General features: G+C 66.9%; 46 protein-coding genes and 2 tRNA genes (1 of these 48 only partly in view). 15 read left to right on the forward strand and 33 right to left on the reverse strand.

Features of this window, described 5'->3' with window-relative positions; genetic code table 11:
• The 8 genes from QRM95_RS13750 to dxr form a co-directional block, all read right to left on the reverse strand.
• Positions 1 to 587, reverse strand: partial view of a hypothetical protein gene (locus tag QRM95_RS13750; RefSeq protein ID WP_285248121.1) — the 5' portion only. The gene continues 172 nt to the left of window position 1, outside the view; only the first 587 of its 759 coding nucleotides appear in the window; it begins with the start codon at positions 585 to 587; the stop codon falls past the left edge of the window.
• A gap of 38 nt (positions 588 to 625) precedes the next feature.
• The gene (locus QRM95_RS13755; protein WP_285248165.1) at positions 626 to 1,516 is read right to left on the reverse strand and encodes a GNAT family N-acetyltransferase; all 891 of its coding nucleotides are present in this window, start codon (positions 1,514 to 1,516) and stop codon (positions 626 to 628) included.
• On the reverse strand, positions 1,479 to 2,645 hold the full coding sequence (gene ispG / locus QRM95_RS13760) for a flavodoxin-dependent (E)-4-hydroxy-3-methylbut-2-enyl-diphosphate synthase (protein WP_018763462.1): 1,167 nt from the start codon (positions 2,643 to 2,645) through the stop codon (positions 1,479 to 1,481). Before ispG ends, QRM95_RS13755 begins: the two co-directional genes overlap by 38 nt.
• Positions 2,646 to 2,679: 34 nt before the next feature.
• Positions 2,680 to 2,973 carry a YciI family protein gene (locus QRM95_RS13765; RefSeq protein WP_018763461.1) on the reverse strand — a complete coding sequence of 98 codons (294 nt, stop codon included), beginning with the start codon at positions 2,971 to 2,973 and terminating at the stop codon, positions 2,680 to 2,682.
• A gap of 71 nt (positions 2,974 to 3,044) precedes the next feature.
• Complete coding sequence (locus QRM95_RS13770) at positions 3,045 to 3,527, reverse strand: hypothetical protein (protein ID WP_285248122.1); 483 nt, start codon at positions 3,525 to 3,527, stop codon at positions 3,045 to 3,047.
• Entirely contained in the window at positions 3,524 to 4,261 is a 738-nt protein-coding gene (locus tag QRM95_RS13775; RefSeq protein ID WP_285248123.1) for a MarR family transcriptional regulator, read from the reverse strand. Before QRM95_RS13775 ends, QRM95_RS13770 begins: the two co-directional genes overlap by 4 nt.
• A 79-nt stretch (positions 4,262 to 4,340) precedes the next feature.
• Complete coding sequence (locus QRM95_RS13780) at positions 4,341 to 5,669, reverse strand: M50 family metallopeptidase (RefSeq protein ID WP_285248124.1); 1,329 nt, start codon at positions 5,667 to 5,669, stop codon at positions 4,341 to 4,343.
• A 17-nt stretch (positions 5,670 to 5,686) separates the two neighbouring features.
• A complete protein-coding gene (gene dxr / locus QRM95_RS13785) occupies positions 5,687 to 6,871 on the reverse strand; it encodes a 1-deoxy-D-xylulose-5-phosphate reductoisomerase (protein WP_285248125.1) in 1,185 nt (394 codons plus the stop codon).
• A 73-nt stretch (positions 6,872 to 6,944) separates the two neighbouring features.
• On the opposite strand from dxr, the gene QRM95_RS13790 reads away from it, so the two are divergent.
• Positions 6,945 to 8,411 carry a lipase maturation factor family protein gene (locus QRM95_RS13790; protein ID WP_285248126.1) on the forward strand — a complete coding sequence of 489 codons (1,467 nt, stop codon included), beginning with the start codon at positions 6,945 to 6,947 and terminating at the stop codon, positions 8,409 to 8,411.
• Here the strand turns inward: QRM95_RS13790 and QRM95_RS13795 are convergent.
• Genes QRM95_RS13795 through QRM95_RS13825 form a run of 7 tightly spaced genes read right to left on the reverse strand, consistent with a single transcriptional unit; the run spans position 8,408 to position 16,468 of the window.
• Positions 8,408 to 9,247, reverse strand: coding sequence for an HpcH/HpaI aldolase/citrate lyase family protein (locus QRM95_RS13795; RefSeq protein ID WP_285248127.1), 840 nt, complete (start codon positions 9,245 to 9,247; stop codon positions 8,408 to 8,410). The genes QRM95_RS13790 and QRM95_RS13795 overlap by 4 nt on opposite strands.
• Complete coding sequence (locus QRM95_RS13800) at positions 9,244 to 9,810, reverse strand: MaoC family dehydratase (RefSeq protein ID WP_285248128.1); 567 nt, start codon at positions 9,808 to 9,810, stop codon at positions 9,244 to 9,246. The genes QRM95_RS13795 and QRM95_RS13800 overlap by 4 nt, the downstream gene beginning before the upstream one ends.
• The gene (locus tag QRM95_RS13805; protein ID WP_461841345.1) at positions 9,807 to 10,586 is read right to left on the reverse strand and encodes a CoA transferase subunit B; all 780 of its coding nucleotides are present in this window, start codon (positions 10,584 to 10,586) and stop codon (positions 9,807 to 9,809) included. The genes QRM95_RS13800 and QRM95_RS13805 overlap by 4 nt, the downstream gene beginning before the upstream one ends.
• Entirely contained in the window at positions 10,583 to 11,389 is an 807-nt protein-coding gene (locus QRM95_RS13810; protein WP_285248129.1) for a CoA transferase subunit A, read from the reverse strand. The genes QRM95_RS13805 and QRM95_RS13810 overlap by 4 nt, the downstream gene beginning before the upstream one ends.
• 48 nt (positions 11,390 to 11,437) lie before the next feature.
• On the reverse strand, positions 11,438 to 12,601 hold the full coding sequence (locus QRM95_RS13815) for an acyl-CoA dehydrogenase family protein (RefSeq protein WP_285248130.1): 1,164 nt from the start codon (positions 12,599 to 12,601) through the stop codon (positions 11,438 to 11,440).
• 2 nt (positions 12,602 to 12,603) lie between these two features.
• The gene (locus tag QRM95_RS13820; protein ID WP_285248131.1) at positions 12,604 to 14,853 is read right to left on the reverse strand and encodes an acetyl/propionyl/methylcrotonyl-CoA carboxylase subunit alpha; all 2,250 of its coding nucleotides are present in this window, start codon (positions 14,851 to 14,853) and stop codon (positions 12,604 to 12,606) included.
• Positions 14,854 to 14,860: 7 nt separating this feature from the next.
• Positions 14,861 to 16,468 carry a carboxyl transferase domain-containing protein gene (locus QRM95_RS13825; protein ID WP_285248132.1) on the reverse strand — a complete coding sequence of 536 codons (1,608 nt, stop codon included), beginning with the start codon at positions 16,466 to 16,468 and terminating at the stop codon, positions 14,861 to 14,863.
• 146 nt (positions 16,469 to 16,614) lie between these two features.
• On the opposite strand from QRM95_RS13825, the gene QRM95_RS13830 reads away from it, so the two are divergent.
• Positions 16,615 to 17,295, forward strand: coding sequence for an SACE_7040 family transcriptional regulator (locus tag QRM95_RS13830; RefSeq protein ID WP_285248133.1), 681 nt, complete (start codon positions 16,615 to 16,617; stop codon positions 17,293 to 17,295).
• Here the strand turns inward: QRM95_RS13830 and QRM95_RS13835 are convergent.
• The 3 genes from QRM95_RS13835 to pdhA are packed head-to-tail and all read right to left on the reverse strand — an operon-like array spanning position 17,292 to position 20,847.
• Entirely contained in the window at positions 17,292 to 18,671 is a 1,380-nt protein-coding gene (locus QRM95_RS13835) for a dihydrolipoamide acetyltransferase family protein (protein ID WP_285248134.1), read from the reverse strand. The two genes, QRM95_RS13830 and QRM95_RS13835, sit on opposite strands and share 4 nt — an antisense overlap.
• Positions 18,668 to 19,678: an alpha-ketoacid dehydrogenase subunit beta gene (locus QRM95_RS13840; protein ID WP_018763446.1), complete on the reverse strand. Its 1,011-nt coding sequence runs from the start codon at positions 19,676 to 19,678 to the stop codon at positions 18,668 to 18,670. Before QRM95_RS13840 ends, QRM95_RS13835 begins: the two co-directional genes overlap by 4 nt.
• Entirely contained in the window at positions 19,678 to 20,847 is a 1,170-nt protein-coding gene (gene pdhA / locus QRM95_RS13845) for a pyruvate dehydrogenase (acetyl-transferring) E1 component subunit alpha (RefSeq protein WP_285248135.1), read from the reverse strand. The genes QRM95_RS13840 and pdhA overlap by 1 nt, the downstream gene beginning before the upstream one ends.
• Before the next feature lie 193 nt (positions 20,848 to 21,040).
• Between pdhA and QRM95_RS13850 the strand changes: the two genes are divergently transcribed.
• The 4 genes from QRM95_RS13850 (at position 21,041) to QRM95_RS13865 (ending at position 23,371) form a co-directional block, all read left to right on the forward strand.
• The gene (locus QRM95_RS13850) at positions 21,041 to 21,514 is read left to right on the forward strand and encodes an Lrp/AsnC family transcriptional regulator (RefSeq protein WP_026265061.1); all 474 of its coding nucleotides are present in this window, start codon (positions 21,041 to 21,043) and stop codon (positions 21,512 to 21,514) included.
• A 122-nt stretch (positions 21,515 to 21,636) separates the two neighbouring features.
• Positions 21,637 to 22,182 (forward strand): hypothetical protein, encoded by a 546-nt coding sequence (locus QRM95_RS13855; protein WP_285248136.1) that lies wholly within the window; start codon positions 21,637 to 21,639, stop codon positions 22,180 to 22,182.
• Positions 22,183 to 22,313: 131 nt separating this feature from the next.
• Positions 22,314 to 22,718, forward strand: coding sequence for a DUF4383 domain-containing protein (locus tag QRM95_RS13860; RefSeq protein ID WP_285248137.1), 405 nt, complete (start codon positions 22,314 to 22,316; stop codon positions 22,716 to 22,718).
• Positions 22,719 to 22,720: 2 nt separating this feature from the next.
• A complete protein-coding gene (locus QRM95_RS13865; RefSeq protein WP_285248138.1) occupies positions 22,721 to 23,371 on the forward strand; it encodes a hypothetical protein in 651 nt (216 codons plus the stop codon).
• 109 nt (positions 23,372 to 23,480) lie between these two features.
• On the opposite strand, the gene QRM95_RS13870 is transcribed toward QRM95_RS13865, so the two are convergent.
• Positions 23,481 to 25,097 (reverse strand): monocarboxylic acid transporter, encoded by a 1,617-nt coding sequence (locus QRM95_RS13870; RefSeq protein WP_285248139.1) that lies wholly within the window; start codon positions 25,095 to 25,097, stop codon positions 23,481 to 23,483.
• Entirely contained in the window at positions 25,094 to 25,474 is a 381-nt protein-coding gene (locus QRM95_RS13875; RefSeq protein WP_285248140.1) for a DUF485 domain-containing protein, read from the reverse strand. Before QRM95_RS13875 ends, QRM95_RS13870 begins: the two co-directional genes overlap by 4 nt.
• A 207-nt stretch (positions 25,475 to 25,681) precedes the next feature.
• Here QRM95_RS13875 and QRM95_RS13880 point away from each other — a divergent pair, with 207 nt between their 5' ends.
• The 5 genes from QRM95_RS13880 to QRM95_RS13900 are packed head-to-tail and all read left to right on the forward strand — an operon-like array spanning position 25,682 to position 30,197.
• Positions 25,682 to 26,863 carry a sensor histidine kinase gene (locus QRM95_RS13880; protein WP_285248141.1) on the forward strand — a complete coding sequence of 394 codons (1,182 nt, stop codon included), beginning with the start codon at positions 25,682 to 25,684 and terminating at the stop codon, positions 26,861 to 26,863.
• A 33-nt stretch (positions 26,864 to 26,896) separates the two neighbouring features.
• Positions 26,897 to 27,613, forward strand: a complete 717-nt coding sequence (locus QRM95_RS13885) for a LytR/AlgR family response regulator transcription factor (protein ID WP_285248142.1) — start codon at positions 26,897 to 26,899, stop codon at positions 27,611 to 27,613.
• Positions 27,610 to 27,981 (forward strand): DUF485 domain-containing protein, encoded by a 372-nt coding sequence (locus tag QRM95_RS13890; RefSeq protein ID WP_285248143.1) that lies wholly within the window; start codon positions 27,610 to 27,612, stop codon positions 27,979 to 27,981. Before QRM95_RS13885 ends, QRM95_RS13890 begins: the two co-directional genes overlap by 4 nt.
• 34 nt (positions 27,982 to 28,015) lie before the next feature.
• Complete coding sequence (locus tag QRM95_RS13895; RefSeq protein WP_285248144.1) at positions 28,016 to 29,488, forward strand: sodium/solute symporter; 1,473 nt, start codon at positions 28,016 to 28,018, stop codon at positions 29,486 to 29,488.
• Between the two features lie 19 nt (positions 29,489 to 29,507).
• Positions 29,508 to 30,197: a hypothetical protein gene (locus tag QRM95_RS13900; protein WP_285248145.1), complete on the forward strand. Its 690-nt coding sequence runs from the start codon at positions 29,508 to 29,510 to the stop codon at positions 30,195 to 30,197.
• Positions 30,198 to 30,217: 20 nt separating this feature from the next.
• On the opposite strand, the gene QRM95_RS13905 is transcribed toward QRM95_RS13900, so the two are convergent.
• From QRM95_RS13905 to rpsB, 6 genes are all read right to left on the reverse strand, one after another.
• Positions 30,218 to 30,802, reverse strand: coding sequence for a DivIVA domain-containing protein (locus QRM95_RS13905; RefSeq protein WP_285248146.1), 585 nt, complete (start codon positions 30,800 to 30,802; stop codon positions 30,218 to 30,220).
• Between the two features lie 147 nt (positions 30,803 to 30,949).
• Positions 30,950 to 31,870 (reverse strand): phosphatidate cytidylyltransferase, encoded by a 921-nt coding sequence (locus QRM95_RS13910; protein ID WP_285248147.1) that lies wholly within the window; start codon positions 31,868 to 31,870, stop codon positions 30,950 to 30,952.
• A complete protein-coding gene (gene frr, locus QRM95_RS13915) occupies positions 31,870 to 32,427 on the reverse strand; it encodes a ribosome recycling factor (RefSeq protein ID WP_018763431.1) in 558 nt (185 codons plus the stop codon). Before frr ends, QRM95_RS13910 begins: the two co-directional genes overlap by 1 nt.
• Before the next feature lie 126 nt (positions 32,428 to 32,553).
• Positions 32,554 to 33,291 (reverse strand): UMP kinase, encoded by a 738-nt coding sequence (gene pyrH, locus QRM95_RS13920; RefSeq protein ID WP_018763430.1) that lies wholly within the window; start codon positions 33,289 to 33,291, stop codon positions 32,554 to 32,556.
• A 145-nt stretch (positions 33,292 to 33,436) separates the two neighbouring features.
• Entirely contained in the window at positions 33,437 to 34,273 is an 837-nt protein-coding gene (gene tsf, locus QRM95_RS13925; protein WP_018763429.1) for a translation elongation factor Ts, read from the reverse strand.
• A gap of 127 nt (positions 34,274 to 34,400) precedes the next feature.
• Positions 34,401 to 35,258 carry a 30S ribosomal protein S2 gene (rpsB, locus tag QRM95_RS13930; RefSeq protein WP_285248148.1) on the reverse strand — a complete coding sequence of 286 codons (858 nt, stop codon included), beginning with the start codon at positions 35,256 to 35,258 and terminating at the stop codon, positions 34,401 to 34,403.
• 451 nt (positions 35,259 to 35,709) lie between these two features.
• On the opposite strand from rpsB, the gene QRM95_RS13935 reads away from it, so the two are divergent.
• Complete coding sequence (locus QRM95_RS13935; RefSeq protein ID WP_285248149.1) at positions 35,710 to 36,354, forward strand: M23 family metallopeptidase; 645 nt, start codon at positions 35,710 to 35,712, stop codon at positions 36,352 to 36,354.
• 23 nt (positions 36,355 to 36,377) lie between these two features.
• On the opposite strand, the gene QRM95_RS13940 is transcribed toward QRM95_RS13935, so the two are convergent.
• The 6 genes from QRM95_RS13940 to QRM95_RS13965 form a co-directional block, all read right to left on the reverse strand.
• A complete protein-coding gene (locus QRM95_RS13940; protein WP_285248150.1) occupies positions 36,378 to 37,568 on the reverse strand; it encodes an acyl-CoA dehydrogenase family protein in 1,191 nt (396 codons plus the stop codon).
• Between the two features lie 163 nt (positions 37,569 to 37,731).
• Positions 37,732 to 37,805 (reverse strand) — tRNA-Ile (locus QRM95_RS13945).
• Positions 37,806 to 37,879: 74 nt separating this feature from the next.
• A complete protein-coding gene (locus QRM95_RS13950) occupies positions 37,880 to 39,076 on the reverse strand; it encodes a glycosyltransferase (RefSeq protein ID WP_285248151.1) in 1,197 nt (398 codons plus the stop codon).
• Between the two features lie 113 nt (positions 39,077 to 39,189).
• Positions 39,190 to 40,098, reverse strand: coding sequence for a DMT family transporter (locus QRM95_RS13955; RefSeq protein WP_285248152.1), 909 nt, complete (start codon positions 40,096 to 40,098; stop codon positions 39,190 to 39,192).
• A complete protein-coding gene (locus QRM95_RS13960; RefSeq protein ID WP_285248153.1) occupies positions 40,098 to 40,721 on the reverse strand; it encodes a CDP-alcohol phosphatidyltransferase family protein in 624 nt (207 codons plus the stop codon). Before QRM95_RS13960 ends, QRM95_RS13955 begins: the two co-directional genes overlap by 1 nt.
• A gap of 63 nt (positions 40,722 to 40,784) precedes the next feature.
• Positions 40,785 to 41,642: a phage holin family protein gene (locus tag QRM95_RS13965; protein WP_285248154.1), complete on the reverse strand. Its 858-nt coding sequence runs from the start codon at positions 41,640 to 41,642 to the stop codon at positions 40,785 to 40,787.
• Between the two features lie 175 nt (positions 41,643 to 41,817).
• On the opposite strand from QRM95_RS13965, the gene QRM95_RS13970 reads away from it, so the two are divergent.
• From QRM95_RS13970 to QRM95_RS13980, 3 genes are all read left to right on the forward strand, one after another.
• Positions 41,818 to 43,047 carry a multidrug effflux MFS transporter gene (locus tag QRM95_RS13970; protein WP_285248155.1) on the forward strand — a complete coding sequence of 410 codons (1,230 nt, stop codon included), beginning with the start codon at positions 41,818 to 41,820 and terminating at the stop codon, positions 43,045 to 43,047.
• Positions 43,048 to 43,084: 37 nt separating this feature from the next.
• A complete protein-coding gene (locus tag QRM95_RS13975; protein ID WP_018763420.1) occupies positions 43,085 to 43,264 on the forward strand; it encodes a glycine zipper 2TM domain-containing protein in 180 nt (59 codons plus the stop codon).
• Between the two features lie 64 nt (positions 43,265 to 43,328).
• Positions 43,329 to 43,736: a hypothetical protein gene (locus QRM95_RS13980; RefSeq protein ID WP_285248156.1), complete on the forward strand. Its 408-nt coding sequence runs from the start codon at positions 43,329 to 43,331 to the stop codon at positions 43,734 to 43,736.
• Between the two features lie 85 nt (positions 43,737 to 43,821).
• Here the strand turns inward: QRM95_RS13980 and QRM95_RS13985 are convergent.
• Positions 43,822 to 43,894, reverse strand: a tRNA-Asn gene (locus QRM95_RS13985).
• Between the last annotated feature and the right edge of the window lie 173 nt (positions 43,895 to 44,067).

Raw genomic sequence — 44,067 nt, forward strand, 5'->3', positions numbered from 1 at the left:
GCGACGGCGCCGGGAACTGAGCTGACGCCCGGCACGGCTTTAACGGTGACTGCGACCTCCATTCCAGAGGCAGTCATGGTCATGGACGAACACTTCGCCAGCTGCTCTGATGAGTCGGCGACCTTGGCAAGGAAGCTTTGGTCGAGGCCCGCTATCAGCGACAATGCCGTTACCGCGCCGGTGCCTGTATCGGTGCTCATGCCAACTGCCAGGGTGGCGCCGTCCACGGAGGGCACGGTGCTGGCGGCAGCGAGTTCCTTGCACTCTGCGGGTTTGACGTCGATCGACGCGAGCATGGTCTTGGTTTGGTCCAGCGTCTTGGTGATATCGACGGCGGGCAGGACGGTCAGCCTGCGGTCGGCCGAGTCCCTGACCTGCCCCACGATGGCAGCCAGCTGTTCGGACGTGTACGCCTTGGCGGTGGGTGTGGGCGTTGCGGTGGGAGTCGCGGCGGCTGTGGTCTGTGACGCCGCGGGCGTTGCGGTCGAGGAATCTGCGGCCTGCGGGGCTGCCGGTCCCCCGCACCCGGATACGGCCAAGGCCAGGAGGGCAGAAGCCCCGAATGTTCCCAGCACGGTCTTCTTCATTTTTCCCCCAATTTTCAGTTCTCCTCCGGCGGACGCCGCTAGAAAAGAACTGTAGCGAACGTACCCACCTGCCGGAAGCCGACACGTTCGTAGGTGGACCGGGCCTTGGTGTTGAAGCCGTTGACGTACAGGCTGGTCACGGGCGCGATCTTCTGCGCTTTTTCCACCACGGCGGACATGTAGCCGGAGCTCAGGCCCTGGCCGCGGTAGCGGGGATTCATCCATACACCCTGGACCTGGGTGACGTCCGCGGTGACGGCCCCCAGTTCGGCCTTGAAAACCACTTCGTGTGCCTCGTTCAAGTGGACCAGGGAGTGGCCCTGCCGGATGAGTCCTTCCACCCGGCGGCTGTAGAACTCCCGGCCGCCCAAGTATGGCGAGTATCCCACTTCTTCCTCAAACATGGCGGCGCAGGCGGGAAGGATGCGGTCAAAGTCGGCCAGGTTTCCCTGGGCCAAACCCGGGTGGGGCTGGACCCGGGGCTTCTCCGCGATGACCATGAGCGGCTGGTCCGCCCGCACTTCGTGGGCACGGTGGCCCAGTTGGGCGAGTTCCGCATGAAGGGCCAGCACTGCCTCCGCAGGCCCAAAGGCGGACGCATACCTGCGCCCGGAGGTGTTCGCGGCCCCGGCCACGAGCGGCGCAAGCGCGGGGTCCAGCTGGACCGGCACGAGGTTTGCCCCGGCCCAGCAGGCACCGGCAAGGACGCCGTTGTCGAACACGCCGAGAACACCGGCGCCTCCTGCGGTGGGAGCCGCGGTGCCCGTGGCGCGCAAATGCGCCAGGATGAATACATTGGTGACGGGATCCTGCTGCGCCAAACTGGTCAGCGCCGCGGTGTCCTGGCCGTCAAGCGTTCGGACGGAAATGCCCGCAGGGTCGGGATCGTCCCTACGAGACGCTAACCACGGGGCTACCCTTGACAGCATCTTCGCCATCGGCCTCCCCCATCTCTTCCGCGATACGCATGGCCTCTTCGATCAGTGTCTCAACAATCTGGCTTTCGGGGACAGTCTTGATGACCTCGCCCTTCACAAAGATCTGGCCCTTGCCGTTTCCGGACGCAACGCCGAGGTCGGCTTCGCGGGCCTCGCCCGGACCGTTCACCACGCAGCCCATGACGGCGACGCGCAGCGGGATCTCCATCCCTTCCAGACCGGCGGTGACCTGCTCGGCCAAAGTGTAGACGTCCACCTGGGCCCGTCCGCAGGAGGGGCAGGAGACGATTTCCAGCTTGCGGGGACGAAGGTTGAGGGACTGGAGGATCTGGTTGCCCACCTTGATTTCCTCCACCGGCGGGGCGGACAGGGACACCCGGATGGTGTCACCGATCCCCCGGGACAGCAGGGCTCCGAACGCGGTGGCGGATTTGATGGTGCCCTGGAAGGCGGGGCCGGCTTCGGTAACGCCGAGGTGCAGCGGCCAGTCGCCTTTTTCGGCGAGCATTTCGTAGGCGGCCACCATGATCACGGGGTCGTTGTGCTTGACGGAAATCTTGAAGTCGTGGAAGCCGTGCTCCTCGAAGAGGGACGCTTCCCAGACAGCGGACTCGACGAGCGCTTCGGGGGTGGCCTTGCCGTATTTCTTGAGGATGCCCGGTTCCAGGGAACCGGCGTTGACACCGATCCGGATCGAGGTGCCGTGGTCCTTCGCGGCGGCCGCGATCTCCTTGACCTGGTCGTCGAACTTCCGGATGTTCCCGGGGTTCACGCGCACTGCCGCGCAGCCGGCCTCGATGGCGGCGAAGACGTACTTGGGCTGGAAGTGGATGTCCGCGATCACCGGGATCTGGGACTTGCGGGCGATGATGGGCAGCGCCTCGGCATCGTCTGCGGACGGGCACGCGACGCGCACGATGTCGCAGCCGGACGCCGTCAGCTCAGCAATCTGCTGGAGGGTGGCGTTGATGTCCGTGGTGGGCGTGGTGGTCATGGACTGCACGCTGATGGGGAAATCAGATCCCACGCCCACCGAGCCGACTTTGATCTGGCGCGTCTTGCGGCGGGGCGCCAGGACGGGCGGCGGTGCTGACGGCATTCCCAGGCTGACCGAGGTCACGTGGACTCCTTGGGTTGAAAGGGTAGGGATGCGGTTACGCGGCGAGCCCGGCAAGCATGCCGGTGACCGGTGACCATTCTGTGATGCGGGTTCCGGCGATGACGCCGGCCGCGGCAAACGGGTCCTGCTTGAGGATCGAGTTCAGGGCAGCTTCGTCTGTTGCCGTGAAGATCAGGAGGGCACCGGCCCCGTCGCCGTAGGGTCCGCTGGCCACGATGACGCCGTCCTGCGCCAGGCCGCCTGTCCATTCGCGGTGCGCGGGCCGGACCTCGTTGCGGGTTTCGGTGGAGTTGGCGGCGTAAACGTACTCAACGGCAAAAACTGTCATACGGCTACCCTATCGCCATGCCTGCCTTCGCACCCATCCAGGCTGTCCAGGTTCAGGGGCGCAGTGGACGTTTACTGCAGGAAAAGGACTTTGGCGGCGGCTGCGGTTCCTGCCGCCCAGAGCATGGAGGTGAGGGTTCCGATGATGAAGCGCTCCGCGGCCACGGGGGTCTCCTTGAGTTCAGCGAACCTGCCGAGGCCCTTGATGGCGACGATGTAGGCGATCGCGACCGGCTGGCCGGCCAGGATGGCAAGGCAGACACCGAGCCGCTCCAGCACGCCGATGATGGCGCCGCCGCGAAGGATGCGCTGGCCGGGGGCCGACGCTGCGGCGTCCGTTCCGTTCGACGCCGGCGGCCCGGGTTGCGCCGTCAGCTCGCCGTCCACCGTGACGTCGGCAGACGGGTCCTGGGCAGCGGACCCGGCGTCCGCTGCCGTCGTGGCGGCATCGGCTTTGTCGTCAATGGTCCTGGCAAGCTTGAACACCACGGCCGTCACCGGCCATCCCACGAAGCCTGCCACCGCCAAGGCCACGGCCACCCACACTGCGGTCACTTGACTCCTCCATCGCCGGCTCCGGTTTCCTCCACGGCCGGGACCACCTGTGCTTGGGCGAGATCAAGCAGCAGCGATGCGGCCGGCCGTGCTGCCCATTCTTCCTGCCAACCGGAGCGAAGCACGGTACGGCTCACGGACTGCTCCGATATTCCGAGTTCCCGGGCCACCTGCTTTTGGCTGCCGTGCCGGGCCGGACCGGGCCGGCCGGCTCCGGGCGTGCCGGCGTCCAGGTGGCGCAGCGCGTCAACCACCCGCCACTGGGCTTCCGTGCGCTCCTGGACCAGGCGGCCCAGCAGCCTGAGCACAGCTTCGGCCTTGGCGCATGTCCGTTCCCCTTCCCCGGCGGGGGCACTCCCACCTGGCTCCCCCGCCATGGTGCCTGCCACTACTGACACCGGCACCTGGGAAGCGGCGGCCTTGGCACGCTCAACGGCCTTGCGGGCAGCCACGAACGCGGTTCCGGTGCCTTCCCGCGGGGTGGCACCCGCCGGCATTGTCACGGTTCCGACGCCGATGCCGACGTACCAGTGCCCTTCGCGCAGGGCGTGCAAGGCGATGTCCACGACGGCATCAGCGTCCCGCACCACCCCTTGGACTTCGTCGCCGACCGACCGCTCGAAAACCGGTCTGCCGCCCCCCGCAGGTTCGAGGCGCGCGATCTGCTCAATGAAACCCGGAACCCGGTCCAGGTCCCCGGTGCTGCCACGCTGGTCGATGGTCATCACGAACATAGGTCAACCATAGGCGGGTGATTCCTAATAATCAATCAAATCTGACTGATTTAGCAAAGTCAGCCTAAATCGGCTGATATCAGAACAGATTGACGGGCTTGACGATGTCCGCGTAGATCAACAGGGCACTCATGCCCATCAACAAAGCCGCCACGACGTAGGTCACTGGCAGCAGTTTCGCGATGTCGAACGCTCCCGGGTCCGGCCGGCCGCGCAGCCTGGCTACGGCACGGCGCGCGCCCTCGTACAGGGCTCCGGCCACATGGCCGCCGTCAAGCGGCAGCAGCGGGATGAGGTTGAATACCGCCAGTGCGAAGTTCAGGCCGGCCAACAGGCCCACGAGGGTGGCGAGCCGGGACTGCAGCGGGACAGCTTCCATGGCGGCAACCTCCCCGGCCACCCGGCCCACGCCCACCACGCTGATGGGGCCGTTGGGGTCCCTGGGTTCCTCGCTGAAAGCGGCCTTGGCTACGCCCACCACACGGGCGGGCAGGTTGAACACCACGCCGGCCACCTGGCGGATGTTCTCTCCGGCCATGGGCAAAACGGACGACGCCGGCTGGGACACCAGCGCCGTCTGCGCGCCGATGCCAAGGAAACCGACGTCCTGGTACTGGAGGTTGCCGGCAGCGTCGGTTGCCTGCCGCCCGTCGGCGCCCATCACGGGCCGGGAAGACAGGACCGGTGTCACCGTGGTTGACACGGCACTGCCGTCCCGCTGAACGGTGATGGCCACTTCCTTGCCGGCAGAGGCGCGGATCCACTCCGTCAGCTGGTCCCAGCTGGTGACGGCCTTGCCGTCGAACGAGATGATGGTGTCATTGGGTTTCAGCCCCGCCGCTGCCGCGGGGGTCAGCTGGCAGTCGGCGGAGTCGGGATCGACGGTTTGCCCTGCGGCCACCTGGCATTTGGAGACGTCGGAGATGGTGGTGGTGGCGGTGGCAATACCAAATCCCATCAGCAGCACGGCTGTCAGCAGCACCCCGAGGATCATGTTCATGGCCGGCCCGCCCAGCATTACGATCACTTTTTTCCAGACCGGCAGCCGGTAGAAGACGCGGTCGTGATCGCCGGGTCCTACCTCTTCGTGGGCTACTGACCGGGCTTCCGTAGCCAGCGTCTGGAACATCCCCGTACTGGAGGGCCGGACCGAGCCGTCCTCCTTGTTGGGTGGGTACATGCCGATCATCGAGACGTAGCCGCCCAGCGGAACAGCCTTTACGCCGTATTCGGTTTCACCCTTGCGGCGTGACCAGAGGGTGGGCCCGAAGCCGATCATGTACTTGGTGACGCGCACCTTGAACAGCTTGGCCGGCACCAGGTGGCCCACCTCGTGGAGGGCGATGGACACGGCAATGCCAACGGCCACGAAGACGACGCCGAGGATGAAAAGTAGGACAGGGGTCATGGACGTGCTGCTGCTTCCTAGAGACTGCTGACTGCTAAACGTTCGTGGGCGCGGGCGCGTGCCCAGCTTTCAGCATCCAGCACCGACTCCACCGTCAGCCCGGAGGAACCTGAATGTTCGCTGAGCACCCCGTCCACGGTATCGACGATGTCGGTGAACCGGATCCGGCCCGCGTGGAACGCAGTAACGGCCTCTTCATTGGCCGCGTTGAAAACGGCAGGGAAGGTGCTGCCCTGCTTGGCGGCGTCCTTGGCAAGGTCAACGGCCGGGAAGGCCGCAGCATCCAGGGGTTCGAAGGTCCAGGTGGCGGCCTGGGTCCAGTCGCAGGCAGGCGCGGCCATGGGTACCCGGGCCGGCCAGCCAAGGCCCAAGGCAATCGGAAGCCGCATGTCCGGCGGGGAGGCCTGGGCAATGGTGGAGCCGTCAACGAATTGGACCATCGAGTGGACGACGGACTGCGGGTGCACCACCACGTCGATCCGGTCAAGCGGGATATCGAACAGCAGGTGGGCTTCGATTAATTCCAGTCCCTTGTTGACCAGGGTGGCCGAATTGGTGGTGACCATGACCCCCATGTCCCAGGTGGGGTGCGCCAGCGCCTCGCGGGGCGTGACGGAATGCAGCTGCTCCCGGTTCCTGCCGCGGAAAGGCCCCCCGGAAGCGGTCAGGATGAGCCGGTCCACCTCGGCTGCCGTCCCTGAACGCAGGCACTGGGCGATCGCCGAGTGTTCCGAGTCAACGGGCACAATCTGGCCTTCCTTGGCCGCAGCCTTGACCAGGCTGCCGCCAACGATCAGCGATTCCTTGTTGGCCAGGGCGAGGGTGGCCCCGGAGCGGAGTGCCGCTAGGGTGGGCGCCAGGCCAATGGAACCGGTGATGCCGTTGAGCACCACGTCCGCTTCCACCGCTGCGATCCGCGCCGAGGCGTCAGGTCCGGCCACGATCTCCGGGCGGTACCCGGGGCGGCCCGCGGCGGCGGCTGCATCCCGGATGAGGGATTCCAGCCGGCCGGGGTCGCCAGCGGCGATGCCCACCACGGCGGCGCCGGTGTGGATCGCCTGGCGGGCCAGCAGTTCAAGGTTGCCGCCACCGGCGCTGAGTGCCACCACCTCGAACAGGTGCGGGGCGCCGTCGACGACGTCGATCGCCTGGGTGCCGATGGAACCGGTGGATCCGAGGAGGACGATTCTGCGTGGCTGCATCCGTTAAGTATCCCGCACGCGGCCGGGCCTGCTGCGCCTTGACCGCCGGGCGGCCGGGCGTAACGTGGAAACCGTGGACTGGCTCACCTGGTTCGATGCGCCGGAGTATGAATTTGCCCGGCAGGTGCTGCAACGGGGCGTCGCAGCGTTGTATTTCGTTGCGTTCCTGTCCACCCTGAACCAGTTCCCGGCCTTGCTCGGAGAGCGCGGACTCCTTCCGGTGCCGGACTTCCTGGCCGCGTTTTCCCGTTTGTCGCGGCCCACGCTGTTCCGTTGGCGGTACTCGGACCGGCTGCTGCGCGGTGTCTGCGCCATGGGCCTGGCGGTATCGGCGCTCCTCGTCGCCGGGCTCCCCCAGGCCGGACCACCCTGGGTTCCGTTACTGGCGTTCCTTGCCTTGTGGCTCTTGTACATGTCCATCGTGAACGTGGGGCAGACCTTCTACGGGTTCGGCTGGGAGATGCTGCTGCTGGAGGCCGGTTTCACCGTGGCCTTCCTGGGATCGGACCAGACGCAACCGCCGCGGACCATCCTGATCCTGGTGGTGTGGCTGGTGTTCAGGCTGGAGTTCGGGGCAGGCATGATCAAGATCCGCGGCGGCCGGGAGTGGCGGGACCTAACGGCGTTGTACTACCACCATGAGACCCAGCCGATGCCCGGGCCCCTCAGCCGGCAGGCCCACCTCATGCCGCAGGCCTGGCACCGGCTTGAGGTTCTGGGGAACCACGGCGCCCAACTGGTGGTGCCCTTCTTCCTCTTCGCCCCGCAGCCGCTGGCGTCCGTGGCCGCGGGGATCGTGGTGTTCACCCAGCTGTGGCTGGTGGCGAGCGGCAACTTTGCGTGGCTGAACTGGATGGCGATCATCCTGGCGTTTGCCGCGGTCAGCAATCCCGTGGCCCACGCCGTGATCCCGGCTGTCCCGGCGGACTGGCAAGCCGACGCAGCACCGGCCACACCCCTGTGGTGGCTGGCCATAACACTGGCGGCGTCCCTCCTGCTGCTGGTCCTGAGCTACTGGCCATTGCGGAACCTCTTCTCCCGCCGGCAGCTGATGAATGCCAGCTTCAACCGGTGGCAGCTCGTCAATGCCTATGGCGCCTTCGGCACGGTGACCAAGCAGCGGATCGAAATTGCGGTGGAGGGCACGCTGGACGATGATCCCGATGACAGCTCGGACTGGCGCGAGTACGGCTTCAAGGGCAAGCCTGGCGATGTCCGGCGCATGCCCCGGCAGTGGGCTCCGTACCACCTGCGGCTGGACTGGCTGATGTGGTTCCTGCCGCTGCGGAGCGTGCACGAGGAATGGTTCTACGCCTTCCTGGGCAAGCTGCTCGTGGCGGACCGGCAGGTGTTGCGGCTGCTCCGGCATGACCCGTTCGACGGCGCCGCGCCGCGCCTGGTGCGCGTGCGCAGTTTCCATTACCGCTTCGCCACCCGGAAGGAGTTCCGGGAGACCGGCAACCGCTGGGTGCGGACGCTGCTGTACGAGCCCATTCCGCCCACGTCCCTGCGCCGGCCGACGGGACGGAAGGGCAGCTAGGCGTCCCTGCCTGCACGGCGCAGGATGGCTTCGGCGTGCTTCAGGATTGGCCCGTCGATCATCTTTCCGTGGTGTTGGAAGACCCCGCTCCCGGCCGCGGCGGCAACGTCCAGCAGTTCACGCGCCGCCGCCACCTCCTCCTCGGTGGGAGCGTAGGCTTTGCGGACCACGGCAGCCTGGCCGGGATGGATACACGCTTTGGAGCCGAACCCGGAGGCCACGGCGTCGGCGGTTTCGTCCGCCAGCCCGTCGAGGTCGGGGATGTTGGTGTACACGGCGTCGATGGCTTCCTTGCCCAACGCCCTGGCGGCCAGCAGCACCGAGGAGCGGGCGTGCAGGGCCACCGCCCGGTAGCCGCCGTCGTCCTTCCTGCTGGAGGTGCCGCCCAACGTGGCCACGAGGTCCTCTGCTCCCCACATCAGGGCCACCACGTTGGGGGCGGCCGCAATGGCGGGGGCGTTCAGCACGCCCAGGGCCGTTTCGCACAGCGCAATGACCTGGTAGCCCTCCAGCGCCGTGAGCTGTTCAGCCGATTCCGCCTTGGCGAGCATGACCGTGCGGTACGGCGTATGCGCCAGGCAGTGCAGGTCCTTCGCGAAGTCATCCGTGCCGACCGGGTTGACCCGGACGATGGTCCGGCTGGGGTCGAGTTCGGGGCCGTCTCCGGCAGCGCCCGCCTGGGCCAGGATTGCGCCGCGCGCCCGCTGCTTGTCCGGTGGCGCCACGGCGTCCTCGAGGTCCAGGATCACGGCGTCCGCCCGCGCTGCGGCTTTCAGGTAGCGCTCGGGGCGGTCGGCGGGGCAAAAGAGCAGGGCAGGGCCCATCACAAAAGTCATACGGGCATTCTCCCCTGTGCGCCGGGCTGGTCCTGGTGGGCGCCCCGGATCCACATCAGGCAGCTTCTCGTGGCCCGTGCCACCACGGCTCCGTCCTGGTTGCGCCCGGTGTGCTCCATGGTGACGATGCCCTGGCCCGGCCGGGAGGCCGAAAGCCGCTTGCCGGTGATCACGGTCTCGGTGTAGAGCGTGTCCCCGTGGTAGAGCGGGTGCGGGAAGGAGACATCGGTCAGCCCGAGCTGGGCGATAATGGTCCCCTGGGTCAACTGGGTGACGGACTGCCCCACCATGGTGGCAAGGGTGAACATCGAGTTCATCAGCCGCTGGCCAAAGGGCTGCCCCGCGCTCCAGGCCGCGTCCAGGTGCAGCGCCTGCGTGTTCATGGTGAGGGTGGTGAAGAGGACGTTGTCCGTTTCCGTCACGGTGCGTCCGGGCCGATGGGCATACAGCACGCCCTCCTCCAGCTCGTCGAAGTAGAGCCCGCGCTGCTCGATGACGCGCCTGCCGCCCCCTCCGGCCGTTGGGCCGGCCGGAACTCCATCAGTGGGGTTGGTGCCGGTCATACGGTGAGTTCCTGGTCTTCTTCGTACAATTCCGCACCGGTGGCGGCCACCACGTCTTCGACGGAAACGTTGGGGGCCAGCTCGCGCAGCACCAGCCGGGATGGGCCGCCGTCCCGGACGACGTCGATCACGGCGAGGTCGGTGATGATCCGGTCCACGCAGCCTTTGCCGGTCAGCGGGAGCGAGCACTCCCGGACGATCTTGGGATTGCCGTTCCGGTCCACGTGCTCCATCATCACGATCACGCGCTTGGCGCCAAACACCAGGTCCATGGCGCCGCCCATTCCCTTGACCATCTTTCCCGGGACCATCCAGTTGGCGAGGTCTCCGTTGGCGGCCACTTCCATAGCGCCCAAGACGGCGAGGTCCACGTGGCCGCCGCGGATCATGCCAAACGACGTTGCCGAGTCGAAGAACGCCGCACCCCGGTTTACCGTCACGGTCTCCTTGCCGGCATTGATCAGGTCCGGATCCACCGCATCCTCCGCCGGGTAGGGGCCAACGCCCAGGATCCCGTTCTCCGAGTGCAGCACCACTTCCACCCCGGCCGGAATGTAGTTGGGAATCAGGGTGGGCATGCCGATGCCCAAGTTGACGTACTGGCCGTTGCGGAGTTCCCGGGCAACCCTGGCGGCCAGTTCGTTCCGCGTCCAGCCTTTGCTGCCTGCTGCGGCGACGGCTCCGCCGGGCCCGGGCTGGTGCCCGCCGCCACGCCGGTATTCCGGGCGGACCGCTTCCGGGCGTGGCGCCTCGGGGCTGTTGGGATCCATGGTCATGCTCCTGCCTGCTGGTCGCTGCCGGCGGGGCTCCCGCCCGCCGCGGCCGGGGCCGCCAAGGCCACCGTCCGCTTTTCGATGCGCTTTTCCCCGCCGGCCGCCAGGACCACCCGCTGGACGAAGATCCCGGGGGTGTGGATGTGTTCGGGGTCCAGTTCGCCGGGTTCGACGAGTTCCTCCACCTCGGCGATGGTGATGCGTCCGGCCATGGCGCAGAGCGGATTGAAGTTCATGGCCGTGGCGTGGAAGACCAGGTTGCCGTGCCGGTCACCCTTCCAGGCGTGCACCAGCCCGTAGTCGGGAGTGAGGGATTCTTCGAGGACATAGTCCACTCCCGCAAAGGAACGCACTTCCTTGGCCGCGGAGGCGATCGCGATGCCGCCGTCGGCGTCGTACTTCTGCGGCAGGCCGCCGTCGGACACCTGGGTCCCAACCCCCGCCTTGGTGTAGAACGCGGGGATGCCGGCGCCGCCGGCGCGCAGCTTCTCGGCCAGGGTGCCCTGCGGCGTCAACACCACCTCGAGTTCACCGGCAAGGTACTGGCGGGCGAACTCCTTGTTTTCCCCCACATAGGAGCTGATGGTGCGGCGGATGCGGCCGTCGCGGAGCAGGATGCCCAAGCCCCAGTCATCCACGCCGCAGTTGTTGCTGACCGTTTCCAGGCCGGAGGTGCCGGCGCGGTGCAGGGCGTCGATCAGGGCCACCGGAATTCCACACAGCCCGAACCCGCCAACCGCCAGGGACGCCCCGTCCGGGATGTCTGCCACGGCGGCGTCGGCGCTGGCTACAACCTTGTCAATCATCAATGATCCTTTCAGGCCGGCTGCGATCCGTACTGCTGGCGCAGGTGCTTACAGTCCCAGTTCACGGGCGATCAGCATCAGCTGGACTTCCGTGGTGCCCTCCCCCACTTCAAGGATCTTGGAGTCGCGGTAGTGGCGCGCCACGGTGAACTCGTTGATGAAGCCATAGCCGCCGAATACCTGGGTGGCATCCCGCGCGTTGTCCATGGCCGCCTCGCCTGCGACCATCTTAGCGATGGCCGCCTGGGTCTTGAACGGCTTGCCGGCCAGCATCCTGGCGGCCGCATCGTAGTAGGCCAGGCGGGCCGTGTGGGCCCGCGCTTCCATCCGTGCGATCTTGAAGGAGATGGCCTGGTACTTGCCGATTTCCTGGCCGAACGCCCTGCGTTCCCTGGCGTATTTGACCGACAGGTCCACGCAGCCCTGGGCGGCGCCGGTGGCCAGGGCAGCAATGGCGATCCTGCCTTCGTCCAGGATGGACAGGAAATTCGCATACCCGCGCCCTTCTTCCCCAAGGAGGTTTTCCTCCGGTACGCGGACATCCTTGAGGGTCAACGGGTGGGTGTCGGATGCATTCCAGCCCACCTTGTTGTACGGCTTCTCCGCTTTGAAGCCCGGTGTATCCGTGGGCACGAGGATGGTCGAGATCTCCTTCCGCAGGCTGCCGTCGGCGGCTTCCTTCCGGCCGGTGACGGCGGTGACGGTGACCAGCCGGGTGATGTCCGTTCCCGAGTTGGTGATGAACTCCTTGTTGCCGTTGATCACCCAGCTGCCGTCGTCGCGGCGCGCGGTGGTCTTGGTGCCGCCCGCATCCGAACCTGCCTCGGGTTCGGTGAGCCCGAAGCCTGCGAGCGCCTGGCCTGATGCCAGGAGCGGAAGCCATTCCTGCTTCTGGGCGTCGGTACCGAAGCGGTACACCGGCATGGCCCCCAGGGAAACGCCGGCCTCCAGCGTGATGGCCACCGACTGGTCCACGCGGCCGAGCTGTTCCAAGGCCAGGGCGAGCGCGAAGTAGTCGCCGCCCATGCCGCCGAATTCCTCCGGGAAGGGCAGCCCGAACAGGCCCATTTCGGCCATCTGTTTCACCACGTCATACGGGAAGCTGTGTTCCGCATCGTGTTTGGCGGACACCGGGGCCACCACGTTGTCCGCGAAGTCGCGGACGGTGTCGCTGAGGTCCTGGTATTCCTCGCTGAGTTCGAATCCGGTCATGGTCAGGCTCCTTCGCCTTGGCTGGTGGCTGTGTCTGTATCTGTATCTGCGGGCGCTGGTTCCGCGTCTGCAGGGTGGGGGTGCACGGTGGCCAGGACCTGGTCGGCCTTCACGAGGTCGCCGGTGCGGGCGCTAAGGTGCACGGTGCCGGCCAGCGGGGCAACGAGGTGGTGCTCCATCTTCATGGCCTCCACGGACACCAGGACCTCCCCGGCCTGGACCGCGTCGCCGTCGGTGACCGGGACGGCCACCACGGTTCCCGTCATTGGCGAGCGCACCTCGGGGTCCGCTGAGCCTTCTTCGCGTTGAATGCCGGCCAGCACGCGGTCCAGCCGTGCCTCCCGGGTCAGGACCTCAAGCCGGCAGGACCAGCCATCACTGCCGAGGAAAATCCGGGAGGGCCCGGCGGGCACGGGGTTGTCCCATGCCGGAGCGGCGGGCCCTGGATAGTCGGGCGCCAGCCGGTAGGCGTGGCGTTGGCCGTCAAGGTCAAGTTCGATGCTTTGCCGGCTGGACCACTGGAGGGACGCCGGCATCGGGGGGCCGTCGTTGACCGCGACCACGGCGGTGCCTCCCCCGTTGGGGGTACCGGTGACCGCCACCGTTGCTACGCCGCCGTCGGGTGTTCCCAGGCTGACGCGGCGTGGTGCGGGTTTGCCCAGGCGCCAGCCGTTGCGGGCCCGCCACGGACCGCTCCCCGGAGCAGGGTAGTTTTGGTCCTCCAGGGAGAGCGCGTACAGGGCGGCGGCCACGAGTTCCGCATCCCCGGCGGTCCGGAATTCCATGCCGGGCAGCTTCCGTTGGATCAGGCCCGTGTCCAGGCGGCCGGCCTGGACGTCGGGGTCGCTGAGCAGGAGCCTCAGGTATTCCACGTTGGTGTCGATACCCAAGGCCGTGTAGCCGGCCAGGGCACCGTCCAGGGCATTCAGGGCGGCGGTGCGGTCCTCACCCCAGGCGATCACCTTGGAAATCATGGGGTCGTAGTGGGCCGAGAGCTCCAACCCTTCCACGAGTGAGGAATCCACTCTGACCCGAGCGCCGGCAGGTTCCGCTTCGACCGGGGCAGGAGCGCTGGGCCGCTGCTTCGGCCCAGGCAGTTCATCCAGCACCAGCACGGTCCCGGTGGAGGGGAGGAAGTTCTTCTCCGGCACCTCTGCGTAGACTCTCGCCTCCACAGCGTGGCCGGAAAGCCCGACGTCGGCCTGCCGGAGCGTCAGTTCCGCACCTGCTGCGATCCGCACCTGCCATTCCACCAGGTCGATGCCGGTGACCATTTCGGTGACCGGGTGCTCAACCTGCAGGCGGGTGTTCATCTCCATGAAGAAGAACTCGTCCGGCGCGTCATCTGACACCAGGAATTCCACGGTTCCGGCGCCCCGGTAGTTCACGCTGCGGGCTGCATTGCAGGCCGCCTCGCCGATCCGTGCGCGGATGGCCGCCCCGTCCGGAAGGCCCTCCAGCAGCGGCGACGGCGCTTCCTCGATGACTTTCTGGTGCCGCCGCTGCAGCGAGCATTCCCGCTCGCCCAGGTGGATGACGTTGCCATGGTTGTCCGCCAGCACCTGCACTTCGATGTGCCGTGGGGTGGTCACCAGGCGTTCCAGGAACAGTGTGTCGTCGCCGAACGCGGCGGCGGCCACGCGCCGGGCCGTTGCCAGGGCGGCGGGCAGGTCCTCCGGTTTTTCGACGGCGTGCATCCCCTTGCCGCCGCCGCCGGCGGAGGGCTTGATCAGGAGCGGAAAGCCGACCCCGCCGGCTGCCTCCACCAGTTCGCTGTCGGTCATGCCGGGCTTGGCGATGCCGGGAACCACCGGCACGGCGTATCCGGCCACGTGGTTCTTGGCCCGGATCTTGTCCCCCATGACCTTCAGGGCCTCCACTCCGGGTCCGATGAAGGTGATGCCGGCCTTCTCCAAGGCCCGGGCGAAGTCCACGTTCTCACTCAGGAAGCCGTACCCCGGATGGACGGCCTCGGCGCCCGATTGCCGGCACGCCTCAATGATCGCGTCCGCGCTCAGGTAGCTTTCGACGGCGGCTGCCGGGCCGATGCGCACGGCCGCGTCAGCTTCGCGGACGTGGCGGGCGCCGGCGTCGGCATCGCTGTAGACGGCCACCGACCGGATGCCCAGGCGGCGCAGGGTCCGGATGACCCGACAGGCGATTTCACCGCGGTTTGCCACCAGGACCGTGCCGAACAGGCGTGGGGTGGACGTGCCGCCGGGGGCTGGATCTGTTCGGGTTTGCATGGTCATTGCGGGCTCACATCCGGAAGAGGCCGAAGGAGGTCTCCGGCAAGGGGGTGCGGGAGACGACGTCGAGCGCCAGTCCCAGGACGGTGCGGGTATCTGCCGGGTCGATCACGGCATCGTCCCATAGCCTGGCCGTGGAGTAGTAGGGGCTGCCCTGGTCCTCGTACTGGCGGCGGATGGGTGCTTTGAACGCCTCTTCGTCGCTTGCCGGCCATTCTTCGCCGGCCGCCTCGTACTGGTCGCGCTTCACGGTGGCCAGGACGCTGGCGGCCTGGTTGCCGCCCATGACGGAGATCCGGGCGGCGGGCCACATCCAGAGGAACCGCGGCGAATAGGCCCGGCCGCACATCGAATAGTTGCCGGCGCCAAAGGAGCCGCCGATCACCACCGTCAGTTTGGGAACGCGGGCAGTGGCCACGGCCGTCACCATCTTGGCGCCGTTTTTGGCGATGCCGCCCTGTTCGGCGTCCTTCCCCACCATGAAGCCGGAGATGTTCTGCAGGAACAGCAGGGGGATGCCGCGCTGGTCGCAGAGTTCGATGAAATGGGCGCCTTTGAGCGACGATTCACTGAAGAGCACCCCGTTGTTGGCCACGATACCCACGGGGTGTCCGCAGATCCGGGCGAATCCCGTCACAAGGGTGGTGCCGTATTCCCTTTTGAACTCGTGGAACCTGCTGCCGTCCACCAGCCGGGCGATGACTTCGTGGACGTCGTAGGGGGCGTTGACGTCCGTGGGCACCGCACCGTAGATTCCGTCCGGGTCCACGGCAGGTTCGACGGCGGGTTCCACCTGCCAGGCAGGCGCGGCGGGCGGCGGGAGGGTGGCAACAATGTCCCGGATGATCTGCAGGGCGTGCTCGTCATTTTCGGCCAGGTGGTCGGTCACCCCGGAAATGCGTGCATGCACGTCTCCACCGCCGAGTTCCTCCGCAGTCACGATCTCGCCGATGGCCGCCTTCACCAAGGGCGGGCCGCCCAGGAAGATCGTGCCTTGGTTCCTGACGATGACTGTCTCATCGCTCATGGCGGGAACGTAGGCACCGCCGGCGGTGCAAGACCCCATGACGGCGGCGATCTGCGGTATCTTCGCGGCGGAGAGCCTGGCCTGGTTGTAGAAGATGCGGCCGAAGTGGTCCTTGTCCGGAAAGACCTCATCCTGCTTGGGAAGGAACGCCCCGCCCGAATCAACCAGGTAGATGCAGGGCAGCCCGTTTTCGAGAGCTATCTCCTGGGCACGCAGGTGCTTCTTCACCGTCATCGGGTAGTAGGTGCCGCCCTTGACGGTGGCATCGTTGGAGATCACCAGCACCTGCCGACCGTGCACCAGTCCGATCCCGGCGATGACCCCGGCGCCCGGGGCGTCGTCGCCGTACATCCCATTGGCAGCCAGCGGCGCGATCTCCAGGAACGGGCTGCCGTCATCCAGCAACTGGTCGATCCGGTCCCGCGGCAGCAGCTTCCCCCGTGCCACGTGCCTCTCCCGCGATTTCTCCGGTCCGCCGAGGGCCGCGTCCGCCAGCCTCTTCCGGAGGTCGCCGGCGAGGGCCAGTTGCGCTTCCCGGTTGGCGCGGAAGGACTCGCTTGCGGGGTCGAGCCGGCTGGCCAGGGTCTCCATTGACGATCCGTTCCTGTCTGGACCAAGCCGGCTCCCAGGCCAACTCGGTTAGTGACTAATAACTGAAATTCAGGTTAGTCTCGATTAACTGTGATGTCCAACACATGGCGGTCTTGGTAGAATCTGCGTCGGTCCGAGGAGGAAAAGTGCCAAGCACGGGAACACAATCCGGCAATGCCGCGCAGCCAGGCACCACGCCGCACCCGGCCCCCACCACGCAGCGCGGCAAGGCGAAGGAGAACCGGCGGCAGGCCCTGCTCACGGCGGCGGCTTCACTGTTCGCACTGAACGGGTTCAACCGGGTGTCGCTCGAAGACCTTGGCGCGGCCGCGGGCGTGAGCGGCCCCGCGGTGTACCGCCATTTCCCGGGCAAGCAGGCAGTCCTCGCCGACCTCCTGGTGACCGTGAGCCAGGAACTGCTGGACGGCGGACGCCAGGTGGTGGAAGACAGCGCCGACCCGGCAGCCGCCCTGCGCCGGCTGGTGGAGTTCCAGGTGGACTTTGCGCTCGGCAAGCCCGACGTGATCCGCGTCCAGGACCGGGACCTCAGCAACCTCTCCGAGCAGGACCAGTCCGCGGTGCGCTCCCTGCAGCGCAGCTACGTGGAGTTATGGGTGGACGTCCTCGCGGGGGTCCACCCCGGGACGGACGCTGCCGAACTCCGCATGCGGGCGCACGCCACCTTCGGCCTCATCAACTCCACTCCGCACTCCGTCCGCAGCCATGGCCGGCGGATAGCGGCAGGCGTGGCCCGCCCCCTGCTTGAGCGCATGGCACTTGCAGCGCTGCTGGCGGACAGTGCAGGGGACGCCCCGCCCTCCCGCTAGACCATGGTGAGCACCATTCCCGGCTCGGCCAGGATGGTGCCGACGTCGGCCAGGAACCGGGAGCCTTGTTCGCCGTCCACCAGCCGGTGGTCGAAGGACAGGCTCAAGGTGATCACCTGGCGCAGGGCCACCTCGCCCCGGTATTCCCACGGCAGGGTCCGGACGGCGCCCAGCCCCAGGATGGCCGCTTCACCGGGATTGAGGATGGGGGTACCGGCGTCGATGCCGAAAACGCCGATATTGGTGATGGAAATGGTGCCCCCGGACAGCTCGTCAGGCGTGGCCTTGCCGGCGCGGGCCGTTTCCGCGAGCGCCGTCAACGCCTGGGCGAGCTGCCGAAGCTGCATGGTGTCCGCATCCTTGATGTTGGGAACGGTGAGTCCCCGGGGCGTGGCCGCCGCGATGCCAAGGTTGACGTAGTTGTAGGTGACGATTTCCTGGTGTTCCTCATCCCAGTGCGAGTTCAGCGCCGGATTCCTGCGGAGGGCGACGAGGACTGCCTTGGCCGCGAGCGTCAGCGGGGTGAGCTTGAGGCCGGCGAACTCCCTGCTGTTCTTGAGCCTGGCCAGCAGTTCAAGGCTTGGCGTCACGTCCACGGTGAGGAATTCGGTGGCATGCGGGGCGGTGAAGGCACTCTGCACCATGGCGGCCGCGGTGTATTTGCGGACGCCCTTGATGGGAGTCCGGGTTTCCCGCTCCCCTAACCGGCTGCCTGAGAGGGCCACCGGCTCCGCCAGGGGCGGGACAGCTTCTTCGTTGTGTCCGGCAAATCCCCGGACGTCTTCCCTGGTGATCAACCCGCCAGGCCCGGTGCCGGGAACCCGTGCCAGGTCCACCCCCAGGTCCCTGGCCAGCTTGCGCACCGGTGGTGTGGACCGTGGCCGCTCGGCGATTGCGGTGTCAACAGGCTTGGTGTCGGCAGGCTCAACCACCACAGGCCTGGCCAGGACAGGCTCAACCACCGGGGCGGCGAAGTTCCGGGGCCGGCGGGCCGGCCGGCCGGAGCCTTCGACGACAGCGCCGTAGCCCACCAGGTTCGGTTCCCGTTTCTGCGTTTCCGCACCGCGCTCCCCCGGCCCAGCCGTCAACGTGCCGGCCGGGCCCGAAGGTGCCGTTCCGGCGTCGTCCGGCACCTCGAACGAGACGATGGGCTTGCCCACCTCAACCACGGACCCGGGCTGCTCGTGGAGCTCCCTGATAACCCCGGCATACGGAGAGGGAAGCTCCACCACGGCTTTGGCTGTCTCCACCTCGGCAATGACCTGGTTCAGGCTGACGGTGTCCCCAACGTCCACTTTCCAGCTGAGGATTTCTGACTCTGTGAGCCCCTCACCCAGGTCCGGCAGACGGAATTCCTTGATCATGGTGGCGCTCATCCTTCCAGCCCGCTCAGGGAATTCGGGCGGCCCAAGGCGCGGTCCACGCCGTCGAGGATACGGTCCAGGCCCGGCAGGTGGTGCATTTCCAGCTTGGAATACGGGTAGGGAATGTCGAACCCGGTGACCCGGACCGGAGCAGCTTCGAGGTGGTAGAAGCACCGCTCGGTGATGCTGGCGGCCACTTCCGCCCCGAGGCCGCCGGACTGTCCGGCTTCGTGCGTGACCACCAGGCGCCCGGTCTTCCGCACGGAGGCCACCACGGCGTCGTAGTCCACCGGGGCCAGCGAGCGCAGGTCGATGACTTCGAGGGAGATTCCCTCGTCGGCTGCGGCCGTGGCAGCGTCCAGTGCGGTCTTGACCAGTGGTCCGTAGGCCACCAGGGTGGCGTCGGTGCCCTCGGTCAGCACGCGGGCCTTGTCCATGGGCAGGGCGGAGGAAAGGGCGGCCGACTCATCCACCTCGCCTTTGTCGTGGTAGCGGCGCTTGGGTTCGAAATACAGGACGGGATCGTCGCAGGAAATGGCCTGCTGGATCACGGTGTACGCGTCCTGGGGGTTGGAAACGGCCACCACGCGCAGCCCGGAGGTGTGCGTGAAGTACGCTTCCGGGGATTCGGAGTGGTGCTCCGGCGAGCCGATCCCGCCGCCGAAGGGAACCCGGATGGTGATGGGCATCTTCACCGCGCCGCGGGTGCGGTAATGCAGCTTGGCCACCTGGCTGACGATCTGGTCGAACGCCGGATAGATGAATCCGTCGAACTGAATCTCCACCACAGGGCGGTAACCGCGGTAGGCCAGGCCGACGGCAGTCCCCACGATGGCGGATTCGGCCAGCGGCGTGTCCACCACCCGGTGGGTGCCGAAGTCTTTTTGCAGGCCGTCGGTTACCCGGAACACGCCGCCGAGGGCACCGATGTCCTCGCCGAGGAGGACCACCTTGGAGTCGCTTTCCAGCGACTTCCGCAGGCCGGCGTTTATGGCGCGGGCAAAGGTCAACTGGGTCATCAGCGTGCACCTTCCTCTGAAACTGCTCCTGCGAGGTCGCCGAATGAAGCCAGGTAGCGGGCGTAGTGGTCCTGCTGGCGTTCAAGCCAAGAGTTGGGGGTGCTGTAGACGTGCTTGAACACGTCCATCGGCTGGGGATCCGGCATGGTGGTGCAACCGCGGCGCATTTCCGCTGCCACGGAATCGGCCTTGTGCCGGACCTGCTCCTGCAGCTCCGCGGTCAGGAGCCCTTTCCGGTCCAGGAGCGATGCCAGCCGGGAGATGGGGTCCTTCGCCGCCCAGTCTTCCAGTTCGTTGGCATCCCGGTAGCGGGTGGGATCATCGGCGGTGGTGTGCGGTCCCATCCGGTAGGTGACGGCTTCGATGAACGTGGGGCCGCCGCCGCGCCGCGCCCGGTCCAGTGCGAGCCGGGTGCCGGCCATGACGGCCAGGACGTCATTGCCGTCCACCCGCAGGCTGGGGATGCCGAAGCCGGCGGCCCGCTCGGCGAGGTGGATGTGCGACTGCAGCCGTACGGGCTCGGATATGGCCCAGTGGTTGTTGGTGCAGAAGAACACCACGGGGGCCTGGAAGCTGGCGGCGAACACCATGGCCTCGTTGACGTCGCCTTCGCTGGTGGCGCCGTCGCCGAAGTAGGTAACTGCCACGGCATCGGCGCCGTCATTCTGGATGCCCATGGCATAGCCGGTTGCATGGAGGGTTTGGGCGCCAATGATGATCTGCGGGGTTGCCATATTGATGCTGTAGGGGTCCCAGCCGCCGGAGGCGTTGCCGCGCCAAACCCGGAGCAGGTCCGTCAGGTCCACGCCCCGGCAGTAGGCCACGCCGTTCTCGCGGTAGCTGGAGAAGACAAAGTCGTCCGCCCGCATGGCCCGTCCGGAACCGATCTGGGACGCCTCCTGCCCCAGCAGCGGCGGCCAGAGCGCCAGCTCTCCCTGCCTTTGCAGGGCGGTGGCTTCAACATCGATCCGCCGGATGACCGTCATGTCCTCGAAGAGCGAACATAACTGCTCGTCGGTGATGTCCTTGACCCAAAAATCGAACTCCGGGTGGCTGATCCGCTCGCCTGCCGGGGTGATCAACTGGAGGAGTTCCTGCCCGGACGCGGTGGATTCCCCTGCGTTGTCGGGGGTGATTGCACCGCCATGGCCCGTTTCGTCTGTAGACACGATTGCCGCAACCTTCGTACGTCGTTGACCTGTGGTTTTCGGGCTTTTGGCTCCAGCCGCCACCGGCCTTCCGGGCGCCATTGCCCCAGATACTGTGACCCTACTCACAATGCTCAGGGGGTACAACCACCACGGCTGTTTCTGAGCAAAATGCCCTGTCCGCCGTGCTGCCACCGTGCTAGCGTTGCGCATTATGCAAGCTTTGGATGGCACTGACACCCGCCTGCTGTCGGCGCTGTCGCAGGACCCTCGCCGGACCGTGGTGGCGCTGGCGCAGAAGCTCGGCCTGTCCCGGAACACCGTCCAGGCGCGGATGGCACAGCTGGAAAAGAAGCACGTCTTCCTGTCCTTCGAACGGCGCATCAATCCTGTGGCGCTGGGGTACCCGCTGATGGCCTTCATCTCCGTGCACGTCCAGCAGCAGAAACTCGGGCGGCTGGCGGAGGAGATCGCGGCGATCCCCGAGATCCTGGAGGGATACGGGCTCACGGGGTCGGCAGACCTGCTGCTGCGCGTGGTGGCCAAGGACGCCGAGGACCTGTTCCGGATCAACGGCAAGATCCTGGCCTGCGACGGCGTGGAGCGGGCGGACACGGCCCTTGCCATGGGCGAGCTGATCCCTTTCCGGGTGCAGCCCCTCCTGGAACGGGGCTCGGAGGGAGGGTAGCTGCACCAAGGGAGGCACGACGCCGGAGGCCGGGGTTATAGGCTGGTTCCAGTTACGCGCCGGGCCGGGATGGGCCCGGGCAGTCCGCCGGTGCCACCGCACCCGTCCCCGAAAGGCTCCCCTTGAGCAGTCCCCAGGATTCGTACCGGCATGGAAACGCGGACCCGTCGCCGCAGCAACTGCCCCCGATGCCTGCGCGGCCTGCCCCGTTCGGCCTGCCGGGGGAACGTCCGCGGGTGCGCAGCCGGCGGAAGCTGTGGATCGTGCTCGGCGGCATCGGCGGGGTGCTGCTGTTGGTGATCCTCGGCGTCGTGATCCTGGTGAACGTGGTGAACAGTGCCACCAACCAGGCCAGGGGCCTCGCCGACGAATTCACCAAGAAGGTGATCGCGGGCGAGGTGACCACCGCATACGACAACTACCTTGACCCCGCGCTCCAGCAGCAGCTTTCCAAGGAGGCGTTCATCTCCGGGGTGAAAAGCCTGGAACTGGATGACTCGTGCAAGCCCGCCTACACCGACCTCAAGGTGGCCACCGAAAACGGCCTGAAATCAGCCGACGTGGCGGGCCAGATCAGCTGTAACGGCAAGAAGGTCGACCTCGCCTACCGCTTCGAGGGCACCAACGACCTCAAGATGACCAACATCAAGCTCCGGCCCGCCGCCTGACCGGCCGCACAGTACAAAGGGTACTGTTTCTTTTCACCCATCCTTCTCCTTCAGTGGTGCGAACTGCTTCCGAGGGTCCGTCCGGGCCCGGAGTTCGGGGAACCGTCCCCGCCCTAGGAAGGATTCGTCCCATGCGCAACTCACCCAACCGTCTCGTCGCCACCGTTTTCGGAGCCGTCTATCTGCTGGTGGGCCTCCTCGGCTTTGCCGTCACGTCCGGCGTCGGATTCGTCGCCACCGAAGGCGCGAACCTGATCATCTTCGAGGTCAACCCGCTCCACAACGTCATCCACCTGGCCATTGGCGCGGCCCTGCTGTTCGCCGGACTCCGCGGGACGGACACCGCACGCACCCTCAACGCCACCGTGGGCGCCGTTTACCTCCTGGTGGGCATCGTGGGCTTGTTCCTGCTGGACTCGCCGCTGAACATCATCGCCCTGAACGGTGCCGACAACGTCCTGCACCTCGCCAGCGCCGTCCTGCTCCTGGGCGTGGGCCTGTCCCTGGACAAGTCCCCGACCGCTGCCCGGGCATAGCCATGGCGGCATCCGGCATGGCCGCCCCCGGCCCGGCGGCTCCGGGGGCTGCTGCTGCCGCCCCTGCCTGGGCGGCGTCCGCTGCCGTCCCGGCCGTCCGGCTTGTTGCCGGGTTCGCCGGCTTCGGCGCGGGATCGGTCAACCTGGCCATCGCGTCCAGCTTCTTCGCCGCGGCAGCCGGGCCCGCGCAACCTCTTGGGCTTGCCGCCGGTGCGGCAGCCGCGCTGTGGGGCACCGCCCTGCTGGCGGGAGCCATCGTGTTCCTGGCCAAGGAGCCTCCGGCGGGCGGCCGGCGGGTGCGGTATTCCTTGGCGGGCGCCGCCGCGGTCCATGTTGCGGCGATCGCCTTCGCCGTTCCGCGGACGTCCGGCCTCAACCTCACGCAGCTCTCCGCCCTGCTGCTGACACTGATGATCATTGCGTCCCTTGGCTGGCTCAGGCGGGCGGAAGCACTCCGGGAAAGCGGTCCGCCGGCAGGCAATGGTGCGGCGGGATCGGTCCGGCCCGGACGGCTGCTTGCGGCAGCTTTCGCCGGCGCAGTCCTGGTGGCGGGAATAACGACGCCGGGACTCGCCGCGTCGACGGCGGGCCAGTACGCCGTCCCGCACGGCGAACACGGACACTTGGCCCCGGCCGGCCACCATCAACGATGAAACGCAACGGCGAAAGCCGCCCACGGCCGCACCGCTGCACAACAAAAGAGCCTCCACACCGCACCAGCGGCATGGAGGCTCTTCCGTGTTCCGGGCTGCTGGATGTCAGTTAGTGGTCCACCGCCTTTTCAGCCCCGATGCCCGTCAGCGAGCGCACTTCCATTTCGGCCTGCTTGGCCGGGTCCTCGCGCCGCTTGTCCAGCGTGGTGCCCAGCCAGCCCAGGAAGAAGGCCAGCGGAATGGACACGATGCCCGGGTTGCTGAGCGGGAAGAGGGCGAAGTTGGCGCCCGGGATCATCGAGGTCTTGGCACCGGAAACCACCGGGGAGAACACGATGAGCAAGATCGCCGAGGCCAGGCCGCCATACATGCTCCAGATAGCGCCCTGGGTGGTGAACTTCCGCCAGAACAGCGAGTAGATGATGGTGGGCAGGTTGGCGGACGCGGCCACGGCGAAGGCCAGCGCCACCAGGAAGGCCACGTTCTGGCCGTTGGCGAAGATGCCGCCCAGGATGGCCAGGATGCCGATCACCACCACGGTGCGCCGGGCCACCCGGACTTCCGTGGCGGCGTCGGCCTTGCCCTTGGCGATGACGTTGGCGTAGATGTCGTGCGCGAAGGAAGCGGCGGCCGTGATGGTCAGCCCGGCCACCACGGCCAGAATGGTGGCGAACGCCACCGCGGAGATGAAGCCGAGCAGCAGCGGGCCGCCCAGGTGGAAGGCCAGCAGCGGGGCGGCCGCGTTGACGCCGCCGGGAGCGCTCTTGATGGTGTCCGCGCCCACCAGGGCTGCGGCGCCGTAGCCGAGCACCAGGGTGAAGAGGTAGAACAGGCCGATCAGCCAGATGGACCACACCACGGATTTCCGGGCTTCCTTGGCCGTGGGCACGGTGTAGAAGCGCATCAGCACGTGGGGCAGTGCTGCCGTGCCCAGGACCAGGGCCAGGCCCAGGGACATGAAGTCCAGTTTGGACGTTTCCGTCTTGCCGTACTGCAGGCCGGGGTTCAGGACAGCCGGGTTCTTGGCCGTTTCCGCGGCACCGCCGAGCAGGTCGGAGAGGTTGAAGCCGTAGATCGCGAGGACCCAGAAGGTCATCACCGCCGCGCCGGCGATCAGCAGCATGGCCTTGATGATCTGCACCCATGTGGTGCCCTTCATGCCGCCGATCAGGACGTACATGATCATGAGGGCGCCGACGACGATGATTACCAGCGCCTGTCCGCCCCAGTCACTGATACCCAGCAGGAGGGAGATCAGGCTTCCCGCACCGGCCATCTGGGCCAGCAGGTAGAAGAAGCAGACGGCGAGGGTGGAGATGGCCGCCGCTATCCGGACCGGGCGCTGCTTCAGCCGGAAGGACAGGACGTCCGCCATGGTGAATTTGCCGGTGTTGCGCAGCAGTTCAGCCACCAGGAGCAGCGCCACGAGCCACGCCACGAGGAAGCCGATGGAGTACATGAATCCGTCATAGCCGTTGATGGCGATGGCGCCGGTGATGCCCAGGAAGGATGCCGCCGACAGGTAGTCCCCGGCGATGGCGGTGCCGTTCTGCGAGCCGGTGAAGGACCGTCCGGCGGCGTAGTAGTCGGCGGCGGTCTTATTGTTCCGGCTGGCACGGAACACGATCACCATGGTCACGGCCACGAACAGGCCGAAGATGCCCATGTTCAAGAGGGTGGTGTCCTTGAGGGCGGCAACGTCCACCGCCGCTGGGATTGCGATCATTTGCTGGCTCCGCCCACTCGGTGTCCGTCCTTGTCGAATTCGTGCCCCTCGATCTCGTTCCTGATTTCGGTGGCGATCGGGTCCAGTTTCCGGTTGGAGTAGTGCACGTACCAGCCGGTGATGGCGAAGGTCGAGACGAACTGGAGCAGCCCCAGGATCAGGCCGACGTTGATGTTGCCCCAAACCTTGGTGGACATGAAGTCCACCGCGTAATCGGCCAGCAGGACGTAGGCGAAGTACCACAGCAGGAAGGCCACTGCCATGGGGAAGACAAAGCTGCGGTGACGCCTGCGCAGTTCCTGGAACTGCCCGGTCGACTGGACTTGCTCGAAGTCCACGGACGCCGCTGCGTCCGGAGTATGGGCCTCGTTACCCATCGTTCCTCCTCATTGAGTCATGCGGGTACACACCGGGCGGCAGGGCCTGCGGCAGGAAACTGCCCGGGAACACTGCCAGGGAAACCGCAGATGTGACTGCAATCACTCTGCGGCCTGTCCGGCGCGGTATTCCAGAACTACGGGGCGCGGGGTCGCTCAACGGCTGCGATGCTGCGGCAAACGGCACCCGCCGCTACGCTGGGCACCATGCCGGACTCCCCCCTCCTGACCGCCGCGGCAGTGGCGGTGATCGCCATGGCCATTGCCGTCGTCGTCGGCGTGGGCCTGAAGGTGCTCCGTTCCTTCAGGGAGCTGGGCACCGACGCCGAGCGCGCCACCTACCACACGCTGCACGCCGCCTCCCAGGCGGGCCAGCACCTGCGCCGCGGGCTGAACCCGGCAGGGGCCGCGAAGGCCGCCCGCCAGCTTCGCTCCCTGCTCGGCTGCGACTCGCTGGCCATTACCGACACGTCCGGTGTCCTGGCCTGGGATGGCGGCGCCGAGGAGATCCGGCCGCGTCTGATGCAGCTCGCCGCCGGCGCCATCGAATCAGGCCGGGCCGCCGTGCTCCCGGCAGGCGCGGAAGGAACCGGCGGGCCCCTGGCCGCGGTCATCGCCCCGGTGCGGGCAGGCACCCGCGTGGTGGGCGCGGTGGCCGCCTTCGCTCCTGCCGCGGGGGCGGGCCTTGTCCGCGCCACGGGGGAAGTGGCTGACTGGGTGGCCGTCCAGGTGGAACTCGCGGAGCTTGACGCGTCACGCACTTTGCTGATGGAGGCGGAAGTACGGGCGCTGCGGGCGCAGATCAGCCCGCACTTCATCTACAACTCGCTGAACGCCATCGCCTCGTTCATCAACACGGATCCCGAGCGGGCCAGGGAGCTGGTGGTGGAGTTTGCCGACTTCACCCGGTACTCCTTCCGGCGGCACGGCGACTTCACCACCCTCGCCGAGGAACTCCGGTGCATTGACCGCTACCTGCTGCTGGAACGGGCCCGGTTTGGCGACCGCGTCCAGGTCAGCCTGCGCGTGGCCCCCGAGGTCCTCAGCACGGTCATCCCCTTCCTGAGCCTGCAGCCGCTGGTGGAGAATGCCGTCCGGCACGGGCTTGAGGCCAAAGCGGGGCCCGGCCACATCAGCATCACCGCCGAGGACGCCGGTGCCTTCGCCGAAGTCACCATCGAGGACGACGGCGTGGGGATGGATCCGGAACAGCTCCGGTCCGTGCTGGCCGGCCACACCGACGGGGACCACGTGGGGCTGCGGAACGTCGACGCCCGGCTCCGGCAGGTGTACGGCAACGACCACGGGCTGGTGGTGGAAACGGCGCCGGGCGAGGGAACCCTGATCACCATGCGGGTACCCAAGTCCCAGCCAGGCCATGACGCGTGAGGCGGCTCCCGCCGCTGGAAGTACCCTAGGAGCATGATTAACGTCCTCGTCGTTGATGATGAGCTGCCCGCCGTGGAGGAACTGGCTTTCCTGCTGGGCAGGGATGAGCGCATAGGCAAGGTGCTGCGGGCAACATCCGGCGCGGAGGCCCTTGCAGCCCTGGCCGGCGGCGGGATCGACGCCGTGTTCCTGGACATTCACATGCCCGCCATGTCCGGCCTGGACATCGCCGGCTTCATTGCCCGGAGCAGCAATCCCCCGGCAGTTGTGTTCGTCACCGCCGACGAGGACCACGCCCTGGCAGCGTTTGAACTGGCCGCCGTCGACTACCTGCTCAAGCCCGTCCGCACCGAACGCCTGGCCCGCTCCGTGGGGCGGATCAGTGAACTGCGCGACGGCGGCAGCGCGCCGGAGATGATCACGGTGGACCAGGGTGGTACCACCAGGATGATCCGGCGGGACGACGTCACGTATGTCCAGGCGCAGGGCGACTATGCCCGCCTGCACACCGCCGACGCCAGTTACCTGATCCGGGTGCCCCTGGCCGACCTGGAACAGCAGTGGGCGGATGCCGGATTCATCCGGACGCACCGCTCCTACCTCGTGGCGCTGAAACATGTGTCCTCCATGAAGCTGGCAGCCGACGGGCCCCGCGTGACCGTGGCCGGGGCCGGGCTGCCCATCAGCCGGCGCCACCTGCCCACCGTGCGGGAGAAGCTGGAAGCCACCCGGATCAGGCCGCACGCATGACCAGGGTCCGGGTTACCGCCCCGCACGCCTCCCGTGGCGGACCCGGGCGCGGCGGACCACGCCCGCTGGAATCACGCGAAGCCGCCCAGGAATCCGAGGTTGGCCAGGTATTCGTGCGTTCCCTGATCCGCTCCCAGCTGCGGCTTGCGCTGGTTGTCGCCGGCGGCTTCCTGCTCATCCTGGCCGCGTTCCCCCTGGTGCTGGTCGCGGTTCCCGGCCTTGCCGACACCAGGATCGCCGGCATCCCGTTCGACTGGCTCCTGCTGGGCATCGGCATCTACCCGGTCATCGGCTTGAGCGCGTGGCTGTATGTCAGGAGCGCGGCCCGCAATGAGGCGCGCTACCGCGACTTGGCCGGCGAACAATGAACCCGGCGGCGCGGGGCGGCCCGGAGGTGCCGCAGTGAACGCCGGGGTCGCCATCACAGCGGTCGCGGTGGTGTCCCTCGCCACGGCAATCATCGGGTTCTACGGGCTGCGCATCTCGCGTACCACCGGGGACTTCTACGTCGCATCCCGGACGGTTCGCCCCTGGTGGAACGCGTCCGCGATCGGCGGCGAATACCTGTCCGCCGCCAGCTTCCTTGGCGTGGCCGGGCTGATCCTGCTGTCCGGGACCGACGCCCTGTGGTTTCCCGTGGGCTACACGGCGGGCTACCTGATGCTGCTGCTTTTCGTCGCCGCGCCGCTGCGCCGGTCCGGGGCGTACACCATCCCGGACTTCACGGAGTCCAGGCTGGCGTCCCGGACCGTTCGGAGGGTGACCAGCCTGGTGGTGGTGATGGTCGGCTGGCTGTATATCGTGCCGCAGCTCCATGGAGCGGCCCTGACCATCCGCATCACCACGGGCTTGCCGTCCTGGGTGGGTTCGGTGGCCGTCGTGGTGGTGGTGTGCCTGACCGTGGCAGCGGGCGGGATGCGGTCCATCACGTTCGTGCAGGCCTTCCAGTACTGGCTCAAGCTGACGGCGCTGGCCGTGCCCATCCTGTTCATTGTGTTCGTGCTGGCCGGCCACGGCACGCAACCGCTGGCCCCGGCCAGCGTCAACCCCACCGGGGCGGCTCCGGCGGGACCGTACCAGAATGTTTCCCTGCTGGTGGCATTGCTCTTCGGGACGCTGGGGCTGCCGCACGTCCTGGTGCGTTTCTACACCAACCCGGACGGGCACACGGCCAGGCGCACCACGCTGATCGTCCTGGGGTTGCTGTCCGTGTTCTACCTGTTCCCAACCGCCTACGGCCTGGTGGCGCGGATGTTCGCCCCGGACCTGGCACGTTCGGGTCAACCGGACGCCATGGTCCTGCGGCTGCCCGGCGAATTCCTGGGCGGCACGGCGGGCAGCCTGCTCTCCGCCCTGGTGGTGGCCGGGGCCTTCGCCGCGTTCCTCTCCACTACCTCGGGCCTGGTGGTCTCCCTGGCCGGCGTCATCAGCCAGGACGTCCTGGGCGGAAGCGTCCGCGGGTTCCGGCTCGCCGCCGTCGTATCCGCCGTCGTGCCGCTGGGCTTTGCCTTCATGACCGACTCCCTGGCCCTGGCCGGAAGCGTGGGACTGGTGTTCGCGTTTACGGCCTCGACCGTGTGCCCGGTCCTCCTGCTGGGCATCTGGTGGCGCGGCCTGACGGACACGGGGGCGATCGCCGGCATGGTGACCGGCGGCGTGCTTTGCGGCGGGGCGATGATCGCCGGCTCGCTGGCGCTGGCCGGTTCCGGGCAGACGCCGGCGTGGCTTGCCCAGCCTGCCGCCTGGAGCGTACCCACGGCCTTTGCCGTCATGGTCCTGGTCTCCCGGGCCACGGCGCACCGTATTCCCGCAACGATGCCGCGGACCATGACGCGCCTGCACACCCCGGAAAGGCCGCTGGCAACCGGACGGTGATCGGGTGGACAATAACGCCATGTCCATCGAGGACGGCGGACCGTCCCGCCGGGAAGGCGCAGTCCCTTCCTCCGTTCGGGCGCAGCTGCTCGCCACGGAACACTGGGGCCTGCTGGCATCCCGGAGCACCGCCCAAAGCGAGGTCCTGACGCGGATCAGCATGTTCCTGACGTTCACTTCCGCGAGCGTTGTCAGTGTTGCCCTGGTAGGCCAGGCGACGGGATTCTCGGAACCCTTCGTGCTCTTGGCCGTCGTGGTGCTGTTCATCGACACCGCGATTGGCCTGCTGACCCAGCTCCGGGTCATGAACGTGGCCCACGAGGACCTGATGTACGTCACGGCCATGAACCGCCTGCGGGCCGCGTATGTTGACCTTGACCCGGGCGTGGCCCCCTACCTGATGGCGTCCTACCACGACGACGAGGCAGGCTCCGTCCAGACGTACTATTTCTTCGGCCACCGAGGCACGTTCAGCCACGTGGCCGGCAGCAGCATGATTTTCATGACGACGGCGAACGCTGCCTTGATTGCCATCTTTGCCGGGCTGCTGGTCTCGCTGGCGGGTGGGGGCATCGCGGCCGCGACGGTGGCGGGAGCCGTGTGCGGTGCCGGGTTCCTGGCAGTGTCCGCCGTGCGCGGCTACCGCAGCTACCGGGAGGTGTGGCGGCGGTTCAGCCCGCTCTCCCCCACCCCTCCGGCCGGGGGTTAGCGGCCTCCCGGAGGCCTTCGCTAGTCGATGGCCGCCATGAGTTCGACCACCCGGTCCAGGAAGGCGTCCACCTGGGACTCTTCGTAGCCGTCGCGGCCCACGGCCGGGCGGAAGACCGCACGCCGGACGCTGTCCACGCTCAGCGGCTTGTCCTGCTCCAGGTAGGCGACGAGTTCGCGGCACAACCGGTCGACGTCGGCCGTGTTGTAGCTGCGGGCCTTCTTCTTGGTGGGCCGGCGGAAGCGCTCGCCGTCCGGCCGGTGCAGCCGTCCGCGGAGGATACCCGAGAGGCTTCCGATTTCGCGCAGCCAGGCCTCCTCGCCACGGGCGGCAATCAGCTCATCCCGTTCCCGGCGGGCGAACGCGTCTTCAAGCCGGTCCAGCGCGGCGTCCACCACAGAGGCGGAGTAGCCTCCCTTGACGGGGTCGAAGGACACGGCCCTGACGTCGGAGCTGTTGACGGGCTCGCTCGCCGCCTCGGGCGTTTCCAAGGAGACCCGGGCCCGCTGCAGGAACTGGTCCACCTGCTTGGCGTTGTAGCCGTACTCACTGCGCTGCACGCGCTCAAAGGACGCAGGGATCTGCCGATGAATGTCCAATGCCACTTTGATTCCTTCAATGCTCTTCAGCCGTAGTGCTTCCGCACCAGTTTAAGGTGCCGGGGAAGGTGCAACCCCCCGGCCCCGTTGTGTGTCACGGGCGCCCCGCCTGGGGCCGCTTTCTTCTTCACTGCCCCGCGCCCGGGGCATCCCTCAGGCGCCGGCCACGAGTCCGTACAGGATGAAGGCCACGGGCGAGGCGAAGACGATGGAGTCCAGCCGGTCCATCACGCCGCCGTGCCCGGGCAGGATGCTGCTCATGTCCTTGACGCCAAGTTCACGCTTGACCATGGACTCGGCCAGGTCTCCGGCGGTGGAGGCGGCCACGGTTCCCACCGCGAGGACCACGCCCACCCACCACGGCTTGTCCAGTATGAAGATGGCGGCCAGGACGCCGATCAGCATGGCGCCGACTGCCGATCCGGCGAAGCCCTCCCAGGACTTCTTGGGGCTGATCTTGGGCGCCATGGGGTGCTTCCCGATGGACGCTCCCACCAGGTAGCCAAAGGTGTCGTTCGAGACCACCAGCAGGAGCATTACCGCAATCTCCCAGGCACCGATGGGCGCCAGGCCGCCTGGCCACAGCCCCAGCGGGATGGTTCCGGCCGCGTGCAGCGGCAGTGCCGCGAAGCTGATGAAGAACGGAACCCAGCCCAGCGTGAAGACGCCGGCGAAGATGCTGTTGGCCGATCCTGCGGCGCTTTCGATCGACCGCCACAGCAGGACGGCCACGGCGCTGAGCAGGAGGGCGAAGAGCTGGCTCTCAATGCCGCCGAAGTAGGCGGCGAACGGCAGGGCCACCGTACCGGTCATGACCGGCACGATGGGCATCCTGGTTCCGTTGGCCTCCAGCGCACGGTAGATTTCCCAGACGCCGAAGACTGCGAAAGCGGTGACGATCGCTACGAACGCCAGCGGGAGGAACAGCAGGCCGCCCAGGACGCCCAGCAGCATGGCCAGGCCAACCACGACGGCGGCGGGCAGGTTCCGCCCGGCCTTCGGTGTCGGGTTGCTCCTGGGCTGCTTCCCCCGTGTGCGGGCCCGTGAAGCGGGGGCCTGATCTGCCTGGCCCATCAGACTTCGAGCAGCTCTGCTTCCTTGCGCTTGAGCAGTTCGTCGATGCCGTCCACGTGGGCCTTGGTGAGGCTGTCCAGTTCCTTCTCGGCCCGGCTGCCTTCGTCCTCGCCGGCTTCGCCGTCCTTGACCAGGCGGTCCAGCGTTTCCTTTGCCTTGCGGCGGATGTTGCGGATGGAGATCTTCGCGTCCTCGCCCTTGGTCTTGACGATCTTGACGTATTCCTTGCGGCGTTCCTTGGTCAGCTCAGGAATGGTGATCCGGATGACGTTGCCGTCATTGGACGGATTGGCGCCAACCTCGGAGTCGCTCAGGGCGCGTTCGATGTCCCGGAGTGCGGTCTTGTCGAACGGGGTGATCAGGATGGTGCGGGCGTCCGGGATCGCGAACGAGGCGAGCTGCTGCAGCGGCGTGGGCGATCCGTAGTACTCCACCAGGACCTTGTTGTACAGGCCGGGGTTGGCTCGGCCGGTGCGGACGGAAGCGAAGTCTTCCTTGGCTACCTCTACCGCCTTGTCCATCTTTTCTTCGGCTTCGAGCAAGGTTTCTTCGATCACGGTCTCTCCTGACGGTTCTGGTGCAGCCCGATCGCGCCGGTTGCACTCACGTGGTTCTTTGTTGCTGTCTCCGTCCCCGCCGTTGCAGGCGGGGACGGAATTGTCCTGAAATCATCCTAGCCGGAGCTAGGCGGTGACCAGCGTGCCCAGCTTCTCGCCGAGGATGGCGCGGGTGACGTTGCCTTCACCCTCCATGCCGAAGACGACCATCGAGAGGTCGTTGTCCTTGCACATGGTCATGGCTGTCTGGTCCATGACCCGGATGTCGCGGCGCAGCGCATCGTCGTAGCTGAGGGTTTCGAGGCGTTCGGCGCTGGGGTCCTTCTTGGGGTCGGCCGTGTAGACGGCGTCCACTCCGCTCTTGGCCATCAGGACGACGTCGGCGTGGACTTCCAGTGCCCGCTGGGCGGCCACCGTGTCGGTGGAGAAGTAGGGCAGGCCGGCGCCGGCGCCGAAAATGACCACGCGGCCCTTTTCCATGTGGCGGATGGCGCGGCGCGGAATGTAGGCCTCGGCCACCTGGCCCATGGTGATGGCGCTCTGGACGCGGGTTTCCACTCCGGCCTGCTCCAGGAAGTCCTGGAGGGCGAGGCAGTTCATGACGGTTCCCAGCATGCCCATGTAGTCGGCGCGGGAGCGGTCCATGCCGCTCTGGGACAACTCTGCGCCGCGGAAGAAGTTGCCGCCGCCTACCACGATGGCCACCTCAACCTGGGGGACGGCCGCTGCGATCTGCTTGGCGACGTCGCGGACGGTCTCGGGGTCGACACCCAGTTTCCCGCCGCCGAAGACCTCGCCGGAGAGCTTCAGGAGGACCCGCCGCTTGCTCTTCTCTGAATGCATGTCAGTGTTGACGGCTTCCATGATGCCTTCCCGTTGGTGATTCTGAAAAAAGGGTATCCTGCCGGGTCCCGTGCTCGGAACCGGCCGCGCTTGCCGCTGCGTTTCCAGCGGATTGGGCGCATGCAAAAGGGGCGGCCACCGAAGTGGCCACCCCTTGCAGTTTCGACTAGGAGCCGACGCGGAAACGCGTAAACGCAGTTCCCTTGACACCGGCCTCTTCGAGGATCTGTGCCACGGACTTCTTGGCGTCCTTGGCGAATGCTTGGTCAACCAGGACCTCGCCCTTGTAGAAGCCCGTCACGCGGCCTTCAACGATCTTGGTGAGGGCTGCCTCGGGCTTGCCTTCCGCCTTGGCGGTTTCCTCGGCGATGCGGCGCTCGGACTCGACGAGATCGGCGGGAACGTCCTCACGGGTGAGGTAGTTCGGAGCCATCGCGGCGATGTGGACGGCGACGTCGTGGGCAGCGGTGGCTGCGGCTTCGCCTTCACCGTCAACGGCGAACAGCACGCCGACCTGGGCCGGGAGGTCCTTGGAGGTCTTGTGCAGGTAAGCGTCGACCGTTGCACCCTCGATGCGGGAGATGCGGCGAACCACAACCTTCTCGCCCAGGATGGCACCCTCTTCGACGACGACCTCGGACAGCGGCTTGCCGTCGACATCGGTGGCGAGCAGGGTTTCGAGGTCGGCAGCGCCGGACTCGACGGCGACGGCCAGGACCTTGTCGGCCAGCTGGATGAACTTGTCAGCCTTGGCAACGAAGTCGGTCTCGCAGTTGACCTCGATCATGACGCCGACGCCGTTGCTGACCTTTGCGGCCACCAGGCCTTCGGCGGTGGAGCGGCCTTCACGCTTGGTAGCGCCCTTCAGGCCCTTGATGCGGATGATCTCGATGGCCTTCTCGGCGTCACCGTTGGCTTCGTCAAGAGCCTTCTTGACGTCCATCATGCCGGCGCCGGTGCGCTCGCGCAGGGCCTTGATGTCAGCGGCAGTGTAGTTCGCCATGTGAACCCCTCTGTCTAGAAATGTTTGGTGGTGTACGGACCGACAGGACGGCAGCCCACGGGTGTGGGCTGCCATCCTGTCAGCAGCTCCGGCTGCGGACAGCGCGGAGAATCCGGATTGACGTGTGTTACTTGGCGTCTTCGGCGGGAGCTTCAGCGGCGGGAGCCTCGGCGGCCGGAGCTTCAGCGTTCTCGGCCGGAGCATCAGCAGCTTCTGCCTTGTTGCCTTCGAGGAGCTCGCGCTCCCACTCGGCCAGGGGCTCTTCCGGAGCTTCGGTGGTGCCGGCGCCGCGGTTGTTGCGGGCGATGAGGCCCTCGGCGACGGCGTCGGCGACAACGCGGGTCAGGAGGTTCACGGAGCGGATGGCGTCGTCGTTGCCCGGGATCGGGAAGTCGACTTCGTCGGGATCGCAGTTGGTGTCCAGGATGGCAACAACCGGGATGTTCAGCTTCTTGGCCTCGTCAACGGCGAGGTGTTCCTTCTTGGTGTCGACAACCCAGAGCACGGACGGAGCCTTGGTCAGGTTGCGGATACCGCCGAGGTTGGACTCGAGCTTGGTCAGTTCACGCTTGAGGAGCAGGAGCTCCTTCTTGGTGTAGGCGGAACCGGCGACGTCGTCGAAGTCGATCTCTTCGAGTTCCTTCATGCGCTGGATGCGCTTGGCGACAGTCTGGAAGTTGGTCAGCATACCGCCGAGCCACCGCTGGTTCACGTAGGGCTGGCCCACGCGGGTTGCCTGCTCTGCGATTGCTTCCTGGGCCTGCTTCTTGGTACCGACGAACAGCACGGTGCCGCCGTGGGCAACAGTGGCCTTGACGAACTCGTAGGCGCGGTCGATGTAGGACAGCGACTGCTGCAGGTCGATGATGTAGATGCCGTTGCGCTCGGTGAAGATGAAGCGCTTCATCTTCGGGTTCCAACGGCGGGTCTGGTGTCCAAAGTGGACGCCGCTGTCAAGCAGCTGGCGCATGGTTACGACGGGCATTCCGACGCTCCTTATTTTCCGGCAGGTCATTCATGAGAAACCCCGAAGGCTTCTTACCCTGCCAATAGTTGACGGTTGATCAGCGTGGCCCGGACGGGCCTTGCTCCTGGCATCCTCCGGCCGTCCCATCAGGACCAAAGCCCTGACCGCAGGAAGACCGGTCCTCCAAGGCCAACGCCGTGGCGTTGGGTCCCGGAGGCCCGGATGCGCGTAGTCAGCCGCTGTTCCCCCACACTCCTGAATGAGATGTGCCGACGCAATCCGGACAGGGGAAGGCACCACGAAGGTGAACCACTGGGACGGGATGCGTTGAGGGCGCAGCAAACTGCTCCATCAAGTGTACTACAGGGACCCCTGCGCGCCGGACCGTCCCGGCAGGGCCCGGGCCGGCTTATCCACATAGCCGGACTGCCCCCTCCCGGCCTGCGGAACGCCCGGGCACGCTGGTGCCATGAAACGATCAATCCTCCTGGCAGCAGTGCTGATGCTGCCGGCGTCCATGGCATCGGGAGGGCCGCCGTCGGCAGTCGGTCCTGTTTCGGCAGTCGGTCCGGCTGAAGCCGCCCCCTCCGCGACGGCAGGCGGCCCGGTTGAGGCCGGCAGCTCCGCCGGGTCCGGTGCGGCACCACTCCAGCGGGCCGGGGACACGACGGCCGCTGCCGGACCTGGTGCCACGGCAGCCTGGCGCTGGCCCCTTGCCCCGAAGCCGCCGGTACTCCGGTATTTCTCTCCCCCGCCGCTCCCCTGGCTCAGCGGTCACCGCGGCGTCGACCTTGGCGGCGCCGCGCCCGGCGCCGACGTGGTGTCCCCTGCGGCGGGGACGGTGAGTTTCGTCGGAGTCGTGGTGGACCGGCCCGTGATCACCATCGACCACGGCGATGGCCTGCGGAGCAGTTTCGAACCCGTGGACAGCCCGCTGGCCGTTGGGACGCCGGTGGCGGCAGGCGAGGTGGTCGGCACGGTGAACCCCGGCCACTGCCCCTTGGCGGCGTGCCTGCACTGGGGCGTCAGGGACAGGGAGCAGTATGTCAATCCGCTCCAGTTCGTCCTGGACCTTCGCCCGTCCATCCTGCTCCCACTGGCCGGTGCACCCTGACCGGAACGCAGCCGGGCGGCGGATCAGACGATGGCCGAAATGCCCGTAATGGCCCGGCCCGTGACCAGGGTGTTGATCTCGGCGGTCCCCTCGTAGGAATAAATGGCCTCTGCGTCGGCGAAGATCTTGGCCATCTCGAAGTCGGTCACGATGCCGTTGCCGCCGAGGATGCCCCGGCCCAGCGCCACGCTCTCCCGCATACGCGCAGTGGCGAAGGCCTTGGCCAGGGCGGACTGCTCGTCCTTTGCCACACCGTCGTCCTCCAATTGCGACAACCGGACCATCATGCCCAAGGAGCTGACCGCGTTGCCGAGGATCCGCACCAACTGGTCCTGGACGAGCTGGAAGGAAGCCAGGGGCCGGCCGAACTGCAGACGTTCCACTGCGTAGCTCCGGGCAACGTCGAACGCTGCCAACTGGAGTCCCACGGCCTGCCAGGCAACGGCCAGGCGGGTGACCTTGAGGACTTTGTTGACGTCGCGGAAGCTGTTGGCGTTCGCGAGCTTGAAGTCTGCAGGGACCGCCACGTTCTCCAGGACGATGTCGGCGTTCTGGACGGTGCGCAGGGAAATCTTGTTTTCGATCTTTGTGGCGCTGAAGCCGGCCAGCGAGGTGTCCACCATGAAGCCCTTGACCTGGTTGTCCGCCTCGTCGCGGGCGTACACCACCACCCAGTCCGAAAAGGTGGCGTTGCCGATCCACCGCTTGGCCCCGTTCAGGATCCACCGGTCACCGTCTTTGCGTGCTGTGGTGCGGGTTCCGCCGGCAACGTCGCTGCCGCCCAGCGGTTCGGTCAGGCCGAAGGCACCGATCTTCTTCAGTGCATAGATGTCCGGCAGCCACTCGGCCTGCTGTTCCGGGGACGCCAGCAGTTCGATGGATCCGGTGAACAGCCCGTCATGCACCCCCAGGAAGGTGGCGATGGAGGCGTCGGCCCGGGTGGCCTCGGCATGCAGCATTCCTGCGAAGAGGTTGGAGTAACCCTGCCGCCGGACGGGGCTGACCAAGTCCACGTCGGCGAGCTTGGGCACCAGGTCCATCGGGAACTCGCCGCGATTCCAGCAGTCCACGGCAATCGGCCGGACCTCGCGCGCCAGGAAGTCCCTGACTTCGGCCAGCCGGTCGCGTTCCTTGTCCGAGAGGAGTTGCTCGAAGGCGAAGAAGTCGCCGTCGGCGTAGGGAAGCTCCCGGGGATCGGCTGCAGAGGTGGGCATGGGTACCTTCTTTGGTGATCAGCGCTGACCGGGCCGCGGTGGCGGCCGGAATGTTACTGATCAGTAACTTACCCGAGGGCGCCCCGTTAACCAAGAACTTCCGGGCTTTAACCAAGTAGACCGCGGCCGACAATGATCGTCGGCCGCGGTCTTCTTGAGGCGGTAGGGCTACTCGGACTTGAACCGAGGACCTTAGGATTATGAGTCCCGCGCTCTAACCAGCTGAGCTATAGCCCCCAACCACCCCGCGGGCGGGCCTGAAGGCCGCGCTCCGGCAGGGCAGAAACACTCTAGCAAACCCGGGAAAGGGTTCAGACCACTTTGTCCTCGTAGGTGGCACCGCGGTACAGGTCCTCGAAGGTCTGCAGGGTCCCCTGGATACTGTGGGGTTCCACCATCTCCCGGCTGGCCCTGCCCATGGCGCGCCGTTCCTCCTCGGGCAGTTCCAGGACCTGGGTGATCTTCTTGGCGAGATCGTCACTGTCGTTGGGCGTAAAGAGGTAGCCGTTTTCGCCGTCGCGCACCAGGTGCGGCAGGGCCATGGCGTCGGCAAGGACCACGGGGGTGGAGGCGGACATCGCCTCGAGGGTCACCAGCGACTGCAATTCAGCAGTTCCGGGCATGCAGAAGAGGTCGGCCGCGATGTAGGCCCTGCGCAGTTCCTCGTCACTCGCAAGCCCCAGGAACTTCACCCGGCCGCCAAGTCCCAGCCGCAGGACCAGGTCCTCGAGCGCGGGCCGTACTTCGCCGCCGCCCACGATCTCCAGGTGCACATTCAGTTCCGGCGGAGTCTTGCCGACAGCTTCGATGAGCACGTCAACGTGCTTTTCTTCGGCCAGGCGGCCGGCGAAGAGCACCGTGGGGTGCGCATGCGGCTCAATCTGCTCGCCGGGCTTCAGCTCATAGGCGGCGGAGTCGATGCCGTTGGACAGCGGCAGGACCTTGCGCAGGAAGGCGTGCTCATGCATGGCCCTGGCAGCCAGCGGCGTGGGCGTGGTGACGACGTCGGCCTGGCCCATGACCTTGCCCATGTCCTTCCAGGAAACCCGGCCGATGATGTCCTTGAACCACTGCGGGAACGGCAGGAAGGGGTTGAGGTTTTCCGGCATGAAGTGGTTGGTGGCCACCACCCGGACGCCGCGTTTCACGGCCTCATAGAGGACGTGCTCGCCGATCATGTAGTGGCTTTGGATGTGCACCACGTCCGGCTTGACCCGGTCGAAGAGCATGCTGATTTCCTTCTTGATTTCCCACGGAAAGCAGATGCGGAAGGTCTCGTGGGTGAACGCCCGGTGCGAGCGGAGCCGGTGCACGGTTGCTTCCGCACGGAATTCGGTGAAGCTCTTTCCCTTGCTGTCGCGGGATGCGAGGACGTGGACGTTGTGGCCCCGGGCAGTCATGCCTTTGGCCAGCCGGTATCCGAACTGGGCGGCGCCGTTGACGTCCGGCGGGTAGGTATCCGCCGCGATCAGGATGGTCAGGGGGCGCTGGTCGGCTGGCGTGGTCATGTGGAGTACTCCTGATGGTCACGGTGCGGGCAGCGTGGAACTGACAGCACGGTTGGCCGCCGGCGCGGGTGGCGCACGGCCTCGTGGGGTTGCTTGATGTGTGCGGTGACTGGCTATTGGTTCGGTTTGCCGGCGGCCCTGCGCGCGTCCTTCTTGCGCTTGGTGACCTCCGGGTGGTGCCGGGAAAGGGCGATAACCCCAACGATAGCAAGGCACGCCGCCGTTCCCATCGCGATGGCCATGACGGCGTGGACGTCGGGGCGCAGTTCGCCCAGGATGATGATGCCGATGGCGATGCCCACCATGGGGTCGATGACCGTGAGTCCGGCGATCACCAGGTCCGGAGGGCCGGTGGAGTAAGCGCTCTGGACAAACCAGGAGCCCAGGCCGCCGGCAGCGATGATGGCCACCACCGAGTACCACTGCACGTTCAGCAGGAACAGCCCGTTGGGGTCCAGGAGGTGCTTGCCGATGATCCGGGTGAGGACCGCCACGAAGCCGAACAGGATACCGGCGCCAAGGATGTAGACGAACGCGTTCATGCGGTGCTTGAACGTCACCGCCAGCGTGCCGAACAGGCCCACCGCGAGGGCGAGGAGCAGCACGATGGTCAGCTCGTCCGCAAGGCTGACGTGGTGGCTTTCCTGCGTCACGTTCACGGCAAGGAGGACGAAGAGCGCCGATCCCGTGACGCATGCGGCGATGGACACCGCCGTGGCGCGGTTGATGGTGAGGTCCTGGTCCCGGGCGTTGACCACCGTGGTGATCACCAGGGCAATGGCACCAATGGGCTGCACCACGGTCAACGGGGCTGATACGAGGGCAACAGCATTCATGCCCATGCCCAGGCACAACAGCAGGAGCCCGAACATCCAGCGCGGGTTGCGCAGCAGCCGAAGGAAACCGTTGGAGCTCAGCGCGAGTCCGCCGGTATCGGCTTTGACCGCACTCCCCTGCCGCTGGGCACCGAGGGCCAGGCAGAAGGCACCCAGGACCGCCAGCGCGACGGCGAACCACACCATCAGCCGTTACCGCCGTTGTGGTGTTCCGTTTCGCGGCCCTTGCGCAGCATGGCCCAGAAGTAGTTGTAGGCGGCAATCCAGTGGCCCACCAGGCCCAGGACCAGGACCACCGAGGCTGCAGTGAGGAGCTGGCCCGCGGCGGCGGTGTCCACTCGGGACAGGAGCAGCAGCGGCGTCCCCAGCAGGAGCAGGCCGGTCCTGACCTTGCCTACAACGCTGACGGGGAGGTCGGGATGGCCGTGGAAGAGGGAGAGCGTGAGGACCAGCAGAATGGCGTCGGGGATCACCAGCGCGGCGAGGTAGAGCCAGTGCACGACGCCGGCGATCACCAGGGTGACGGCCACGGCAAGCAGGGCCAGCCGGTCAGCAATGGGATCGAGGACACGGCCGAGTTTGGAGGCCTGGTCGAAACGGCGGGCAATGTAGCCGTCGATCCAGTCCGTTCCGGCCATGACAGCCAGGACGGCCACGCCGGCACCGTACTCCCGCTGGGCCAGGACAAGCCAAATGAAGAGCGGAACGCCCATGAACCGCACCACGGTGAGCAGGTTGGGGATGGTGAACACGCGGTCGTGGTCCACCTGGGGCCGGCCGGGGCGGGCGCCTGCGCCAATGAACCTCACCGGTCCCCCTCTCCTTGCTGTTGCGCCGCGGCGCGGTCTTTCGGTTGTGCGTTACGGGCCTGTTCAGGCCTGGTTGGCGCGCAGGAGCCGCCGGAGCAGGACCACCAGCACCGTACCGGCCGCTGCGAGGGCGGCCAGCGGCTTCCAGCGGCGGCCCAGGTCCGCGGAGTCGGCGACGGCGGCAAACCGCTGCGTTGCCGCGTCTGCGCCGCGGGCGGCGAGCAGCTGGGCCTCACGGGCTTTGACCTGGGCGGCGGCCAGCAGGTAGCGGGCCTGCGTCTTGACGTCCAGCTCCGTGCCGAGTTCGTCCCGGACCTCGGCGAGGTGGTGGCGGCGCTGGCTGAGCCGGCGAACCAGCTCGGGCTCGGAAGCGTGCGGGAACTCCTGGTCGTGCTGGGCGGCCTTGGCTTCCTTTTCGGCCTTGGCTTTGGCGGCGGCTTCGGCCTTGGCAGCCTTCGCGGCCTTTGCCTCCGGGCTGTCCGGATCCAGGACCGCCGGATTGAAGGCGGACCCTTCGCGGGCGACGCCGAGATCGTACTTAATGCCGCGGATGGTTTCTTCCGGCACCAGCGGCATGGCTTTCTTGAACCTGGCAAGGCCCACAAGGCCGCCGACCAGGGCGATGACCAGGAAGGCGGCGGACACCAGGAGCGCTGCCAGCCAGGCAGGCATGATGGTGGCCAGCCCCATGATGGCGGCCACGATCAGGCCAACTACCAGGAACGCCACGAAGACCAGGGCGATGGCGAAGAACGCTGCGGCCACCCCAACCTGGATGCCCTTGCGCTTGAGCTCGATCTTGGCGAAGGCGATCTCGTCGTTGAGCTGGCGCGGGGCCAACCGGAAAAGGAGTCGTGCCGTTCCCGGCAGCGCGGTGATGCGCAATCCGGGACTGGTGCGCCCGCTGTGACGTCCGCTCATCGGTTCCGCCTTACTGGTCGTCTGGGTCGATACTGCCTGCGTTGTCCTGCGGAAATGTGCAGCCGCACAGTCCACGCCACCCAAACTATCATTCAGGTTCAGGGCGAACTCCGGGGCTTGCCGGGCGGCGCGGCCTACAACGCTGAAAAAACGTCCCCCGCCGGGCCTAGGATTGGTGATCGTGACCAATGCCCCCAATCCAGGCGACCTGCTGACCCGCCGCCGGAAGCTTCTGTACATCCTCCTCCTCGGCGCCCTGACGGCCTTGGGTCCGTTCACGATCGACCTTTACCTGCCCGCTTTTCCGGCGCTGGAGGCAAGCCTGGGCGTGACGGAGGCACAGGTTCAGTTGACGCTGGCCGGCACCACCGTGGGTTTTGCGTTCGGGCAGCTGGTGGTGGGGCCGTTCAGCGACAAGTTTGGCCGCCGGACACCCTTGATCCTTGCTACCGCCCTGCACATCGCAGCGTCCGTGGGTGCGGCCCTGTCCGCGGACATCGCCACCTTGGGGATCTTCCGTGTCCTGATGGGTGTCGGCGCTGCCGGCGGCGGTGTGGTGGCCATGGCCATGGTGCGCGACCTGTTTTCCGGGTATGCCATGGTGCGGATGTTTTCGCGGATGGCGTTGGTCAACGGACTGGCCCCCATCCTGGCACCGGTGATCGGCTCACAGCTGCTGCTGGTCATGCCCTGGCCCGGAATATTCGTGTTCCTTGCCTCCTACGGAACCCTTGTCATCGTGGCCGCCCTGCTGCTGGTGCGCGAGACGCTTCCGCCGGAGAAGCGTGGCAAGAGCGGCATGACTGCCCGGCAGCGGTACAAGGCGCTCTTCAGCGACCGGATCTTCGTGGGGCTGCTGATGGTGGCCGGATTCAACTTTGGCGGTCTGTTCACCTACCTGTCGGCCTCGCCCTTCCTGTTCCAGGACGTGTTCGGCTTCTCTGCCCAGCAGTACGGGTTGCTTTTTGGCATCAACTCCCTGGGCATCGTTGCCGGCGTCCAAACCAGTGCGCGCCTGATCCGGATTGTCCCGCCGCAGTGGATCCTCGCGTGCGCCACGGCCTGGATGTTCCTGATGGCCGTGCTGATCGTCGTGTTCGACCGCATGGGCCTGGGTCTGTGGGGAGTGATGGTTCCGCTGTGGTTCTACATTCTGGGGACCGGCTTCATGTTCCCCTGCGTCCAGGTGCTGGCACTGGCCGGCCACGCAGCCCAGGCGGGGACGGCGGCATCGCTCCTTGGTGCGGCTACGTTCCTCATGGCCGGGCTGATTTCCCCCGTGGTGGGCTGGCTGGGCATTACCAGCGCAGCACCCATGGGTTCGGTGCAGGCCGCGTGCATCCTGCTTGCCATCGGGGCCTTGTGGCTGGTTGTCCGCCCGCGCACGGTACCCTCAATCCACTAAGCGTCGATCCACTGGACGTCCGCCAGGAAGGCCGCAGATGAGCAGGAAACCGCACCGCAACGGACGGGGACTCTTCCTGGGAGCCGTGCTCGGCGCCGTCGTCGGCTATTTTGCCGGCCGGGCCGTGGGCAACCCCGCCTGGGGCATCATCCTGGGCACACTGGCCGGCGCAGCACTGCTCTACCGGATCAACCCCGGGTCCCGGAAACGCCGCTGACTGCCGGGCCCGGCCACGGACGCGCCACCTGCCTTCCCGGGCCTTCCCGCGATAAAATATTCCCGTGCCCAACTGGCAGAACCAACCGCCACTTCCGGCCACATGGCAACGGTGCGACGCCCGGATCCTGCCACTGTGGTGGGAGCGCCTGTGTGCCCAGGCCGGGCAGCAGTCAGCGGCGCTGTACGCAGCGGGGCTGTTCACCGAGGACCGCCGCCGGCCCATCGCCCAGTGGTTCAATCCCGCCTTCAATGCAGCCCTGCTGGTGGCTCCGGAAACCTCGCCGGAGTGGCCGGTCCAGCGGTTCGGTATTTTCTACGCCCCGCCGGATGCCGGCTTTGTCCGCATCCACTCGGCCCCGCACGAATGGAACCCGCGCGAACCCCGCAGGTCGCCCACGGAAAACGAGGCCTTCAACGCAGCCATCGCGGAGGCCGAAAGATTCCTGCAGGTGGAAATGGACTTCGTCTGATCTTCCGGGCGGATCCCAAGGTTTGGCCTGCGGAGACAAAAAATCCCTGTTCCGCCAGCTGGCGGAACAGGGATTTTCCGTTGCGCTCCTCCTGCTGGACTTGAACCAGCAACCCTTCGATTAACAGTCGAATGCTCTGCCAATTGAGCTAAGGAGGAATGAAGCAGGTATGACATTAGCAAAGGATTCCGGCCCAAGGGAAATCGGCGGTTTTCCGGGCCCCAACAGCCCGCGGGCAAAGAAAAGTCCCCGTTCCGGAGGCCGGAACGGGGACTGTGCGCTCCTCCTGCTGGACTTGAACCAGCAACCCTTCGATTAACAGTCGAATGCT

Source organism: Pseudarthrobacter sp. efr-133-R2A-89 (assembly GCF_030209315.1).
Lineage (GTDB): Bacteria > Actinomycetota > Actinomycetes > Actinomycetales > Micrococcaceae > Arthrobacter.

Coding starts and splice junctions, on each gene's coding strand:
- QRM95_RS13940 (WP_285248150.1), bottom strand. CDS start 37,568: ATGCCCACCTCTGCAGCCGATCCCCGGGAGCTTCCCTACGCCGACGGC.
- QRM95_RS13865 (WP_285248138.1), top strand. CDS start 22,721: ATGGCGGCATCCGGCATGGCCGCCCCCGGCCCGGCGGCTCCGGGGGCT.
- QRM95_RS13825 (WP_285248132.1), bottom strand. CDS start 16,468: ATGGAGACCCTGGCCAGCCGGCTCGACCCCGCAAGCGAGTCCTTCCGC.
- QRM95_RS13860 (WP_285248137.1), top strand. CDS start 22,314: ATGCGCAACTCACCCAACCGTCTCGTCGCCACCGTTTTCGGAGCCGTC.
- QRM95_RS13800 (WP_285248128.1), bottom strand. CDS start 9,810: ATGACCGGCACCAACCCCACTGATGGAGTTCCGGCCGGCCCAACGGCC.
- QRM95_RS13795 (WP_285248127.1), bottom strand. CDS start 9,247: ATGACTTTTGTGATGGGCCCTGCCCTGCTCTTTTGCCCCGCCGACCGC.
- QRM95_RS13965 (WP_285248154.1), bottom strand. CDS start 41,642: ATGAGCGGACGTCACAGCGGGCGCACCAGTCCCGGATTGCGCATCACC.
- tsf (WP_018763429.1), bottom strand. CDS start 34,273: ATGGCGAACTACACTGCCGCTGACATCAAGGCCCTGCGCGAGCGCACC.
- QRM95_RS13780 (WP_285248124.1), bottom strand. CDS start 5,669: ATGACCCCTGTCCTACTTTTCATCCTCGGCGTCGTCTTCGTGGCCGTT.
- QRM95_RS13880 (WP_285248141.1), top strand. CDS start 25,682: ATGCCGGACTCCCCCCTCCTGACCGCCGCGGCAGTGGCGGTGATCGCC.
- QRM95_RS13975 (WP_018763420.1), top strand. CDS start 43,085: ATGAGCAGGAAACCGCACCGCAACGGACGGGGACTCTTCCTGGGAGCC.
- QRM95_RS13810 (WP_285248129.1), bottom strand. CDS start 11,389: ATGATTGACAAGGTTGTAGCCAGCGCCGACGCCGCCGTGGCAGACATC.
- QRM95_RS13850 (WP_026265061.1), top strand. CDS start 21,041: ATGCAAGCTTTGGATGGCACTGACACCCGCCTGCTGTCGGCGCTGTCG.
- QRM95_RS13805 (WP_461841345.1), bottom strand. CDS start 10,586: ATGACCATGGATCCCAACAGCCCCGAGGCGCCACGCCCGGAAGCGGTC.
- QRM95_RS13900 (WP_285248145.1), top strand. CDS start 29,508: ATGTCCATCGAGGACGGCGGACCGTCCCGCCGGGAAGGCGCAGTCCCT.
- QRM95_RS13875 (WP_285248140.1), bottom strand. CDS start 25,474: ATGGGTAACGAGGCCCATACTCCGGACGCAGCGGCGTCCGTGGACTTC.
- dxr (WP_285248125.1), bottom strand. CDS start 6,871: ATGCAGCCACGCAGAATCGTCCTCCTCGGATCCACCGGTTCCATCGGC.
- rpsB (WP_285248148.1), bottom strand. CDS start 35,258: ATGCCCGTCGTAACCATGCGCCAGCTGCTTGACAGCGGCGTCCACTTT.
- QRM95_RS13885 (WP_285248142.1), top strand. CDS start 26,897: ATGATTAACGTCCTCGTCGTTGATGATGAGCTGCCCGCCGTGGAGGAA.
- QRM95_RS13870 (WP_285248139.1), bottom strand. CDS start 25,097: ATGATCGCAATCCCAGCGGCGGTGGACGTTGCCGCCCTCAAGGACACC.
- QRM95_RS13815 (WP_285248130.1), bottom strand. CDS start 12,601: ATGACCGGATTCGAACTCAGCGAGGAATACCAGGACCTCAGCGACACC.
- QRM95_RS13755 (WP_285248165.1), bottom strand. CDS start 1,516: ATGCTGTCAAGGGTAGCCCCGTGGTTAGCGTCTCGTAGGGACGATCCC.
- pyrH (WP_018763430.1), bottom strand. CDS start 33,291: ATGGAAGCCGTCAACACTGACATGCATTCAGAGAAGAGCAAGCGGCGG.
- QRM95_RS13820 (WP_285248131.1), bottom strand. CDS start 14,853: ATGACCATGCAAACCCGAACAGATCCAGCCCCCGGCGGCACGTCCACC.
- QRM95_RS13910 (WP_285248147.1), bottom strand. CDS start 31,870: ATGGGCCAGGCAGATCAGGCCCCCGCTTCACGGGCCCGCACACGGGGG.
- QRM95_RS13955 (WP_285248152.1), bottom strand. CDS start 40,098: ATGGTGTGGTTCGCCGTCGCGCTGGCGGTCCTGGGTGCCTTCTGCCTG.
- QRM95_RS13765 (WP_018763461.1), bottom strand. CDS start 2,973: ATGACAGTTTTTGCCGTTGAGTACGTTTACGCCGCCAACTCCACCGAA.
- QRM95_RS13890 (WP_285248143.1), top strand. CDS start 27,610: ATGACCAGGGTCCGGGTTACCGCCCCGCACGCCTCCCGTGGCGGACCC.
- QRM95_RS13935 (WP_285248149.1), top strand. CDS start 35,710: ATGAAACGATCAATCCTCCTGGCAGCAGTGCTGATGCTGCCGGCGTCC.
- QRM95_RS13950 (WP_285248151.1), bottom strand. CDS start 39,076: ATGACCACGCCAGCCGACCAGCGCCCCCTGACCATCCTGATCGCGGCG.
- QRM95_RS13775 (WP_285248123.1), bottom strand. CDS start 4,261: ATGTTCGTGATGACCATCGACCAGCGTGGCAGCACCGGGGACCTGGAC.
- QRM95_RS13840 (WP_018763446.1), bottom strand. CDS start 19,678: ATGACCCAGTTGACCTTTGCCCGCGCCATAAACGCCGGCCTGCGGAAG.
- QRM95_RS13835 (WP_285248134.1), bottom strand. CDS start 18,671: ATGAGCGCCACCATGATCAAGGAATTCCGTCTGCCGGACCTGGGTGAG.